The sequence below is a fragment of the Halalkalibacter sp. APA_J-10(15) genome (assembly GCF_023017105.1).
Taxonomy (GTDB): domain Bacteria; phylum Bacillota; class Bacilli; order Bacillales; family Bacillaceae_D; genus Halalkalibacter.
The window spans coordinates 1-57671 of record NZ_JALKEV010000010.1; the positions used below are offsets into that span (position 1 = coordinate 1).

Below are 57671 nucleotides of genomic sequence, written 5' to 3' on the forward strand. Positions count from 1 at the left end.
GTCGTCCTAGTATTGATCCTGTCGTGTTAGTAAAAATGGTGTTTATTCAATACATATTTGGTATTCGTTCAATGCGTCAAACGATCAAAGAAATAGAAACAAACGTCGCCTATCGTTGGTTTTTAGGGTTTGGCTTCGATGATAAAATCCCCCACTTCTCTACGTTCGGGAAAAACTATGCCCGCCGATTCCGCGAAAGTGATGTGTTCGAACAGGTTTTCTACCGCATCCTTCGGAATGCAATGGAAAAAGGCTTTGTGAACCCAGATGTGGCGTTCATTGATTCCACGCATGTAAAAGCGAATGCCAATAAGCGAAAGTTTGGTAAGAAGGTAGTTCACTCAGAAACTCGAGCGTATCAAAAACAACTAGAAGAAGAAATCAATGTAGAACGAGTACAAAACGGAAAAAAGCCTCTTCCTCCTCGGGCGAAGGACACTTCGAGGGAGGTCAAGGAGAGCACAACGGATCCTGAAAGTGGGTATTATGTGAAAAGCGAACGAGAGAAAGTGTTTGCGTACAGTCTCCACACCGCCTGTGATTCGAATGGATTTGTTCTTGGAACCGTTGTTACCCCTGCCAATGTTCATGATAGCCAAGTATTTCACGAGTTATTTGATCAACTAAAAGAGAAGGTCACCAAGCCACAAGTCGTAGCCGTCGATGCAGGCGATGCTTGTTTTTGCTGCTATGAACCTGAAAAAACTGGCGACATGGCACTGGAGGAACACCCAACCGACAGTGCCATCGCCGAAAAACCATACGAAAAATACAAAAACGGCTTTGAGAGTCATTTCTCAAAGCCGTTTTGTCTACGGTCTGAAAGGTTAATTTGAGTACACTCAAATTAACCTTTTTCACTATTTGAAGCTAGTTATGTCCCAGCCTCTTCTTGATTTAAAAATCACTCTTGTCTATTAATTTTCGACTAATGGACACCGACAAGAGTCCTACTATAAGCAGAATAAATCCAATCAACATGATTTGATAGACATTCGTAGCGGTATCGGGGAGGCCTTCTCCCTCTCCCTTTTGCTGATCGTCGCCCGGTGGTGGCTCTTCTCCCCCAGGTGGTGGCTCTTCTCCCCCAGGTGGCGGCTCCTCTCCCCCAGGTGGCGGCTCCTCTCCTTCAGGCGGTGGCTCCTCTCCTTCAGGCGGTGGCTCTTCTCCTCCAGGTGGTGGCTCCTCTCCTTCAGGCGGTGGCTCCTCTCCTTCAGGCGGTGGCTCTTCTCCTCCAGGTGGTGGCTCCTCTCCTTCAGGCGGTGGTATTAACAATAGTGAATATACTTGATTCGTTTCACTGTCCTCTGCTAAAACAGTCATTATAATTTTACCATTCTCTGATGATGAATAGTCGAGCTCATAATTAGCAAATAAATGACTTGTCACGACTTCAACTTCAGGAAACTCATGATTGTCTGAAAACCATTCATACGTGTAATCAAATGTAAGTGGATCAAATCCTTGAAGCGATTCACCATTAACCACGATCGCTTCTAACGTAGCATCCGTTCCTAATTGAGAAATCGTCTTACTTTCTCCTAATACAACTAATTCCACAATTGCGATACAAGCATTTTCCATCGCTTGCATAACAACTCGCATTTTTGTTGTTGTTATTGGCTCAAAGGTTAATGATGCTTCTGTTGTTCGAACCGTTTCATCTAACTCCAGTTCACCTTGCTTAACTCTTTCCCAATCACTTCCTGTCCAATATTCCACGTGCAAGGACGAAGGAGGTCTCGTGCCATCTTCATCATCATAGAAAAAGAAGTCAATATGAGAAATCGTTTTCTCTTCCCCAAAGTCGATCGCTACCCAGTCTTCCTCACGCCAAGAATTAGGATCCCAATTCGTCCATCTATCAGTCGAATAATCATCATCATGAATATACCGAATATTATCCCACTGACCTGTGAAAGAAGCCGATGCTTGTGGAAACTCAAGATTGACATCTCTAGGATTCAACGCAACATTTTCTAGTGCTGGTTCTCCTACTTGTACGTATCCTTTCACTTCTACCTCTGTCCCTGCTAACGCTCCAGAAATAGTGAATTTCCCTATTTCATGATATAGCTCTGAATTGATTTCATTCCATGAAACATTCACTTGACCTTTTGCACCATTCTCCAATAATACAGGAACCCTACTCGGTAAAGACGGCGCATGCCCGACAACAGCCTTTAAAAGAACTGGTTCAATATTTACGACATGACTTACGATGACAGTCGCAAGTACAGCAACATCTGTACCCTCTATCTTCCCTTCTACAGTAAATTCATTCTCCTCTGCGTAAAATGACGCATCCATTTCTTCCCATTCAACATGACGCATAACAGGCGCTCCATCACCATAAGTGATCGAAATTTCTGCAGGTAGCTCTGGCTTGACACCAGGAATCGTCACAATTTCAACAGCTTCCATCTCTGTTATGCCCGTTCTTTCTAACTGCCAAATTTGATGATTTCCTGCATTTGGATTCCACACTCCAACAGGTGCATCTTCATTCGTTGATTGTCCACCAACTTCTAAGATTGTTCTCGTTTCAGCATTCAATAAAGTGTATTCACCATTTCCAAATGTAGAAAGAAGCCACTTTTGGCGATCATCACCTTCATCTTTTTCATCCAATATCGCACCATCGTTCACAGTCAGTACCTTCCCTGACGATTGATGAACGATATAATAGTATTCGGTATGGCTGAATCCGTTCGTTGCCTTTTGAAGCAGCCAATGTTGGCTCTCTTCTTCGTTTTCCTTTGTTTTTTGCACAATGGATTCGTTATCTGTTCCGATATCCAATGCTTTCCCACTATTTTTATTGATGAAATGATACGGTTGTTCTTCCTTTAAAAAGGCGTTATCTATATTAACGCCCGATACACCTGATATCACAAAGGTCGTAATTGATTGTGGTTGCACATTCATTGTAAGTGAATCGTCATGAACGTTCCTTTCTTCTTTTTTAGCTAAATTGTCTGAAGGCGATGTCACATATACTTCTGCCTTTGCGTTTTCAGTAATCGTTCCAAAAGCACTTAGATCAATTTCCACCTTCTCATTCTCTGCTGAATGGTTCGTATAGACGACGACAGCTTGATCCTGCTCACGATCAATTGCCGCAAGAGCATCACGATTGTTTGAATTGATAAATTGATATCCTGGACGGATAAACTTACTATATTGCCCCATTGCATAATACTTTTTATTAATATGATAGTCTAATTGTTCAAAATCATCTGGGTCAAAGTCAACATGAATTAACCCCCAATTCATATTCTCGTGCTCAGCGTTCATGTTCACTTCATCTTCAATCGCTTGCCATAATACCCATGCTTTTGGCTCTAGCTCCTGTATATCGGTCTGAATACGCTCAGATAAGGCTAAGGCTGGTCGAATATCTTCATGGTTTTGCGGAATGCCACTAGGACCTAAATCAACCTCTGACATCCACAATCGTGTGCTGACGCCCTTTGCGATATCTCTCACACTAGTCCGTTGCGCTGGCCAATATGTGTGTACATTTAATTGTCCAATATTCGCTCGTGTCGTTTCATCATAGTGCTCCCAATTATAGCGAAAACGGCTCGGATTCGTTTCATCCATTGCTGATACGACTGTATCAACTGCAGAATCACTTAATTGTTCATAAACAGCATTAATCATAGCCGCTTGTGTTTCTGGAGCCCAGTTGGCTCCTTCTTGTCGATTTCCTGCACCCCAATAACCGTTATTAGGCTCATTGATCGGTGATAGTGTCTTAAATTGAACCCCTTCGTTCTCTTCTAAATATTCGACAACACGAACTAAATATTTCGCGAAATTTTCAATTTGATCAGGCTTAATATTATCGTCCCATGAATGGAAGTTACCTGAGGTGTAGCCGCTTTGTGTCATAAAATAAGGGGGTGAATTAGAGAAAGCTTCAAACGTGTCAGCACCTCTTTCCATGGCCGCTTTCACCCACCACAGCTGGTCTTCATCAGCTTGCCAATCCCAATGCGTTGGATTTGAAGGATCCCACCAATTCTCTTGCTCCTCCCAGCTCTCATCTGCATCTTCCGGTGGCCCGAATTCAGCAGGTCGATTCCAATAACCAGGCACAGCTCCACCTAAACGCATATATGGCTCTGTTTCTGGTGAATCTCCACCACCAATATTGTACCTTCCGATGTTCAAATGAAGTCCTTCTTCTGCAAATAGTAAGTCGGCAAGCTCTTCCTTTGCCTCATCAGGCCAACCACCAATCACATTCGCAAACCAAACAAGAGCGGTCCCCCAGCCGTCAAATGGCTCATGCTGATAGCTAGGATCTAGTTGGATCGATTGGTCGACATTTGTTGCTGCAGTTGCCTGAAAGGAGTCAGCTGACCATGCCGGTATAAATGAACTAATGATAAACAATACACTAATGCCAAGTATCGATAACGGTTTCCTCATAACCTCTTCCTCCTTATATCGAGTTGAGAACATCAAACTAGTTTTAGCGAGTAGAAAACTTTTCCTCCTCTCCTTATTTTGAAACCGATTTCATTATTGATAATGATAGCATCTCCCTATCATTCACAGTTAGAATTATCTTTCGATTGATTCGTCTCATTTTTGTCTATACAGTTTATTTTTTTTATATATTTGTACTATTTTTTGTTTTTATCATTTTTTCTAGCTTCATAGAATTTTCACGATATTTACTTGGAGATTGTTTCGTCACCTTTTTAAATACTTTGCAAAAGTAACTGTGGTCAGTAAAGCCTACCGCACGACAAATGTCAGATATAAGTACTGAATCACTTACTAATAGTTTTTTGGCCTGTTCAATTCGGAGTTTATTCAAATATTCTATGAAGCTTTCTTCACTATGAGTCGTAAAGTATTTTGAGAAATAGGAAGGATTAAAATGAAAATGACTTGCGACATCATTTAAAGAAATCGGTTCAGTGTAATGCTCTTTCATATATGATTTTATTCGAGATATGCTCGTTTGATCGGAGTGCTCATGAGATTGAGAAAAACTGTCTTTTACTTTTTCTACAAAACGATTCCACACCAATAATACTCTTCTTATATTAGGAGAACCGTCTATATATTTGATATAAGACCACTTCATTTGATCAATATCAGATCTCTTATCTATGATGAATGAGGAAAGGGTCATGATCATCGTCTGGACAAATCGTTTAAATTCGTATTCCTTCTGGCTATATTCGGTGGATAGATATGTGATATGAGTTTGTAAATAGGAAAGTGCTTGATTATACTGTTGATTTCTTAATTGTTGTATAAATAAGTCTAAATCAAAATATCGATTTCTATATACTTGTGAAGGTAAATCTTTCATTGTAAGGAATGTTTGGTCAGGATAGAAAAATGTATACGTAAAGAGCTTACGAAGATCATTCATTCCTACAAAGCATAATTCTTGTAAGCTCTCATACGTATCTGACAAAACATAATAGGTACGTTGATGGCTATTAACCTTACTTAAGTGAGAAATAGAATGCTTAATACTAGATAAGCGTTTTATATTTACATTAATAAAGAAGATCGCTTTTTTCCCTTCTTCTACTAGAAACCAGGGTATTCTTTCTTGCTCACTCTGTAATACTTCTAAAATATGATCACATTGATAGTCGATGTAACTTTCATTATTGGTAGCGCTTTCATTTTTGAGTCCTAAAAGAAAATAGTGACTATCTTTAAAATATGATGCTAATGCCGTTTTGTTTCTTAAATCATTTTCAAATACGACCGTCTTAAATAAGTGATTTAAATAACATTTTCTCTCCTTTCGTATAATGTATTTCGCTTTTTCTAATGAGTCTAGTAGCTTATTCATATTAATTCTATTTTTTAATAAAACATCAACCACTCCATAATGACTTGCCTCATACACATAGTCAAACTCGCCAAATTCACTTAATAAAATAATTTGTATTTGAGGGAATAGCTTTTTGATTGATTTAATTAAGCTTTTCCCATTCATAATAGGCATGACCGTATCTGTGATCACGATATGAACGGTTTTCCTGCTAAGAAGCTCCAATGCTTCCTTCCCATTTGAAGCTTCACCCACGATTGAAAAGCCCTCCTGTTGCCAATTAATTATATGTTTGAGCCCTGCTCTTACTAGACACTCATCATCAACAATAACAACATTCCAACCGCCGCTTTCCACCTATATCCCTCCTTCTTCTTGAGCCTGAAAGTGGAATTCTTTCAGACTCAACGTGTAACGGATCAACTTGATTAAGCTCTTACCTTTCTAAATATGAAGGTCTACTCATCACTTCTTTTCTAATTCCTGAATTTGCTTTAAATGATGAGCATCGTGTCTAACAAAGATCGTAACAAAGCTTTCGATAGAGAACCGCCTTTTTCCTGCTCCAATCATAAAACGAATATGATCATCGACCCTTTCTAGTTCGCGAACAAGCTTCTCCCTTGTTTCAAGAAATAGATCGATGATCTGCCGAGCAGTGTAATCTTTGACAAGCTCAAGCCCTTTCTCATTATGCTCATCATGATCTGGAAATGCTAGTAACCGCTCACCATCAGCTATATTAGGCGCCATTTGCTTTAAAATATACTCATCCCAATAATACATATGAGCAACCACTTCTCTCGTCGACCATTTACCCTTAGCAATCGGTTGTAGTAAGAACTCCGTAGACTTCTCCTTCAATCCCTTAACCTCATCCATTGTTTGTTGAAATTGTATGAGCTGTTTATTCATCATAACCTCCTAAAAACTTGATTAAAATATACATTAACATAAAATGACAGGTGTATGTACAAATAAAATTTGTATCCTTCTACACATTTTTTCATAAAAGCTATTGACAAAGAATAGAAAAAGAAGCAAAATGAACGCGTGTACATTATATAAAGTAAGGTGGTGGTTCCGTTAGCAACACGAAAAGATGTCGCGCAACGAGCTGGCGTTTCTGAAGCTACAGTATCACGCGTTTTTAATAACGTTGCTCCATTACGCGAAGAAACAAAACAAAAAGTCCTCCAAGCAGCAAAAGAGCTAGACTATTATCCAAATGCCATTGCACAAAATTTTGCCAAAGGAAAAAGTGGAAACATCGGTGTCATTGTACCTTATTTACCAAAGGTTCGTATTCTATCAACGTATTATTTTTCTGAGATTCTGAGCGGAATTGGTATTAAGCTAGCTGAACAGAACTATGGCTTACTCCTTTTATTTCAATCACCTGACGAGCAGCTCGACTATACGCAGCTTTTTCACTCACAAAAGGTCGATGGCTGTATCATTCTCGGCTCAAAAGATACCAAATCTGAACGTGAATCATTATCAAAGCTTCACCAAGCAAGCGTTCCATATTGTCTCGTTAATCAAACATTTCAAAATGAACCCTTTTACTCCATTGATGCCGAACATTATGAAGGAAGCAAACAAGCCGTGACATTTCTCATAAAAAAAGGCTATCAGAACATTGCCTTTCTTAACGGACCTAGCACGTACTCAAACAGCCAAGAACGGAAGCGTGGTTACGAATCTGCCTTAATGGAAGCAGGAATTCATATAAATGACCGTTGGATATTCCAAGGTAACTATAGCCGGACTAGTGGAATGAATAGAGCTCAAGAAATAGCTCCCATTATGACAGAAATTGATGCCATATTTGCTTCGAATGATCGAATGGCAATTGGATTAATGCAAGGCTTAAGTGAATTGGGTTATGAAGTAGGACGTGACTATGCACTAATGGGCTATGATGATTCTGATCTCACTCGTATGGTTCACCCACCACTTAGCTCTGTGAAGGTTCCATTATTCGATATGGGAAAGCTAGCTGCCCATCATGTATTAACGAAGCTGACGAAGCGACATACGAATGACATTCATGAAAGATTACCAGTCACAATCAAAGAGCGTGCCTCAACTCATATTAAAAAATAAGTGAAAGGATTGAGAAGCATGAAATCAATTAATATCGGGATGGTAGGTTATAAATTTATGGGGAAGGCGCACAGTCATGCCTATCGTGACCTTCCGATGTTTTTTCCGAAGCACATTCGTCCAGAAATGAAAGTAATTTGTGGACGTAACCCGCAAGGTGTCTCTGAAGCTGCTACACAATTTGGTTGGCAAGAGTACACGACTGACTGGAACGATCTTATTAGTCGAGACGATATTGATGTCATAGATATTAATGCACCGAGCGATGCTCATAAAGAAATTGCAATCGCTGCAGCAAGGGCCGGAAAGCATGTCTTTTGCGAAAAACCGTTAGCGCTTACACTCGAAGATGCACGTGAAATGCTTGCCGTTGTCAAAGAAACAGGTGTAAAGCATATGGTGAACTTCAACTATCGATTTACTCCTGCTGTTATGCTAGCTAAAAAGCTGATAGATGAAGGACGTTTAGGAAAGATTCATCACTTTCGCGCTTGGTTCCTCCAAGATTGGATCACAGACCCTAATTTCCCTCTTGTATGGCGATTACAAAAGGAGATCGCCGGCTCTGGAGCACATGGTGATTTAGGGGCACATTTAATCGATATGTCTCACTACTTAATCGGGGACATCTCAGAAGTCATTGGTATGAACGAAACGTTCATTAAGGAGCGCCCACTACCAACAGAAATGACTGGTTTATCTGCATCAGGAGACGAGAACTCACCAAAAGGCGAGGTTACTGTTGATGATGCCACATTATTTATGGCTCGGTTTGCAAACGGAGCTCTCGGTAGCTTTGAAGCAACTCGCTTTGCGACAGGGCATCGTAGTACAAATTCTTTCGAAATCAACGGAAGTAAAGGAAGCGTTATCTTTGACTTTGAACGCTTAAATGAACTTCAAGTGTACTTTGAGAATGATGAAGAAGATGTTCAAGGGTTCCGTCGTGTTCTCGCAACCGATGAGGCTCACGCTTATTCAGACGTTTGGTGGCCAGCTGGGCATACGATCGGCTATGAGCATACATTTATTCATGCTGTAACCGAATTGCTAGAAGCCTTTGCAGAGAATCGTCAGCCTGTTCCAAACTTTGAAGATGGCGTCAAATGTCAGCAAGTATTAGATGCTGTTGATTTATCGATTGAGAAACGCCAATGGGTTCAAGTTTCAGATTTATAAACTTTCATTTAGGAGTGATCATATGAACAAAAAAGCATTAATCGTCTGGGGTGGCTGGGATGGTCATGAACCAGAGCAAGTTGCTAATCTATTTAAAACCATTTTAGAAGAAGAGAATTTTGATGTTGAACTATCTGATACATTAGATTCTTACAACGATCCGGAGAAACTAGAATCGCTAGACTTAATTGTTCCTCATTGGACGATGGGAGAAATTGAAGGCAAATACGTAGCTAACATTTCTAAAGCTGTCCAAGCAGGTGTTGGCTTAGCAGGCTGTCACGGCGGAATGTGTGACTCCTTCCGTACGAATGTTGATTGGCAATTCATGACAGGAGGTAATTGGGTTGCTCACCCTGGGAATGATGGCGTTGATTACACAGTTCATATTAAAAGCACATCTAGTCCCATTTTAGAAGGACTTTCAGATTTTGAAGTATGTAGCGAACAATATTACTTGCATGTTGATCCGGCAGTAGAAGTGCTGGCAACGACTCGATTCCCTGTCATTGAAGGTCCCCATTCCTTAAATAAGTCAGTTGACATGCCTGTCGTTTGGACGAAGCGCTGGGGTGTCGGCCGTGTCTTCTATAATTCATTAGGTCACGTAGCTAATGTTATCGCTATGCCTGAAGTTTCTCTTATGATGAGAAGAGGATTCTTATGGGCTGCAGAAGGAAAAGCTTTATATAGTGGAAAACAAGAACAGATGAACACTGCCTATACAGGCATGGGTGATAGCCAACTATAATGAACCATTCGGAGGTAAAAATGAACACAATTAAAGTAGGCATTATCGGATGTGGCAATATTAGCTCGATTTATTTTAAAAATTGCCACACCTTGAATCATATTGAACTCGTTGCTTGTGCTGATATAAGCCTTGAAAGAGCTCAAGCGCAGGCAAATAAATTTGGAATCGAAAAGGCTTACACCGTGGATGAAATCTTAGATGATCCTTCGGTAGAGCTTATTATTAACTTAACGATCCCGAAAGCACATGCAGACGTCTGTCTCAAAGCTCTTAATGCTGGAAAACACGTCTATACTGAAAAGCCTTTTACTGTAAGAACAGATGAGGCGAACGCCATTTTGCAAAAGGCCAAGGAAAAGGGCCTTCTCGTTGGCTCTGCTCCTGACACCTTTTTAGGTGCCGGAATCCAAACAGCGATTCAAGTGATTGAAAGAGGAGAAATTGGCACTCCCATTGGCGCATCAGCCTTTATGATTGGTCGTGGTCACGAGCACTGGCACCCTGATCCTGCCTTTTATTACGATGAAGGTGGCGGTCCTATGTTTGATATGGGACCCTATTATTTAACAGCTCTCACCGCCCTTCTCGGACCGATGAAAAAAATAGCCGGCTCTGCTCGTATTAGTTATCCAGTACGAACGATCTTAAGTGAACCAAAAGCAGGAGAAAAGGTCACTGTCATGACGCCTACTCACCTTTCTGGGGTTATTGATTTTGCAAGTGGGGCGATGGCGACTTTAACAACAAGCTTCGACGCATTCGGAGGCTCGACCTTACCTCCTATCGAAATTTACGGAAGTGAAGGAACGATGCTCGTACCTGATCCTAATACATTCAGTGGTGTCGTTAAAGTGAGAAAACGTGATGAACAGGATTTCAAAGAAATTGCACACACTCATCAGTTAGTGGAAAACAGTAGGGGAATTGGAGTCGCTGATATGGCCAATGCCATTTTAACTGGTCAGCCTCACCGAGCGAGTGGCGAATTAGCGTATCATGTATTAGAAGCGATGCATGGGTTTCATATCTCATCAGAAAACGAAACTCATTACAAAATGAAAAGCACTTGTAAGAAGCCAAAACCGTTTCCACAAGACCTTACTTTTTTCTAAGAAAAGCTTCGCAGTAGTCTTTTCTTCCACTTAAACTACCTTGATTAAATGCTTAGCCTTCCAGAAAAAGGAGTGTCTCAAAAGGTTACTTTCATGCCTTTTGAGACACTCCTCTTAAAGAGGTCACTGAAAAAAGATAAAAACCAAACTTCCACAGTTCCTTTCTCTTAAATTGCATCTCCATTCTCTAACCAACGTACCTCAGCATTTGTTAATTTGATTTTTGAGCCTTCTAAGCACGAATTCAATTCCGTTTCATTTTGTGCCCCAATCAAGGCAGCTGTTGGAAATGGTTGATTTAATACATAGGCAAGTGCTATTTGAATAGCCGTCACACCTTTTTCCTCAGCTAATTCTTCCGCACGCCGTAAACGTTCCCAATTAGCATCACTATAGAAGACACGAACAAGATCTTCATTGCTACGATCCTCAGGTGAAAAGCGTCCTGTAAAAAAACCTCTTGCTTGTGAAGACCATGAAAGAATCGGAATTTGATTACGTTCATGCCATTTGCAATCCTCTGCTTCTGCTGAAACACATCCTGACCAAAATGGCTCATTTGGCTTTGCCAAGCTTAAGTTCGGACTACTAAACGTAAATCCAATCAGTCCGTTCGATTGGGCATACTCATTCGCTTCTTGAATACGTTGGACCGTCCAGTTTGAGCCACCGATCGCTTTGATTCTTCCAGCCTCAATATGCTCATTTAATACATCAACAATTTCACTAACGGGAACACTCAAATCATCGCGATGCAGAGCATACAAATCAACGTAGTCCGTTCCAAGACGATCTAAGCTTTCAAACAAGTCTTTTGTAATCGCTTCTGGATTAACTCTAGGACCACTCTCATCATGGTGTGCTCCCTTCGTTAAAATGATCACATCCTTGCGATTCCCTCGCTCCTTCATCCACTGGCCAATGGCCACCTCACTTTCTCCACCGCAATAAACATGAGCCGTATCAATCGTATTCCCACCAATTGAAAAATATCGATCTAACACTTCACAAACTTTGTCATAATTGCTTGGCCGAAAATAATCAGACCCTTGAACCAATACAGATAATCGTTTCTCTATCCCTTCAATCTTGATTGTTTTCATATTAAAGCCCTCCTACTTGATTTCAACTCGCTGGCGTTGTTGGGCCGACGTTAAGCATGCATCAAGCACTTTCATATTCAAGACAGCATCTGTAGCTGGATAAGGAAGAGGTTCACTACCCCGAATCGCTTCCCCTAAAGCATCTGCTTGTAGTGCATATTGATTAAGCATAGGCACTTCAACTACTGATTTTCCATCATTCGTAATCACATAAAAATGATCTTCCTCCGATTGATGGCCAACAAACGCCGAAGGAACTTCGATTCGCCCTTCAGTCCCCACAATTTCAAGTGTATTTCGAAATGCTGCCCACATCCCACAATCAAACGTCATGGCGACACCGTGCTTAAATTCCAACAAACCTGAAACCATCATATCAACACCATCATGCTCATCAGAGTAAAAAGCATGAACCGTTGCTGCTTGTGGTTCCTGTCTTAGCAGCATACGAGCTGCACTAATTGGATAAACACCTACATCATATAAAGACCCTCCACCCCATGCTTTCTTATAGCGCACATTGCTCGAATCCTCGGCATTATTAAATGTAAATGTTCCATGTATTCCTCGAATTTCTCCAATTCTTCCTGATTCCATTACTTCGCGAATCATTGCATAACGAGGGTGGTATCGATACATAAACGCTTCGGCAAATACAACTCCTGCTTTTTCACACGCCGCTTCCATTTCTTTCACTTCTTCTGTATTTAATGCTGCAGGCTTTTCACATAAAACATGCTTACCTGCTTCAGCAGCGCGAATTGTCCATTCTTTGTGTAGATGATTCGGCAATGGAATATAGACCGCTTCTATCGTAGAATCATTAAGTAATTCCTCATAGCTGCCATATGCAATTGGTATAGATAATTCCTTTGCAGCTTCCTCAGCCTTCTCCTTATTTCGACTAGCAATCGCCACAACTTCTCCTGTTTCAGATTGCTGAATACCTGGAATAACAGACTTCTTCGCAATATTTGCACTTCCAATAACTCCCCAACGAACCTTTTCCATCGTCATCCTCCTTTAAATTAACACTATATTGCTAGTATAATAAATAAAGAATAAAATAAAAATATAAGTTTATTGACATCAAATGAAACAATATTGTCTTCTACTATTCTCTAAATCAACTTTCAACACCTTAAGTAGCTTAACAAGCTTCGGTATTTTTACATTCACTAAATCATAACAACAAGGAGGGTATCTTATGCAAAGACAAGCACTCTTCCCGACATTGACAAAACACGAATATCTCATTTTACCTGAATCAATTGGACATTACTCAGGTGAACCCGATCATTATGTCAAAAGAGATGTAGGTACATTAAATAACTTTAGTATTCATTTTATTCTTTCAGGTACTGGTTACGTAGAAATTGATCAGGAACGCTTTTTAGTTAAAAGGGGAGATGCCTTTTTATATTTCCCCATGCAGCAGCAATGCTACTATAGTAGTGAAGATGACCCTTGGGATGTGAGATGGGTACATTTTTATGGAGATCATCTACAACCATTTCTATCCGAAAAAGGCTTTCAACGGTTTATCTTATGGAAAGCTCAACAAATTACCCATTTAGAAGCTGCTCATGAACAGCTTCTAAATAAAGCTGATCAATATTGCTTGCGACAGCTATCACCCATTTCAATAGCAACCTATGCCTTCCTCATCGAGTTCATCACAAACGTGCAGCCAAGACATGTAACTGAAAATACGGAGCTAGATGATCGTATTCACAGTCTTTTACCACAGATGCAAGACAAAGCCTGTGAGCCTTTTGAATTGGACTATTGGGCCAACAAAGCAAAAGTAAGTCATTATTATTTTTGCCGCTTATTTAAGCGAGCTACACAAATGACTCCAATGGCATTCATTACGTTATGTCGATTACAACGCAGTAAACAATTATTACTTAAGGATAAACAAGTAACCGTTAAAGAAATTGCCGAACAATCAGGCTATACAAGTATTAGTTATTTCAACAAACGCTTTCTCGAACACGAAGGAATGACTCCGACTGAGTATCGCCAGATGTATCATTAGCACTGCAAATCAATCGTACATTTGCTCACGGAATGACTTGTGATACAATATTGTCTAGTAACCGACAATCTGGAAAAATGATACACAGAGAATTTATAAGATAGGATGATACAAATGGACCATACGAATTCCAATTTCATACGAAACATCATAAAGAATGACTTAGAGACAAAGAAGAGAGACCATGTCGTCACTCGCTTCCCTCCAGAGCCAAATGGCTATTTACATATTGGGCATGCAAAGTCAATCGTCATCAATTTCGGTCTAGCGGATGATTTTAACGGTAAGACGAATCTCCGCTTTGATGACACCAATCCATTGAAAGAGGACACAGAATATGTCAATGCGATCAAGGAAGATGTTGAATGGCTTGGCTATGATTGGGATGGTCTCTTTTTTGCATCTGATTACTTTCAAGAAATGTATGATCGAGCTGTCTTACTTATTAATAAAGGAAAAGCATATGTTGATGACTTATCTCAAGAAGAGATTCGCCAATATCGTGGGACATTAACAGAAACAGGAAAAGATAGTCCGTATCGAAATCGTGCCATTGTGGAAAACCTTGACCTCTTCGAGCGCATGCGTAACGGAGAATTTGCCAATGGTGAAAAAGTATTACGTGCCAAAATTGACATGAGTTCACCAAACATCAACATGCGTGACCCTGTTATTTATCGTATTGCTCATGCGACACATCATAACACTGGTGATACATGGTGTATTTATCCGATGTATGCCTTCGCTCACCCTCTTGAGGATGCCATCGAAGGTGTTACTCATTCGTTATGTACAACGGAATTTGAGGATCAACGTCCTCTTTACAATTGGGTCGTCGCTGAGTGTGAAATGGAACATGTACCCGAGCAAACTGAATTTGGTCGTTTGAACATTACAAATACTGTGATGAGTAAACGTAAATTGAAGCAGCTTGTAGATGAAAAGATCGTTGACGGCTGGGATGATCCTCGTATGCCTACGATATCAGGCTTAAGACGTCGTGGTTATACACCTGAAGCGATTCGTGAATTCGTTAAGGAAACAGGCGTATCCAAAGGAGCAGGTGAAGTTGATTCGCAAATGCTAGACTACTTTGTTCGTGAAGATTTAAAGATGAAAGCACCACGAACAATGGGAATCATTCGCCCATTAAAAGTCGTTATTACAAATTACCCTGAAGGGCAAACCGAATGGCTTGATGCAGAAATCAACCCAGAAAATCCGGATATGGGTAAGCGACAAATTCCTTTTTCACGCGAGATTTATATTGAGCAGGAAGACTTTATGGAAAATCCTCCGAAGAAGTATTTTCGCTTGTACCCAGGCAACGAGGTTAGGCTGAAGCATGCTTATTTCATTAAATGTGAAGAAGTGATTAAGGACCCAGAAGGAAATGTAATCGAAATTCACTGTACGTATGACCCTGAAACCAAAAGCGGAACGGGCTTCACAGGTAGAAAGGTGAAGGGCACGATTCATTGGGTAGAAGCATCCCAAGCCATTCCAGCCGAATTCCGCTTATATGAGCCACTTCTATTAAAGGAAGACTCAAATGAGGAAGAGGGCGAGGAAAAGACCTTCCTTGATCAAATTAATCCTCATTCTATGCAAGTGCTTAACGGATATGTTGAACCAACAATGAAAGCCATTCAAGTACAAGAGAAGTTCCAATTTTTCAGACATGGCTACTTTAACGTTGATCCTAAAGATTCAACAAAAGAGAAGCCTGTCTTCAACCTAACCGTCTCATTAAAAAGCTCGTTTAAATTATAACAATCGCTTAGTATATACGACACCCACACCCTATGAGAAATGATCACACCAAAGAACCCCCATTGGAATCCAACGGGGGGTTTTTTAATCGCTATTTTTATATAGAACTCTTACAACATCATAACAAATTTCCAAGAAACAGTCTATTTTTTTTGCCAGATTTTTTATATAGTATGGTTGCCGGCAAAACTTAAGAAAAGGAGTGTTATTTCTTGAAAGTCATTTGTCCCCTCAATCTAATTGATTTACAGGACTATATTAAAAATGTCTTTGGCACCAGTCATTTGGTTTCTAATGTTACACAAATACATGGTGGTGCACAAAAGGTCGTCTACAGGATTCAATGCAGCAATGGATTTTCTTGTGTTCTATATGTGTGGGATCTTACTAAGAATTATTTCAAAAAAGAAAAAGAAGTTGAAAATATAACTGAACAATCCTTCGGCAGTGATTTATTTGAGCTAAATAATATGTATTTAACGCAACGAGGAATACGAACCCCCTCTCTCTATAATCTCAATAAGGAAAGGAGTCGTTATTCGTTTGATTATGCTCTCGTTGAATACGTAAACGGACATACAGCAGAAGACTACTTCCATCATTCTGACTCAACGGTTCAAGATAAACTGTTTCAGAGGTTGGGGAATATGTTAACTAACATGCATGCTAACGAAAGTAGCACGTATGGTAAAGCGAATCATAGAGGTATCAATCCGAAACCTTGCCATCAATTGAAGACGGAGAATGCAAAAAGACAGCTATTCTATGCTTCCCAACATATGGACAGCATTCAAGCTAACCATAGCAAACTTCTCGATACTTTATATGAGCTTGAATCAAAAATTGAACCTAGAAGCCGTTATGGATTTATACATGGTGAACTAGGTCCTGACCACGTATTGGTTAATGACAAACTAGAACCATATTTGATCGATATCGAAGGTGCTGGCTTTTTTGACATTGAGCACGAACATAGTTTTTTAGATTTTCGTTTCAGGAATTTTTACCGTTTTCTAAAGAATGATACTCTCGATCCGAACAGGATGCTATTCTATCGATTCCATCATCACATTTCATTAACTTCCGGTGGTTTAAAGCTGCTTCATAGGGGATACTCGGATCAGAAATTTGCAAAAAGACTTGCTGCTCATCATTCTCAATGTGCACTAAATTTTATTGAAGGGTACGCATTATGATTTATTTTGCTTTGTATTTCACATGACGAATAAAAGGTTGATACAAATGGAATTTTTCTCATTTGTATCAACCTCAACGTTATTTGGCTTTTTAGGCATTATTTATTGATAGAGAACCTATTTTTTCAATTTCATCATTCTGATAAATGGCTATACCTTTCTCTTCAGCTTGGGCTACATCATACATTGCCAAAGCAATGGTTTTGGCTTCAATCCCTTTGACCTTTCGTAAAGGTCCGACAAAAAGAAAGGATAAAGCTCTAAACATCACTTCGGCTGTTTTTTCACCAAAGCGAAATTCTGCACGCTCTCCAAGCAGTAAGGAAGGGCGAAAGATCGCAATGGAGTCATAACCTAGCTTTTGCACCTCACCCTCAAGCTCTCCTTTTATTCTGGTGTAAAAGATTGAGGATTTCGCATTCGCACCCATTGCACTTACAAAAAGAAGTTTCTTCGCACCTGCTTTTCGAGATAGCTTTGCTACTCGTAAGGGATACGTCACATCAATTCGATACATGACGTCTTTTGATTGTGCCTTCTTAATCGTTGTTCCTATGCAGCTAAACACATCGTCTACGTGAAAATCAATCACTGATTCATCAAGCTTATCAAAATCGGTCACGATTTCTGTCAGCTTCTGATCTGCAATTTTTAAAGGTCTTCGTACGATCGCAACAACTTTATCATAATTTCCTTTCTTCAATAGCATCTTTAATAGCTCTCGCCCCACCAATCCAGTCGCCCCAACAATTAAAGCTGTTTTAGCCATGATCCTTCCCTCCCTCCAACCAAGCATGAAATGAGCATCCACCATTCGATCTGCTTGCACGGAATCATATATGGCGATCGACAGCGTTTGTGTGTATCGTAAATTATTACCCGTAGCCATTTACGGCGCTCAACTTCCCTATTGCCCGCGCGAATCCTTTTAAGATACCTATTCACAAACAAACCTAAAGGTCAACGTTATAATTTAGGGCTAGTTCGTCACCAGGTAAGCCGCGAATCCCCCAATGATGCTTCGGTGTTTCAAAGATCGTTAATTCAATATCTTCTTTCCTCATCTTACATTTACTCGTAAGTCTCTCATACAACAACTGAATCAACTTCTTTTTCGTTGCGATCGAGCGTCCTTCAAACATACTAATTTCAATTACCATATAGTTCTCACTTCGATCATTTGAAAAGAAGAAATCTTCCTCATCCATTAAGAAAAATCGTTGAAATTTTTTCTCTTCTGGAAACTCTAAAGCATCAACCATACAAGAATGAATGATACTCGATACTAGCTTCTTCCGCGAATTTAATACATCTTTTAACCCAAATACTTTCACTTGTCCCATACTCATCTCACCTTTCTCATCTCAACTAAACTCTACTTTCACTATAATCTATTCTATATGTTACTTCATCATCCCTTCTACATATTCAAATCAAACTACTTTCAATCTCTTTAAGTTTGTAGAAGAAACCCTTTCTCTCCATTAGCTCTGCATACGTCCCGACTTCAACAACCTTGCCTTCATCCATCACTACAATTTGATCCATTTGTTCAAGCCCTGAAAGCCGATGACTTATGAGAATGAGCGTATCCTCCTTAGCTTGCTGATGAAGCCAATGATAGAGCTTCTTCTCTGTTTCCATATCAACGGATGAAGTCGGTTCATCAAGGAGCCATAATCGCCCACCTTTAGCACCAGCCCTTGCCAAAGCTAATCGCTGCTTTTCCCCTCCTGATAAATTTTCTCCACCTTCCATCACTGCATCATCCAATTTGAAGTGTGATAACTGAACATCCTTTAACAGTTGCTCTAACTGTTCCTCCGTCCACTCTTCCTCAAATAAAAGAAGGTTGTCTCTTACCGTACCATAAAAGAACTGACTTCTTTGATAAACAACATTTGCCTGTGCCCAAATAGACTCTTGATCAATTTGCTCAATTGGCACACCGTTAACATGGATTTCACCTTCTGTCTCATACCATTTTAATAATATATGCATGAGCGTAGACTTTCCAGATCCACTTGGTCCAACAATCGCTGTTTTCGATTCTGATGGGAAGTCAATTGTAATATCCTCCAGTGTCTTTCGAAATTCATTGGCAAATCCGAATGATGCACGACGGAATGATAGCGATGGTGCGCATTCACTCATATTCAGTTGAGTAGTAACTCTCTCTTTTCTGTCACCTTCTGCTGTCACCGCCTCCAACCGTTTGGCAGCTTGTTCGCTTTCATCATAATGAATCGGGAAAATAGCCATAGGTACCGAATGCTCAAAGACAATAAAGCTAATCATCACAAGCATCGCTAATAAAACACCATCTAGCTGTCCAGTTGTAACGAAGTAAGCTCCAATAGCAAGGACAGACCATGAAATAAGATGTGCGGCTGCCACATTAAAAGCTTGATTAGAAGCGGATTGCACTCCTTCTTGTTTTTGCTTTAGAACATACACTTTTGACTGATCTCCCAATTGCTGTTCTTTGCCTTCTAGTTGCTGATGAATTTTCAATTCTCGAAATCCATAGAACCATTCTGCTACATCAGTAGAAAGTTGTGCCCTTTCTTGACGAATATCGCTACTGATCTTCTTCTGCCTTTTAGCAAACCAAGCTGGGATGACAAAACCTGTCAAGAACAATCCAATTAATATGCACGCAGCAATGACTATTGAAGAAAATGAAACAAAGAATATCGTACTAAAAAAGACTAACACCATAATAATTGGTGGATAGAGAACGCGTAAAAAAAAGTTTTGCAAGCTTTCCACATCACCAACAATTCGCGCTAACAAATCACCACTGCGGTACGTTCGAAATAAAGAAGCACCTATCTTTTCTATTTTTTCATAGAAATAAACACGCATATCACTAAGCATTGTAAAGGTTGCTCGATGAGAGTAATACCGTTCGGCATAACGACTTAAAGCCCGAGTGAAACTACCGATTTTCACGACCGCTACCATAGCTATTAATACATACATAGGAGGCTCTAAGGCAGCTTGGGAAATTAAGTAGCCATTTGCAGCAAATAAGCCGACAGCCGTCACACCGGCCAAAAAGCCAAAAACGACTGATAAAATAACGTCTTTCTTTTCCCGCATCATTAACCGCACAATAGGTAGAAGATCATTCATGCTCTATTCCACCTCCCGATTCTCTGAGAGCATTTGCGCGTAACGTTCAGATTGCTTTAATAATTGCTCATGCTTTCCCTCAGCTAACAGTGCTCCATTTTCTAGAAAAAGAATATAATTCGCTCTCTTAATCGTTTGCAAGCGATGAGCAACAGTTATGACAAGCGCTTGCTCAGCAAGCTGTTCAATCGAAGCATGAAGCACCTGCTCAGTCACTAAATCTAGACCAGAAGTCGGCTCATCAAATAAAACGATGGCTGGCCTTTTTAAAAAGGCACGACTTATCGCAATACGTTGCTTTTCACCGCCTGATAACCCTCTTCCACCTTCACCAATCATCGTTTGAAACTCGTCAGGAAAAGAGGTAATTAAATCAAGAATACCCGCCTTTTCAGCAGCGTCTCTTAATTCCTCTTCCGTTACATCTAATCCCATCGTTATATTTTCAGCAATCGTACCTGCAAATAAATAAGGATGCTGTGTGACATAACTAATTTGGTTAAACCATTCACTCTCTTTATACGACGTTAACGGAAGACCGTTGACATACAATCCACCTTCAGTAGGCTGTAACAAACCAGACATGATATGTAATAATGTCGTTTTACCAGCTCCACTTTTTCCAACTAACGCCACTTGTCCATGTCGAGGCAACCGAGTGTTTATGCCATTTAATTTAAAGCCCTCTGAACGATAATGAAAATGGACATTCTGTAACTGAAAGGAGGAAATCCTCTCATTGAATCGCTCATGTCCCCATTCCATTCGTTGCTCCTTTTTTTGAAGCTCTTCTTCGATTTTTTCTGCTGCACCACTACTACTTCTCCCAGCATGAAACGCACTTCCTAGCTCCTTCAATAAATTAAAAAATTCTGGAACTAGTAGTAAAATAAAAAAGGCTGTAAAAAAATCAATTTGCTGAAACACAATTAAACGTAACCCTAATTCTAGTGCAACGAGTCCAATACTAAGCATCGAAATAAATTCCAACATTAACGAAGAGGTGAAAGCCACCTTTAATATTTCCATTGTCGTATCACGAAAACGTAAGCTACTTTGACGAATGAGTTCTTTATATTTCTTTGATTTCCCGTATACCTTTAAGCTTTCAATTCCCTGCAATGTATCAAGAAAACGCCCCGAAAAAGCTTTCATGCTTTCTAACTTTTCTTCTGATTTCCGCTGCGTCATTCCGCCAATAATCGCCATAAAAACAGGGATAAATGGTGCTGTCACTAGAAGAATCAAGCCTGAATAAACATGTTGACTAAAAATCACAATTAAGATCATCACTGGTGCAATCGTCGAAACCATTCGTTGGGGCACATATTGACGAAAGAAGCTATCTATTTCATCAACAGTATCAAGCATGACACTAACCTTTGCACCAGATTGTCCTTGATAAGACATTGATAATGATTCATTTCCATACGCCTGCAATAAACGTTTCCGAATATCCTCTTTAATCTTTGTCGCCATGCTGACACCTAATCGGTTGCTCCAATATGAAAGCAATGCTCTCATTAATAACACACCTAGTAGCACAAATAATAGAACAATGACGTGTTCAAACGCTACATTTCGTAGGAACACGTCATTTACAATCGTTACAATCAAATACGCTTGAGCGATAACGACTACTCCAAAAGCAATTGCTACAACATATAACAAGGAATATGGTTTCCTTTCAGCCGTTGCTAACCTTTGCAAAATTTTCATCAGCTAATCCTCATATTTCGTACTTTTATGTGCCATAACAAAGGAAAGCACAATCGCAAGCCCGGCGACAAGAAGAGGAGCATAAAACAATAGAAAGTTGTACATCTTATCGTTCCTCCTTATTTCCCTTTTTGGATATATGGTTTGTTCATAATGAATAATTTAAACACTAAATATAGCGATGGAATCAACAGCATGAACCCTAAAATAAAGACGACAATTAATGTATACGCCATCGTTTCATTTGTAAACCCATCATAAATCGTTACATCTGGATATAATAAATATGGATATCGTGAAACTCCGTATGCATAAAAGGCAATCGCAAATTGTAATACAACAAAGATAAACGACTTACCGTATAACTGCTTCCTTAATAACCATAGGCTGACGATGAAACAGACAAACGAAAGAGCAAACAACCACCATAAAGATAGTAACCCTTCATAATGGGAAGGATTATGCCACCTCATTTCAATAATAATGCCTAATGCCGTTACAATCGTCGGAAAGCTCCAAATCCACGTATACTTTCGAAAGAGGTACAAAGCTTTCCTATCTTTTGCAACAGATGAATAATAAGCTAGAAAGCTAGCAGAAATAAACAAAACACTGACAAGACTTAGAACAATAATCGACCATGCAAACGGGCTTGTAAATAACCCAATATAATCGAGCTCAATCCGCCCTGATGACGTTGTATGAATAAAACCACCTTGGGACACAATTAACGCTGTCGTTAAAGACGCCGGAATAAGGACACCAGTTATACCATACATAAGTGTATATCCGACATGACCTTTCTTTGTCCCATACGTGCCAAATGCATAATAGCTACCACGTAGCGCCAATAAAATAATCGATATACTAATTGGAATTAAGAGAACTGTACCAAAATAGTAAGCTGTACTTGGAAAAAAACCGATCATCCCAACAAAGAAAAACACAAGAAAGACATTTGTAATCTCCCAAACAGGGGATAAGTAACGTTGAATGACCGTATTCACAATATGGTTCTTCTTCGTCACAATCGTAAATGCATTAAAGAAGCCTGCTCCAAAGTCAATGGAAGCAATAATGACATAGCCAAAAAGGAATAGCCACAAGACGGAAATCCCTATAATTTCAACGGTCATTTTGCAATACCTCCCTTGGCGTCAGTCTGCCTTTCTAATTCTTTTTCAACTGGGTTATTTTTAAACATTCTCGATAATACAACACCCGTACCCACAACTAAAATAAGGTAAAGCACGGCAAAAGCAATAAACATCACCCATACATATGGTGAATCAGTTGCCCCTTCGGCCGTTGTCATATATCCTCTCATAATCCACGGCTGTCGACCCATTTCAGCAAACCACCACCCTGCTTGAATGGCAAGCATCGCCAATGGACCTGAGGCAACAAGCAACCGTCGGAATAATTTCGTCTTAATAAACGACCAGTTGCGATAAAGGGCCACTATATAGAAAAGTGCCAACGCCGTTAACCCTATTCCAATCGTAATCATCATGTCAAAAAAGTAATGCACGATATACGGAGGATGATATTCCTCTGGAAACTGATCAAGGCCGACCACTTCACCTGTAAAGTTACTATGCACTAAAAAGCTTAGCGCATATGGAATACGAATCGCATATTTAACTTCATTCGTTTCCGTCAACACCCCATACAGCACGAGTGGAGCTTCTTCTTCTGTCTCAAAGTGCCATTCCGCAGCAGCAAGCTTCTCAGGTTGATACTCAGCTAAGAACTTCCCTGAAAAGTCACCAACAACGGCTGTCGCGATCGAAAAGATAAGAGCCACTTTCATCGTTAACGCAAGTCCTTTACGGTGATACTCGTGACGACTTCCCTTTAATAGATGATAAGCGGCAATTGAGGCTAGAACAAAGGCAGTAGTCATATATGCTGATGTGAGCACATGTCCAACCTTCGTTGGCATCGCTGGATTAAACATCGCCAAAAACGGCTGAATATTGGTCAATTGTCCATCAACTAACGCAAAGCCTTGTGGCGTATTCATAAAGGCATTAACAGACGTAATAAATAATGCCGACATCGCTCCGCCGATTAATACTGGAATTAAGAGCATAAAATGTTTAAATGGATTTTTAAAACGGTCCCACGTATATAAGTAAATTCCTAAGAAAATGGCTTCAAAGAAAAACGCAAAAGTCTCCATAAATAATGGTAACGCAATAAGCTGACCAGCAAATTCCATAAAGCTAGGCCATAAAAGCGCTAACTGGAGAGCAATCGCCGTTCCGGTCACAACCCCAACCGCAACTGTAATCACATACCCTCGTGCCCAGCGTTTTGCCATAAGCAAATAATGCTCATCATTCCTCTTTAAGCCGAGCCAGTGAGCAATAAGTATCAAAATTGGTACACCCACACCGAGAGTTGCATAGATGACATGTACTGACAATGTCATCATCGTTAAATATCGACTAAATTCAACTGAATCCATCTTCTCTCCTCCTTGTCCTCTCCCTTTCATAAGCAGAAGATACTACCTATTGTATAACGGAAATGTATGTGAAAAATATCACAAATCAAACAATTTTGTTACAAAGGAGTGATGAATTTATGACATAAGAAAACTGCGATAGCATCTTTTCTTATAAGTGTTGTGCCGAGCCGTTCATAGGGTGTAGCTCATCAATGCGTGATCACTACTTTTGCGAACCTACTTGCATAGGGACAACCAACAAAGTTAATCCTCATTCCTCTAAATAAGAGAAAAAACATTTCCTGAAAAGAAAATGTAGCCCTCATTCCGCTATTTTGGCTTTTATGGCTCCTTTTGGACTCATTTATCTTAAATAGAGGAATGAGGAACCGCATAGAGCACGTGACCTTTGCCCCCCGCTTCTTCACTGAGTGGTTCCGATAGCTCCTTCGGTTATTCTCACAATTCCTTCCATGAATTTTATAAATTTTGATTATGTAAGAAAAGCACGATAGCGTCTTTTCTTAATACAGAAAGACATGTTAACCATTTACCCGTTAACATGTCTTTCTAACCACACTATATCAATTAAGTTCCACAAAAAGTCTGATATGGACGATCCGATGGTGCTGGTGGCTGACAATATTTCGTTAATTCCATAGAATAATCATATGGTTTCTCTAATACATGAAGAAGCTGTTTCATAACATCATAATCATCATCTTCTACAGCCGCTGCCAACGCTTCCTCTACACGATGATTACGTGGGATGACCACAGGGTTGGACTTTTGCATTCGTTCCTGAACGATTTCCTCAGAATGACCTTGTTTAGCTAACCGCTCCATCCATTGCTTATGCCATGCTTGGAAGGACTTCGTTTCGAATAATGCTTCTTCATCTAATTGACCCAATGTTAGCGCTCTAAATGTATTCGTATAATCAGCTTCATGGGTATCCATCATTTTCAAAAGACTGTTAATAAGCTCTTGATCGCCATCTTCTCCATCTACCAACCCTAGCTTCTTTCTCATTCCAGTTAACCATTCTTCTTGAAAGGATTCTGAGAATGTCGCAATCGCCCCTTCCGCTAGCTTAACTGCTTGCTCCTTGTCCTCATGTAACAAAGGGAGGATCGCTTCTGCCAACCTTGCCAACCCCCAGGCAGCCATATATGGTTGATTTCCATATGCATAACGCCCTTGTCGATCAATCGAACTATATACAGTCGTAGGGTCATACTTATCAATAAATGCGCATGGTCCATAATCAATCGTCTCACCGCTTATCGCCACGTTATCCGTATTCATCACACCATGCACAAATCCAACGAGCTGCCATTTTGCAACTAAACTTGCCTGTTTTTTTATAACTTCTTCTAATAAACGCAAATAACGTTGATGATTATCAGCAATATAAGCAAAATGCCGATCAATTGTATAGTCCGCTAAAGCTTGCAGATCATTCTTCTCACCAAACTGAGCAATATATTGAAAGGTTCCTACACGAATATGACTAGCTGCAACTCTTGTTAAAATGGCTCCATCTAACTCCGTTTCGCGATATACTAGTTCCCCCGTCTTCACAACAGCTAAGCTGCGACTTGTCGGAATACCTAATGCGTACATCGCTTCACTTATCATATATTCACGTAACATCGGACCTAGTGAAGCTCGACCATCACCTCCACGTGAATATGGTGTCCGCCCAGCTCCCTTCAGTTGAATATCTACTCGTTCTCCAGTTGGTGTCACTTGTTCACCTAAGAGAATCGCCCGACCATCTCCAAGCATTGTGAAATGCCCGAATTGGTGACCTGCATAGGCTTGTGCAATGGGGTCAGACCCCGGTGGAAATTGATTCCCTGCGAATATTTGTGCAGCTTCTTCCCCTTTTAATTCGCTAGCCTCTAACCTTAATTCTTCAGACAGACGTTCATTTACGATTACTAATTCAGGTGACGGGACGGGTGTTGGCTTTTGATGTGAATAAAATGAATTTGGTAACTTTGTATAGCTGTGATCTAGGTTCCAACCATGTTCGATAGTCATAACGACTCCTTTCAGCTTCATGAAATTGATCATTAAAGTATGACCTTTGCAATTGTAGAATGCCCTTTATTATACGCGAACATTTCATATAAAAATTATACGTCATCTTTCCAACTTCCCTATGATATAATGCTTACAAACGACTATTAGTTTTTAGGGGGGGATGCGATGCAAATACTCAAGTATGTTACTAATAGTATTCCATACAATGATCTATATTTAAATCAATATGGTTCTGAGCTTTGCTGCCCTGATCATTTTCAAGGTCCTAAAGCTAGAGAAGATTACTTAATCCACTATGTCTTTTCCGGGAAGGGTATATTCATTATTGATGGTAAAACGTATCACTTAGAACAAGGCAACGGATTTCTTATCTGCCCAAAGATGGTTTCATATTATAAAGCAGATAGTCATGACCCTTGGCATTATTACTGGGTGGGCTTCCATGGAGTACATGCAGAATCATTCCTCCGTCTTGCCAATTTAAGTGCAAGTCATCCAATCTTTAATTACGATAAAGACCAACTACTGATTCAGCATTTTATTGAACTAATTAGTGAAAATGATAGTAATATGGCTGCTGAGTTAAAACGAACTGGACAACTTTATTCAATATTATCTCTCCTAATTCAAGCAAATACGCATACTCAGAAAAAAAATCACTATAAAAAAACTAGTAATCAAGCAGACTATGTTAGAAAAGTGGTTGATTTTATTGAGCAGAACTATATGAACAAGATTACTGTATCTGAAATTGCAGATTTCATTGGACTTGATCGTAGTTATCTATGTTCTATTTTCAAAAAAAATATTCATTGTAGCATACAAGAATATTTAATCCAGCTTAGAATTAATAAGGCATGTACTTTGTTAAATAATAGTGACCTTTCGATTGGCAATATTGCTAAAGCTGTCGGTTATCAAGACCCATTTTTATTTTCAAGAACATTTAAAAAAATTAAAAAAGTTGCACCAAAAGAATATCGTTATAAATCTTTATTTTGATTTTTATGGCAACGCTTACATTTAGAATCGATGACAGAGGTGTCCTTGTGAATATTGTTAATAGTAAATTATATTATTTCCTAGAAAAAATGACAAATTTCTTTTTATTGAATCTAATTTGGTTATTGTTTTCACTCCCAATCATAACTTTATTTCCTGCAACTGCTGCAATGTATGCTGTAATAAGGGACTGGGTTCAAGGAAAAGACAGTGGTGTTATTCAACCATTTTTTCAATATTTCAAAGTGAACTTCAAGCACAGCTTCGCATATGGGATATTATGGGGGATTTGCTTATTTATCTTTTATATTGATCTTGCTATCATCGCTGAATTTGAATCGACCGCCAATTTACTAATGACGTCCTTATTGTTCGTAATTGGATTATTAGTTGCTTTTAATACAGCTTTTATCATTCCAGTTATGGTGCATTTTAAATTATCGTTTTGGGGACACATTAAACATGCCTTTTTATTTTCGATAATGTATTTTCCAACAACATTGCTTTGCTTGTTTATTATTGTTGGGATGGTGATTTTAGTGCTGTACTTACCAGCATTATTATTCGTTATCTTTAGTATTGGTAGTTATGTGGTATTTCGGCTATGTTACCGGACCTTTGAAAAAGTGGGGAAAGTATAAAAGCTAGAACAGCACACATTACTATTACTTCCGGTACTCTAAATGATCACAAAATAAAAAACACTACCAAAAAGTGGACACGGTTAACGCGTCCACTTCAAATCATGTAATACATCTGCTACCTTTATCCAACCACTCCTGTCCGCTCAACACTTTCCACAAAATGCCTTTGAACAAAAATATACAATATAATTAACGGCAGCATCGAAAGTAATACACCTGTATTAACAAGCATCGATAAATAAGATGGATCTACACTACCTGCTCCATCACCAGCTGTCAACCTGTGCGCAATATTAGAACCTACAGACTGCAATTTAGCTGACATAACATTTGCGTTATCAAGAAACATGGTTGTGAAGAAAATATCGTTCCATTGCCAAACAAACGCAAATAGCATGACAGTAATAATTGCCGGTACAGCATTCGGCAACATAATTTTGTAAAACGTCCTTATGACTCCTGCCCCATCAACAAGAGCTGCTTCTTCAATTTCTCTAGGAAACCCTTTAAAAAATTGACGGAAAATAAAAATAAACAAACCTGCTTTTAAGCCCATCCCCGTAACAGAAGAAATTAAAAACGGCCAATAACTCCCTAATAAATTGATTCCATTCCCATCGTTAAACAGCGCAATGACCCCTAAAATATCAAAGTTTCGATATTGAAGATACGTTGGTACCATAATCGTTTGCGGTGGTACAAGGATCGTTAAAATGACAAGGGCAAACAAAACATTTCTTCCTTTAAATTTAAATCGAGCAAACCCATACCCTGCTAATGCACAAGACATAGTTGTCAACAACATTGTTCCACTAGATAACACAAATGAATTTAACATCGTTTGAAAATAATTCATTGTTTCGATAACATATTGAAAATTCTCTAACGTAAAATTTTTCGGAATAAATACAACTGTAGGATCATATAAATCTGACTTATGCTTAAAAGCAATAGACACTTTTATAATTATTGGATATAAAATAACAAAGGATAAGCCAATAATAAGAATCGTTCTAAATAAAACCATCGCCATATTCTTTAGCTTTTCAAAGCTTACATTTATCCGCTCTTTGTTAATCAAAGTGTTAGGCTTTTTCTTTGTTAATTTACTTATTGGAATAGGCAAATTTACCCCTCCTTGTTAACGCCATCATTGATAGAACACTTTCTTAGAAATAAAATACGTTACAATCGCTAACGTTACGGCAATAATTAGAAAGTAAATCCATGACATTGCAGCACTCAAACCAAAATTAAATTGTTGGAAAGCTGTCTGCTGAATTAACGTCGTCATATCATTACCTGTAAACGAATCGATGACTGAGTAAATCACATTTGTTAAAATAAGCGGACTAATCATCGGAAACGTTATTTTCCAAAATGCTTCATAAGATGTAGCTCCTTCAATATTTGATACCTCATATAGATGAGATGGAATAGCCTGCAAGCCAGCTAAAAAAATAATGATTTGCACACCAGAAGCACTAATAATGTCATAGATTCGATCAACCGCTCCTGTTAAGTAGCTAATAAGAACCTCATTCATCCCCGAACCTATTAGCATTCTCTCTAGCTGTGAGCTCCTCATGCCACCCGTATCTTCAAGCGAACTTGGGCCTCCTTGCTGCATCATACTCTGAAGAAAATCCCCACTTTCAATAGAAGCTATAACTCCAGAAGCCAATATAACTGGCAAGAAGAATATAGCTCTTGCTACCATTCTCCCTTTAAACTTCTGATTAAGTAAAGTGGCAACTAATAAACTAAAAATAACGATTAACGGAACATTCACGACCATATCTAATAATGCTTCAATCAAGGTTCGGTTGTAGTCAACATGATAAGTTAACGCTTGTTGATAGTTTGACATTCCTACCGAATCCAACGATATGCCCGAAGGTGTTAAACTCAATTCACTCAAGCTATATCGAAGTGACTGAAATAAAGGAACAGCAAATAAGGTGATAAAGCCTATGAGCCACGGGGCTATAAATAGCCAGCCCCAATTACCCTTTTTCTGCTCAAGGGTCATCTTACTTTTCTGAAACATTTGCTATCCCCCCTCGAATGACTGCATAGCTCCCCGCTTCAATAGCAACACCATTTACCGAGACCGAATCGTCATTATAATTTACAAGAATGTTTACATCATTACTATAAGTTGTTTGATAGACTCCCTCAGCCACTTTTTCATGTGTGGTGATTACTTCTGTACGAACTTCATTTAATACTTGATTCACTTCCTGATACATTTCAATAGCATCATCCAACCAAACTTGATAATTCATCGAGAAAAGATCATCAAACTCCGTTTCTTTGACAATTGATGAATCTTCATAGAACCATTTAAAATAGACATTTGACCCTGTTTCAAGCGCTTTCAACAATTGATCGTTAATATTTTGGTTAGCACTTAAATTGACGGGCACTCCCGTATAATCAATTGAACCGTGGATAACCATTTGATAGAAAGGGACACTTTCATCTGTAATATTAAATCCAGAACTATAAGTTGGTGCGTGTAAGATATGGTTCGCATGTTGAAGAGCAATTAGGTTGCCTCCTTCTACTAGCAAATTGGTAAATTGATTATCCAATACACTAAATTGCTCCTGAATCATTCTTTTAGCTTGTTCACGATTAATAACGTTTTTATCACGAAAGTCTGAATTCAACTCGTCTCCCATATCCCTTAAAGACAAACCTTTTATATTTAATTTTGCAAAATCATTAGAGAAGCCTTCGACGTAATCAGGCAGCTTTACAGGAGAAAGGACATAATATGGTAATTTGTTACGATCTCTTCTAAAACTGGCTGGATTAAATGGATATTGAATAGCTGGCTGACGATTCACATATCTTGATGCTTCACGAGAAGGATTGAATGTAAACGAATTACGTTGAACATTTAAAAACGTGACATCTGGATAAAGATCAATTTGTTTGCTCTGCAAAAAGGAATGAAATTCTTCTAGTCCTTTTTTTCCACCTATTTGCGAATCAACCTTCACACTCTTTGGTGCCTTATGCTTCAAGCCACCGTTAAACCATCCTGAATATCTCAGCTTAATATTATGAACACCGGCATCATTGAGCTCATTCACGATTTCTTCTGCCTCTTCAAAAGTCGTTACACTTTCAACTGATTGGTAAGGCACACCAAGGAATGCTTTTCTTTTCACAATGGAACCCACGAGTTCTAAATAAAATGGGAGCTCCTCTATTGGTTCTAAAGGAGATAAATGAGTACTTTCTAATAAATAATTGCGATAATACTCAGCCATCCCAGAGTAGCTTGCTTTTTCACTATCTAAAAACTTGTAACGTATTCTCATATTATCTTGATAGCCATCTTGTTGAAACATAGTGATTGTACTAGCTCTTTCACCACCAGTTAGCGTGATCTGTGCCCCCTCTCTCAAATTGAAGCGACTGTTCACCGTATTATAAGAATTCAATCTTCCAGCCACATCTGCTCCAATTGAAGAAATCGCATCTCCTTGCTCAATGATGGCGATAAATGCTTGTTCCTCTTGTTTCATACCAAACACTGGCAAACGAATCTTTTCACTAATCTCCATTTGTTCTCTGACAAATGTAGCCTTATCCTCTCCATATACTCTATCGAGGTAAGGTTGAAAATTTACCTTTTCATTATTTAAATGAATAAGCGCACCTGAGCCATCAGGAACAAATGTATAACCTTCTCTAAATTCATTTGCAGCTCCAAAAAATTCAAGTACTTTCACTTCACTAATAGGGAAGGATTCATTTTGTTCAAGTTCTTCACCTACGACCGTAACAATTAAATGATCTCCATCTAATTCGTATTGAATAGGAACAACAAAATTCGGTTTTCCATATCCTTCTTCTGCTAGTTCACTTCCACCTGCATTATCAATCGCTATATCTTCTTCTGTATAACCAATTTCTTCAAAAAGCTCAATTGTCCGATTTAAAACAATTTTTGAATCGAAGGAAACCTCCCGTCGTTCATAAATGTCCTCTTCCTGAATGTATTGAAAACGACTTTCTAAATCAGCTCTCGTATCTTCATCTTCAATTTTATTTAAAATTAATGTTTCAAATCGTTCTCTGCTAATTCGTTCAGGAATCATTTCAATTCCTTTTGAAGTGTCTCCCAATGTATAGATTACTTTGACGCCATTTTCGATCGTTTCGGATTCAAATTGTCCATCTCTAACACTTTCATTACTATGCATCCGACTCGTTTGGCCAGTAGGATGAAAATAAGTTAATGATAACTGTGAATGAAGAATCGTCTTGTTTTCACCAGATGCAACCGTATCTGTTTGACGATCAATTGGGTTAGAGAACCAAACCTGACCACTTTTTTTTACTTTAACTGCTATTTCTGCAGTTGTACGATGAAAATATAATTCTAAATCGCCGTTTTCTGACATCAATTGCATCTCATCTAAATGAGCTTCTATGTCTTCTTCTGTAACATCATCCCGTTCACTAAGCTCTACTTCCTCTACTTCCAATTCTGCCTCAACTATTGAATCATCCATTACAGGTACATCTATCTCAGCTTCTTCCTCTACGAACTCAGTTGATTCTTCATTTTCCACAGCAACTACAACTTTTTGCTCGAAAACAAGTGGAAGGATGATTGCAATGACAAGTAAAAAATAGAAACCTCGTTTACAGCTGCTAATCATGTCAGTCCTCCTCTCCACCTTTAGGTTCGATATGCCAGCTCTTTAAATATTGTCTCAACAAAAGAATAAATTTGTTGGAATAAACTAAAGGAAAGTAGACCTAAAAAAATTAGAATTCCCATAACCATGACCGTTAAAAAGATCGTTACAATCGTTTTTGTTGCCGTATATTGATGGACGGTCATAATTCCTACAAATAACAAATAGATAAACCAAATAGTCGCTACCCCATCCAGAAAGAAATAAAAAACAGCTTCCTCAAGGGTAATAACCTGACTCATCATTGTTGTAAATAGATAGATGAGGATCATCGGTACTAAAGCATAAGCTGTAACAATAATAATTTCTTTAAATTTCCCCTCACCATCCATTAGCGTCGTTATCGACCAATTTGCCACACACCAAATGAAAAATGGCAATACAATGAACACAAGCTCATCAAGACTATTTAGTTCATTTGGATTATTAAAGTTAACTATAAATCCTGCATATTGTCGTTTAATAATAATGGCAACAGTCAACATGAGAAGAATGGTTAGAGCAATGTTCAGTCGACCCTTCCCTTCATACTTCACGTCCCAATATCCCTTAAACGGGTGAATACAAAGGTAAATTGGATATCGAATCAGTTCATTTCGCAGCAACACGTTCTCCTCCTCTCCTAATCCTTCGATATGTTCGGAATACGACGTAAAATAAGGCAAGCGCAAATACTCCCGTCATTACCGTACCAAAATGCTCGCGCATCACTTCTTGGCGGTATCGTTTAAAAGCTTTAGAATAGTACTGACGACTATTCCCATTTTCAAAATAAACCATCGCTTCTCTATTTTGTCCTTCCATTAACAACGCTTTTCCAATTCCGACATATGCAACTTCGTAATTGGTATTTAACTTTAAAACCTCATGCCAATAGTTCGCTGATTCTTGATCGTTCCCTTTGTGGTAATGCATAACAGCCTGGTTGACAAGACTGCCAAATTCCGTCGCTTCAAACCGAGTTATTCGATTGAAACCTTTATCAAGAACGAGAACATCCTCCCCTAATCGTGCGATCGCTACTGGATTACGAAACGTCCCTCGTTGCTCACCAATTTGGCCAAAAACATAAAGTAAATTACCATCTTCATCATAGGTAAATACACGCCCTCTATTCAGGTCTAGAGCGCTATATACCCCATAATTATTCACATCAATATCTATAAAGGTTGAACTCCCTGCGTAATGACCAACATGTGCGATCTCTAAATCTCCGATTGGATCGTGATACCCTTGTTTTCTAAGCACGTCCTCTCCTGTTGGGTTCAATCGTTGGATCGGAGTATTCGTATTCCGTTCTGAATTGGTTGTATAAATAAACCCTTCATCATCCAGCGCCAGATTATTAAACTCAATTGGGATAAATAGGGACATTTGAGCACGCTGTTCACGTGTAGCAAACACTCTCCATACATATTCGATTGGGTTAAAGGTGACTCGATTTGCGCCCGTGAAACCTGAAAAATGGCCATCGGAATCAAATTCGATTATTCCATCATAAATGCCACGTCCAATCACATAGATTCTCTTTGCTTGATCTACTGCAATTTTTACCGGATAGTACTCAAAGCCGGCACGAATCACATCTGATTCTGGTTTACCAATTTCTCTAATAAACTCTCCGTCTTTTGTAAGTTCAACAACCCGCTGATTGTTCGTATCTGCCACATAAATAAATCCATCATCAGTGACAAAAATCCCTTGTGGATGATTAAATTGGTCTATTTCCGATCCATTTTTAAACTCCTCAATCGATCGAATGAACGTAAAGCCCTCATCAAACACAAGAATTCGATTATTGCCTGAGTCTAGTAAGTAAATGTCATGATCCTGCGTAACGAAAACATCCTCAGGTGAGCGTAAACGGCCATATTCTTCATCTATTCCATCTAAAATTTCCCCTGGTAAGTATGGAATTGCCGAAGGGTTTGTATTTTCCCAATATGAATAGTTATAGCCAGGATACGGTGCATTTGCAGCTGCTCCCAATGGTGCTAGCATTGTAGAAAAGAGTAAGAGGAGCAACAGTAGCGTTCCACATTTCACATTGAATCGTTTCAATTGACTCCCTCCTATTCCTTCATCCCTGAAGATGACATCGTCTGAATAATACTAGCCTGTGAAAATAGAAATACAATGATAGGAACGGACATCAGCATAAATGCCACAGCAGCTGCGGCTCCAGCACGGGCAATCCCACCTTGAATAATTTGTCCCATTGCATAGTTCATTGTTTTCAACTCTTCACTATAAATAAAATTTCCTCCATCTGTACCCCACAATTGTTGGAACAAAAGAATCATCAATGTCAGCCATGCCGGTTTCACTAACGGCATCACAATTTGCCAAAAAATTCTGTATTCACTTGCCCCATCAATCCTTGCCGCTTCCAACAAACTATCAGGAAGTTGTTCCATGAATTGTTTCATCAAATACAACCCAAGTGGAAATGCAAATGACGGAACGATAATCGCCCAATAGCTATCCACCCAGCCAAGCACTGACATCGTCATGTAGTTTGGAATTGCCGTAACGTGTGGAGAAAACATTAACGATAAAACAACAAGCGTAAACAAAATATTCATTCCTGGAAATTTATGCTTCGCTAATGGATAAGCAGCAGCTGCGGAAAAAATAATATGTCCTGCAGTTCCAACAATTGTAATAAAAAACGTGTTAAAAACATATCGCGAGAACGGAACCCATGAGTCTGCCATTAAATGGACAAGATCAACAAAATTATTAAAGGTTGGATTTCTCACAAAAAATCTTGGTGGAAATAAGAAAATCTCATCTAACGGTTTAAATGCATTATTAATCGTATACACTAGTGGTAATGCCATAAAAGCACCAAAAAGCCCGATAAAAGCAAATAGTCCAAGCGTTCCCCACCATGATCGATTTAGCTTTTTCTTTTTTTTGTACTTCAATCTTAAGGTCAACGCCATTAACTATTCCCCCACCTTTCTCAGGAGCTTTTGTATAATTAGGTTTGTTGTCATCATAATGATAAATAATATTGTCGCGATAGCTGAGGCATAGCCCATTTCAAAACGAATAGTACCGTAGTCAATTAAGTGGGTAACAATTGTATGACCAGCATATTGAACGCTCGGAAAGCCTGCTAAAGCCATTGATACATCCGCAACTGCAAACGTCATTGTTATCTGAATAACCGCGCCAAACATTAATTGCGGTCGCATCGCTGGAAGCGTTAAAAACCATAGTTCTTGCCAGCGATTACGAATCCCATCAATCGCACCAGCCTCATACATCGTGCGATCAACATTTTGCAAACCAGCAATGAACGCAAGGAAACTAGTTCCAAGACTGAGCCATAATTGCACGAGCATGATAATTGCCAGAATATAAGTTGGATCCTGTAGCCACTGAATTGGTTCATAAATAATGCCTATTTTCATTAGAAAGCCGTTGGCGTAGCCATAGCTGTCTCCAGAAAAAATAATTAACCAAATAAAGAAGATGTTCCCGGAAATAGAAGGAGCGAAAAAAATTAGCGTAAGAAACGCTCTCAACTTTGAATTAAATTCATTAATTAACCAAGCAAAAATGAAACAAGCTACGTAACTAATTGGACCAGTAACAGCTGCAAACAACATCGTATTTTTTAAAGCTATTAAAAAGACATCATCCTCTAAAAATAGTCTTGCGTAATTTTGCCAACCGACCCAACGCGGAAATTCCAACATATTAAAATAGGTAAAGCTTACGACGATTGATATCAGTACAGGCAATATCGTAAAGAGAAAGAATAAAAGGAAATAAGGCGCCATTAAGATGTAAGAATGCTTATGAAGCTTTAAATTTCTTGTTAACCTTTGCAACCTTTTAGGTTTTTTATACGAGACTAGTTGCCCTGACTTCTCAATCGTTAGATTCTCTGAATGTTTTTCACCCTTTAAAATATGTAACCCCTCCTATTCCAGCGGCAGGTCAAACTCTGTACGCTTTATTCTAATTTCATCATTAATGTAAATAATATAATCACTTAAAGCTTCACGAGGGTTCGTTCCATTGTTTACTACTTCTCTGAAAGCGTTATCTAAATGCCTTCCTGTAAAATAACCACCCGGAACTTCAGGCACCCCTTGCACCCATTGCCACTGTTCCTCTAATCTTTCGTAATCTTTAACTGGCCATGGTAACTCTTGTAAAGCTTCAATATTAGCTGTTGGGTAACGAGCTGCTGCCCCCATCAGACCTTCCATTTCTCTTCCGAAACGAACTTGAATTTCTTTACTAGTCCACCATTTTAAAAATTCCCAACTTGCATCTTTATTTTCGGCTTTTTCCATTATGATTGCAGCTGTTCCAGTACTCCCTACATTGCGGCGAATGGAGCCATCAAGTTGCTCTGTACCTGGAATTGGCGCAAACTCCCACAATCCTCGAATTTCTGGTGCAGATACTGAAAGATGATTATAAAATGTATAATCATCAATGCCAATTGGCATTTCCCCTGTACGGAATCGGTTTGGAAAGTCAAACTTTAGAGGCAGTTTATAATTTGTATAAAGGCTGCTCCAGCGATTAAATACACTCATGGCAATAGCAGAATCAAGAGCACTTACCTTCGCATCATTTTTATACAGTTCACCGTCTTCCTGATAGAGCATCATTGTAAACGTTTGATTTGGAATTAGGTTTTGTACATCACCAGGATTTTCTGGGTCTTGTAGTAATGGCAGAGCTAAATCCATATGATTTCTCTGTAAAACTGGGATCATTTCTAAAACGTCTTGCCATGTTTGCGGAACGTCAATACCCAGCTCTTCTAAAATATCTTTTCTATAAAAGAGCATGCTGAACATTTGTTGTTCAGGTAAGCCAAAGACACCATCATTAAATCGATAAGGCAAAACAGCACTATCTCGAAATCTAGGTTCTATCTCCTCAAAATCAGAAAATTGAGTTACATCAACCACAGCATTTCGCATTGCATAATTAACAGGAATTTCATTACCAACCTGCATAGCGACATCAGGTCCTTGATTGGCAAGTGTAGCTGGTAGTAAATTTTCCATTTGTACTAGCTGTAAATTGACATGGATTCCTGTTTCTGGAGTAAATGACTCATCAATCAAAGCTTTCAAAACCTGTGCTTGGTCACGACCAGTTCCAATCCAAACTGTAATCGCATCATCTCCATCACCCTCCGTCACATTCCCAATGCTGTTATAATCCTCAAAGAAAGAGTGAGCAAAAGCACCTATTTCGTGTTTAACTTTGCTATGAAAGGATGCATCTGCTTCAGGCATTTCCTGTTCAGGGGATGCAATAATGAGATAATCAATTTCCAATGGTTGTTCACGAACGGTTAAAATCCATGTCCCTAGACCACCGACATTGATTTTGTATGAATCAAGTCTACGCTGAATCGTTTCTGGTCTTTGAACAAAGTCACTTAACTGATAGGCCATAGTATTTAAAATGGCCGTTTGATCACTTGTTTCTCCTGTTAAATCAGCCAATTCATCAGCAACTTCTGATAATATCTGACTTTGTCTAGCGAACACCTCTGTCATTTCTGGTATATTCTTTTCTAGTTCATAGTCGCGATATGGATCAGGAACTGTACCTGTAATCATGATAATTTTTCGGTAAATTTCATTTAACTCAAGAACACTCGCCTCCACAGTACGTAACAATGGCGCCATATTCCCAAGTGTGACTTCCATTTTGAGCTCATGAGTTCCCTCACTTAAATAAAATAAAAAGGGTTCATCATCACCAAATACTTCCATTTTCCAATTGTTATCATAATAAAAAGACACTTGCTCCATCTCTCGAAACGGAATTTCGTCATTAATCATTATTGTTCTCGTCGAATAGATTCCGCGTAGCATGTTTTGCCGATTTTTCACACCAATCTTATATAATCCATCTTCTGGAACAGTCATTTCCCAAGTGATCCATTGACCCGGCCAGCGCCAATTGTACCCTCCTATCGTGTTCATTCGTATTTTAGATACATCATATGGCTCTGTAGATGGACTACTACGATCATTGGTCGCATACAGTGTCGGATCTGATTTCAAGGTTGCATGCTCCCCTTGTACTTTAATCATGTGACCACTTGTTTCTGTGTATCCCATCTCATCATAATATTGCTGAATTTCCTTATATTCAGGAATCTCCTCAATCTGATAAATCTTAATATAATCAATTAACATCGGCTCACGAGACGAAACAAACCGTAAAGTATTGATACCTTCATGAAAATAAAATAAGTACGGTTCCGTGTAATACCCTTCAGAGTCTTTTAAATTCACTTCTTGCCATATCGGCTGTTCTACTTGCCTTGGTCTTAAATCATTTCCACGGTTATCTTGTTCAATTTCATCTAATTCGTTAGTCCAAGTCCGTGGAAAGGTCAATGTGGCTGCACCTTGAAATGGTAGCTCTCCATTAATCAATAATTCTCGTTCAATAGAAGAGCTTTTACCTTCAATAGGAAAATAGCGGATACCAATGTTGTACAATCCCTCTTCCGGGACATCCACTTCCCATTCAACCATACCTATCTCATCTGTTTTCACAGCCGCACCTTGATCGATCTCAGTAACCTCAATATCCATATCTTTTATCTTTGTATAATCCTCTGCCTGAATAATGATCTCCTGATTAGGTCGAGAAAAACCTTGGTAGCGCTCAATATAGTTAGAATAGAGGTCATCACGTATAGTTATATCGCTTCTCTCTAGCTCACTCACTGACTCCTCTCCATTTAGATCCTCCTCTGCATAAACGTGAACAGAGCCAAACCATGGTAGAATATTAAAAACAATTAGAAGAAGCGCTAAATTTACATAGATCGATTTTTTTAATGCATGTTGAAGCAACAAATCAAGCCCCCTCCTACTCATTTAATAATCTTACTAATTAACTAAACCCCCTGTATCAATCATTTATATCAAGGGGTTCATTGTTTTATTTAATCTCTCTATATGTGTTAAACTGAAGGTAGCTGGTCAGCTACCTATTTCATTATTGATCATACAAAAACACATAAAATGGAATCATTACTTAATGCTACAATTGAATTATTTCGTAAATTCATCTACTAATGACTGCGCTTCACCTTTCACTTTTGCAACTGCTTGGGAAGGCGATTCAACCCCCTCTGCAATATTCTCATTCATTTCATAAAATGCTTCTTCAAGTCCATAAGCGGGCCAATAATTCGGAATGACATTATTTTGCATATCAATTAGCGTGTTATATGTTTCCATATTAGGAGAAATAATTTCAAACCACTCATTTCGTTCATCCTCTAAAATCTCCCATACTTGTAGATCCTCCCAGATTTGATATACAATTTCAGGATCTTCAACCCCGATAGGTATCGTTAACCCTTCGTAGCTATTAACTGGAACTATATAGTCATCAGCTTGTGGTCCTTTCGGAAAGTAAACATAGCCCCAATCAAATGGAAGATCAGCACGTCCTTCCATTTCCCAACTAAAACCTATGACCATTCCGGTAAGTCCTTCTGTAAAGTAACGCTTTGGATCTTCATAGTTATCACCTTCATTCGGCTTAATAACACGATGCTCATTATAAAGCGCTGCCATAAATTCAAGTGCTTCTGTCGCTTTCGGCGAATCAATTTTCACTTCTAAATTAGAAATATCTAAGATATCTTCATCGTTTGACGAGATTAAAAATAAAGGAAGTGCGTTATGGTCAGCACTCATTCCAAATTGTTCTCCTGATGTTAATTCTTTTGCAGCTTCAAGCATTGCGTCCCATGTCCATTCCCCTTTTTCTTGTAGTTCATAAGGGTCAGGCAAACCTGCTTGTTCAAACATCGTTTTGTTATAGAACAAACCACCACTATGATTCACCGTACTTCCAATCATATAAAATTGATCATCCATCGTTCCTAGTTCTTGAGATATTTTAGGAACAGCAATTTCATTTAAATCAGCAAATTCATTTACTGGGATTAAATACTCTTCCTTAACTAATGCAGCAGTCTGAGCAGTTGAAAGACTAACTAAATCTGCAAACGGATCATTCGCCAAAATCGAGTTTGTTAACGTACTTACTTTCTCATCGTATGTTACTTCAACATATTCAATAGTAATATTGTACTTCTCTTCAACTTCAGCATGTCGATCAACGATCATATCTCTTAGTTCAGTTCCCCCAGGTGGTGTCATATCCCAGTGATTAGCAATGCGAATCACACGACCATCAAGATCTACGGCTTGATTTTGTTCCACCTCTTCACCTTCGTTACCTTCTTCATCACCATTTCCTTCTTCATCACTATTTATTTCTACTTCATCAGTTGTTCCAGTTCCATCGCTACTGCATGCGATTAATCCAACGAACATCATTAGAACGATACATAAAAGCATTGATAATTTAAGCGCTTTCATAAAAAACAACCCCCTCATATTGGTCTTTTTGATCATGCTTCCTTTCCACTTTCACCACTATCAGAATTGACTTTAGACATACACCACCTCCTTCGATAATTTTGAGTTTTCCCCCGTAAATGTTTACATTGACACCAATGAAAAACAAATGATACAGAGGTTTAATAAACTAATGGATAACTCGAAATAAATTATGAGCCAATACTAGATGTCTGACCTTTATTATGACAAAACCTAAAAAAATATTTGTTTAACACTAGTTCGCTAATCACTCAAAGATTACGTATGCGCTTACATTACTTAATAAATATATTATAATTAGTTTATTTTTAAGTATATAGATTTATGTGTCTTAAACATGGATTCATGATTGATTTTTTTGTCGTGTAAGTTCTGATGCCTTGTGTATATCTTGAATGAACATGTAGTTCTCCTATACTAGGAGATAGCATTTTCCCACCAATCAGCTTGCATTTCCTCCGCATCTCCTTTACAATTTATTCTCTTTTAAGAAAGAGGTTGTTTTAAAAGATCAATAAACACACCTTTTAAAACAACCCCTTTTAGCATCTTCATTCTAATATCCACGTACATACATTTATATTTTAGTCCCCTCTAATACCCACTTTATTATTCAATGTTTTTAAAACAGTAACACGGCTCAAACGATCTACTCTGCATTATCAGTTCACTTAGAAAATGTAATTTTTATCTCTGTTGAGAGACTTACTATATTTATCGTTAACTTAATACAAGCTAATCACAACACTTATTAAAAAAATGGCTATCTTAGCTTTTTCTTTTAATAGTTTTACACTTATTTCTTTAAAAAAAGGGACTACTTTACTAATCGCCTTTTACCTAAGCCCATAAATGCATCTCAATAAAAACAAGTAATGTTTTAGCTAACCGATTTTTCCAACATACACTACTAACTATTCTCCTCTTGTTTACTAACGTTACATCACAAACAAAAAATCAAGTGATACTCACGTAAACCAAAATCTTAAAAAAGTCACTCTACTCAGACCCATTCTTATGTTAATATATACCTAACATGGAAAAAGGAGATGCAACTATGGCTAATCCTAATACACATAACACACGGAAATCGATTTTATTACTTGCACTAGACTTTATTCTAGTTGGTATATCTCTCATTTGCTTACTTTATCTTCTCACCATTTACGACACTGTTTCACATCCAATTTTATTACTTATTACGTTTTCGATCATTATAATCTGCTCAACCATTCGGCTTATCTGTACATTACGCACTATGAATAAAAAGAGCTGACTGCAAACGATCAGCCAGCACATTCTTCCTTTTAATAACTTACCTGATGCTTACGAAACACACGATAAATGAACCCAATCAAGCAAACGGAAATAATCGTATATATGATCACTTGCAAGACGGGGTATAAAATCGGTTGCCCTAGCACGTTATAAGCATTGAATGATGAAAATAACCTCTCGATTCGTAACGTTTCCATATAACTAAAAGACGTTAGAAAGTGTGCCCATTGATATTCTGAACCGATCACATTCATTACGCGAGGTAAACCTAAAACCACGCCAGAAACAAAAAACGTAACGAGTGCATTTCTCGTAAAAACGGAGGCGCTAAGAACGACTAATGCGAAAGCAACACTTCCAAAAAATTGCACACTTAATGTAACAGCATAAAATTGCCAAACCTCCCATGCAAATGGAGAGTTAAAATAATTTGAATACGGAGACGCCGTTTTCAAGCTTTGAATCGGCGCATTCCACCCTTGTATCCCACCATACTTATTAAGCTGTAAAATAAAATTAAAGACATGCAACGATAGAAATATTGTAACGATATAAGTAACAGCTGCCATTAATTTCGCGGTCACCAAATGACTCTTTCCATTCTTCGTCGCTAAAATGAGCCCTGTTGTCCTTTGAGTAAATTCATCTGCAAAAACAGGAGATAAGCCAATCAAAATTAAAATGGCTAATAAAATAACAGAAAAAAACGGCTCGATGAAATGAAACATTCCTAACCACGCTTGAACAATATAAAAGCCATAGGAACTCTCAACTTCCTTTAGCATCCCAAGTTCCTTTTCAGCTACTCTATAGTCATAACGACTAGCACTTAACCTGTCCATTTGTTCCTTCAGTTCATTCTGACGAGCCGTATTCTCTTGTAACCCTAGTCCTGCTAGAGACACTAAGTAATAGACTTCTCCAGCTATTCTATCCTCTTCTGTATAAATACCTAGTTCATGGGCATCTGAAGCCTCCATTTGTTCACGAACATACGACTCCTTCTCTTCAGATACCGGTCCACCTAGTTCTTCATATAACTCCTCGTATATGTCACTTGCCATGTTCCAATCAGCAGGCACTCTCTCTGCATAAACCATTAAAGCAAGCACAAGAGCAAACACGACGTAACTACTTTTACGTGTAAATATCTTATAGCATTCATGCTTATACATTCTCCTGAACCTCCTCATAGAAATGGTACAAATACACATCCTCTAATGTAGGGGGCACTGCCTTTGCATGATCAAACGGCTGTTCATCACTGACAATGCGAACTTCGACTTCGTGCTCTTTTCTCTGAATATTACCGACTTTATAATGAGTTTGTACCAAGTGCAATTCTTCTTGTTTCATGAGCACCTTCCACACCTTACCATCCATTTCAGCTAGTAGACCGTCTACATTGCTCGTTTGCTTCAAGCTTCCATTTTCCATGATGAATATTTCTTTTGCGATATATTCAATGTCAGAAACAATATGTGTAGATAATAATACAATTCTTTCCTGAGAAATATCTGATAATAAATTCCGAAATCGAATTCGTTCTTTCGGATCAAGTCCAGCCGTTGGTTCATCGACAACTACGATACGTGGATCATTTAATAATGCTTGTGCAATTCCAAGGCGTCGTTTCATCCCACCTGAAAATGTCCTCACCTTCTTTTTCCGACTCTCCTCTAGATGGACAATCTTCAATACTTCAGTTACCTTCTCTTTTGTCTGCTGCTTATCGAGCCCTTTTAAGCTAGCAAAATAATTAAGAAAACGTTCAGCAGTAAAATGAGGATACATGCCAAAGTCTTGTGGCAAATACCCTAATAAATCTCGATACTTTTCATCCAACAACGATATATCCTTCCCATCTAACAAGATTCTACCTGAAGTTGGTTTTAAAATATGTGCAGTCATTCTCATCAACGTTGTCTTCCCTGAACCATTTGGCCCTAACAACGCATAGACACCCTCTGTTAGTTCTGCCGAAAAGGGCTCCACCGCCCATGTATCCTTAAACTTCTTCGCAACGTTATCAAAAACTAGCTTCACCGATTCCCACCCTTTCATATGATGAATATTTCCTTACCGTGCGCTTAAGCTGAATGACACATAGAGTGGCTCCTACTAGTAAGAACACGACGTGTAGAACAAGATTCACATGAGTGATAACCTCTACCCATGAATGTTGTGAGAACAAAAGAAAGCTAAACATGGCCCATAACGCCATAAATAAAGGGACAAACACCAATCCACGAACATGTACGCTAATAAATAAAGCAAGAGCCACAAACCATGTAAAAGGTGTCATCCAAGTTAACGAAACCTCCCAAAGAGAATAATGAGGAAGATTCGGCATGACTAAAATCGTCACACCAACCATTAGGATGATGTTATAGACAGAAATGATGAAAAGTCTTGAAAGAACGACTTCATAAACAGAATGTTTACATGCCATCTCCATCTCAAGTAGTCCTTTATCTCTTGCACGAAACACTTCTAATAGCCCTAATGCAAAGGGAAGAGGAGCTAATAAAATAAGAATAAAGAGTGGGTTTGTCATCGTCACATTCGAGATATAGTAACCAATAAATAATAGAAAACAACTTATAGCCCAAAACCCTTTATGAATAAACGCTATCTCCCTTCCTGCCCGAGAAACCAACGCTCTCATCTTCTCGATTTTTGAACTAGCCTGCGTTTCTTTCTGAGGAACATATTGCCTTAATGAATCAACAGTTGACTCAATCATCTCATCATTGGGAAATTTCACAATATAACAATCTAATTCATCCTGTAATTTCTTAAACTTATCGAAATGTTCGTTTTTCTTCACTCTCGTCCCCTCCTTTTAACCATCTTCTGAGCTTGTCTACTCCTTGCTTGACCCTTGATTTTACCGTTGCTTCCTTACTATTGGTTACTTCAGAAATCTCCTTCACCTTCAAACCGTGATAGAACCGTAAAATAATGGCCTCTCTCTGGTAATCAGGTAACTGCGCAACGGCTGCCTTTACTTTTTCACTATCAGCCTTTTTGCTAACTAAATCCCATACTGACTCCTGATGACTTGGCACATGAGTACCCAACTCTTCTTCACCAGCTTTCTTCTTATAAGCGCTACTTCGAAAATAATCACGACACTGATTAACCGCAATTTTAAGCAGCCAATGCTTAAACTCTCCACTATTGTGATAGCTGGTAATTGATTTCATCAGCTTAATAAACACTTCTTGCGTCATATCATATGCGAGATGATAGTCGCCAACTTTTCGATAAACGTATGAAAAAATAAGCTTATAATGTCTTTTGACTAGTACTTCCATCGCAGCTTGACTACCATTTATAATTTCCTCTATTAATTCTTGATCAGTCGGCATTCTCTCACCACCTCTACTTATCATAACGAAATAAAAAGAAATAAGGATTTAACATATTCATAATCATTCAACCTGTCAACTGTCTCGCAAAATCGAAACAGTCGACAGGCTTTTTGATTAGTTGCTACGATACGTCGCTTTGACTGGAATGGGGGCACGCTTTGAATAGAAGAAGTAACGTAAAAATACCTTTGAGAATTTTTTTGTCTACGTTCTGAATAATGATGACATTCTAGCTATACAATAAGGAAAGCTGAGCAACAGTCTTTTCTTAATTACGTCGTAATCGTTACAAGTGCTTGAGTTAATCTGAAGGGATCCTTCTTTCAGACTAACATGTAACGTATGAAGCCGACGCCACCCCTGAACCGGCTTACACACCCAACTTGACTACTCCTCATACTTCTTCAAAAAAGAATGCCCTAAAAGGTCTTTACCCTTTAGAACATTCTATTACAAGCACACTTATCGTTTAATTTTTTCATAATGAAAATAATCAACATCTACATACCCACCGGTTCTCTTTGTCGGATAATTAAAGATTCCAATTCGATAGCCCATAAAATGATCTAACGTATATTTCATCCGTAAAGGCTCCCCGATTTGATTCCATTCTTGTCCGTTATATGAATAATAAAATGTCGCTAAATCTTGACTATCAATAAAGTTGAAATCAACTTTGAGATCGATTACTTCCTGTTCATATGGGATATTTTCGATTTCTCTTTCATTATGTCCGTCTTCGTTCATCGTCATCACAACACGATAGTCGTTACGACCCAAAGCCTTAACACCAACCGTACCGAAATGACTTTGAAGAGCAACCATCCCTGCATGGTCACCTGCCTCCATATGAGCTAGCTCAAGCTTAATTGAAGCCGAGCATTTTGGCCCTTCTGTCCGTTGTGTTAACGTATTTCGTGCCTGTAACACACTACTTACTAGCTGACACGTTTCTAGCCGCAAATAACCTGGACGCTTTTTCACAGACCATTTATCATGATCAGGATTATGATTCCACTGCCAATTCAATGCTAGTTCATTGTCTTCATAAAAGAATTCATCACTTATGACAAGAGGCTTTTTCATTGTCGTTGTTTGCAAATCGATTTCAAACTCTTCCGGTGCCTTTCCATCGATTCCAATCATCGGCCAATCATCTTCCCAGCTTACAGGCAGTATGTATGGAATTCTTCCAACCGCATCATGGTCTTGAAACAACATCGCAAACCACTCATTAGTCGGTGTATCGAAAATAGCACCTTGAGCAATCCCTTTATTAAAATATCCCATATCGTCATCCAAAATAACTTTACGTTCATATTCTCCAAGTAGCTCCTTAGAACGATATGCGATTTGCCGTCTTCTCTGATTTCCTCCTGTTGGCCATTCAATAAATAGTAAGTAGTAGTAACCGTTCAGTTTGTAAGCATGGCACCCTTCGCATCGAAGACCGATCCCTTCCTTTTCAGTTTCTAGCAGCAGCTCGTTCACTCCACCCTCTTTGACTGCTTTTACATCCTCTGTTAGCTCTGTCATTCGGATATCACCACAGCCATAGATCACATAGACGCGCTCCTCATCTAATAACAGAGCGGGATCATGGTAAATGCCTTCAATCGTTGAACGCTCCCACTCACCTTTTTCAATATCTTTAGTCTGATAAATGTAAAATTGATTCATATCATTACTAGAGAAGCAAACATAGAATGTTCCATTATGATGGCGTAAGCTAGCCGCCCACGACCCTTGTCCATAAATTCCTTTCTCATCTAACAGACAATGAGCATCATTGTCCTCTAACGTATCAAACACATAACCAACTATCTCCCAATCAGCCAAATTTTCTGACTTCATAATCGGACAGCCTGGTACTGTATGCATACTCGTACTCACCATATAATAAACAGAGTCAACCCGAATCACATCAACATCGGGAATATCAGCCCAGTATATGGGGTTCCTTATCATTGTTTTTGTCATACGATCTATCTCCCTTTTTCACCTGTATTGATAAACCTTTTATTTAACACTATAACAAAATAAACACAAAATAGAAATATAACTATTAATTATTTCATAATTATATTATCATTATACGTAAAAAATCCTATTACGAATTCAATTGAATTCGTAATAGGATTTTTTATATTTATGCTAGTTGGTTTAACAATTGAGTCAATGAGTAGACAATATCTTCTTTCTCATTGACTAGATTATTCAGTTCCTTACGATCCGCTTGTAGGTCGTATAATTCCATTCCCTGTTCACCATGTTCTATCAATTTATATTGATGAGTACGAACCATTTTAATTTGATTCCATTGAGCATATTGAAATGCTTTATGATTGCCTCTTGCTTGCCCTTTAATGATCGGATACAATGTTTTTCCATCTATATTATGTGAGGTACAATCAATACCAGCCATTTCCAAAATGGTCGGAAACAAGTCGATCAGTTCCACTAATTCGTCATTCTTCGTTCCAGCAATATGATTTTCAGTTGGATCTGAAATAATTAACGGAACACGTACAGCTCCTTCATACATCACATTTTTTCTAAACAATCCATGATCACCTAGCATTTCGCCATGATCAGAAGCAAATAGAACAATCGTCTCTCGTTCCTCATGGCGTTCATTTATACGATCAACCAATGCTCCTACCCATTCATCTAAATGTGTAATCATTGCTACATAATGCCTTTTCACTTCATTTAATGCCTCTTCTGTCAGATTCGCACTATGATCCTTTTGTCTTCTAATAATCCAAGACGGCTTACCTGTTTGTTTTTTAGGAATAGATAGAGGGAACAGAGTATCCTTATACATATCATAATAACGCTTTGGTGCATCCCACGGATCGTGAGGGCTTAAGAAGTTCACACTACAAAACCACGGATTCTCAGATGAAGCCTCTTCTATAAAGGAGCACGCCTGCCTCCCCACAAAAGAATCAATACGATCTTGTTCTTCTAGGATAGAACAGGACGAATACCACGGTGGCCGTCGTTCTCTGCCACGATAGTCTTCTATGTAGGTTTGCAGCAACCCTTTTTCTTCAAGGTAATATTGATAGGGTCCTGTCAACAACTGTCCTTGACCATTTTTTATATGAGATTTCGCTGAGCTCATCTTCCCTTCCGTTTCAAATGGATGTGTATATCCAAAATGATAATTAATCGGTTTATTTCCTTTTTCTCCATATTGAAGGTCTGATTTATGTAACTCAAGCTTTCCAATTCCAGCAACTTGATAACCAGCCTGGCGTAATTCCTGCATATACGTTTTCTGATTTAAAGGAAAATGCTGATCATTATTTAACACATTGATCCGATGCGGATATCGACCACTCATCATTGATGCGCGACTAGGAACACACGCTGGGCTATTACAAACTGCCTGAGTAAATGTCACGCCCCGCTTCGCCAAGCGATTAATATGCGGGGTATGCACAACCGTTTGTGCATACCCAAGGTAATCAGCCCGCAATTGATCAAGTAAAATGAGTAAAATATTCGGCCGTCTCTCCTTACTACTCATTAAACACTCAAACTTTTCTTTAATGTTTTTTTAACTAAACGGGCTGCCTTTACCTTTTCCTTTAAACATGGTGAAATCTCGATATCATAAGCATTTCTCATAATCACATCTTTCAATTCTTGAATAGTAGAGACTTCTTCTCTCAAATCATTATAAACACTACCAAATTGAAGAGAGTGATGAGTGTCACTTCCCGCAACAACAGGAAGCTGTAATTCATTTGCAAAAATAACTAATTCCATTCTCATTTTCAGGCCTTGATGGTATAAATCTGTCGCATTTAAATCTAAAGCATCTAATTGCTTTAAACGCCCCTTATCAAGATGAGCTAGCCCTTTGGATTCTCTAAATGGATGTGCACCGATTTTCAAGACATGATAAGGACGAACGAATGCTAATAAGCTATCAAAAGGAATAAAGCTCTCTTTTGCACGATACGGAACTAAGAATTCATTTATCTCTTTCATGTCTTGACGTTTTCCGATGAGGAGAATATGACCGACCTCTTGAATATCAACCTCCATCCCAGGAAATACTCGCAAGCCCTCCACATCATAGTAGTCATTCATATAAGAATAATGGGCATCTAATGTATCATAAATAAATTCAAAGTTAGTCGTATTAAAATGCTCTGTTAACGCAAAGCCACTTAAACCAATTTCTTTCGCTTGTAGAACATGCTCACGAAACCCATCTAACGTAAATTCTGCTTTTTTACTCAACTTTCCATGTGTATGCAAATCAATCTTCATTATATACCTCCATTTTCATTGACGCGCAGTGTTATATTCAAAATATAATTGATTCACTTCATCGATGATTTCTTGTCCACCATTCTCAAGCCATTGTTCAACAGCTAATTGAACATCCTCCATCCCTCTTCTACCGACCACAACCTCTGTTAACATTTGCTCGAACTCCGCATTTAGCTGCGCACCGATTTCAACATTTTTGTCCGAGACTAATCCGGGGTTATCATCCTCCCAAATATACTTCTCATTCATTTCATATTGAGCAGCTAACTCTTGCTCAAACTCTTCACCTAACCACCAGTAAGCCCGATGCAACGGATTCCATGCTCTTAATATATCCGTTCCAATTGATGCCGGCTCATGCTCTTCCCATGCATCTAATTGTTCAACCGTACCATCTTCATGAACCGTATAATGAATATCCTCTAAACCATGACGTGTAATTTCATATCCTTCCGTAATGTTCCATTCATAGATCGCTAGAATTCGATGCGCCTTTTCCTGAGTAACATTAGCATTAATCACCTTTTTAAAATAACTAGGCCTTGTCGGTGTCGTTCTTTCCCCATCTGGACCAGCTGGAGGGGGAAGGAACGTCAACGCCGCATCCGGATCATGAGCTTTAATATCCTCTGCTTCTTTCCTATGAACACTATTTGGATTCACGTATTCAATACCAGCAATTCCTTCACTCAAGCGTTCATTAGCATCACGCCAATCGCTATGCAGCATGAAATCCTTATCTAACACATCCTCCTCATAAGCCTTCCTCATAAATGTAATATATTCTGTTAACTCATCCAATTGCGCTTGATATGGCACAAGCTCACCGTCAATTTCTTTCCATTCTCGCGCAAGCCCGAATGCTCCGCCTCTCCATGCTGTTCCTTCTTCTGCAAACAAGCCTAGAGCAGAAAAGCCGATTGTATCATTCCGACCAGTCCCATTTGGATCTTGATTAGCGAACGCATGAGCCACCTCATAAAATTCTTCCAATGTATCCGGTACGTCTAATCCAAGATTATCGAGCCAATCTTGACGGATCGCAAGTACATTTCTTGTTTGCAAGCGGTATTCAGGCACCCCAAAATAGTGCCCTGGTGGATTTAACACTTCCCATGCCCACGTCGGTATTCCAGCTTCAAGCTCCGGATGGTATTCAAGCAAAGGTTTCACATCATAATAAGCACCGCGTTCTGCCCAATCATTAAACATTCGTGGATCATTATAACCGAAGCGCCAAATATCTGGTAAATCACCACTTGCTGCAAGAGTACTTAAATACGTATCAAAATCATCACGATCATAATAGTGGATATCAAACGTGACATTAAATTTTTCTTCAATGTATTCAAATACTGCGTTACCTTCATATTGAATGGGTGAACCAGTTGTTAGCATCGAAATCGTTAAATGTTCATCAAAGTTATATGGTTCAAAGTCATCTACTACCTCTGCATCTAATAATTCTTTATTTTCCTCTGTTTGCATAGTCTCTTCACTATTAGTAGCACAACCTACGACAACTAAAACGAACAGCAATAACAATACAAACCATCCATATTTCTTCATTCTTATTCCATCCTCCTTTTTTAACTACCTTAGACAAACATCACCATAATCTTATGAATAACAAACGGTTCATCAACCAACTCCTTTCTGTTCATTTTCTCCTCCTACTCCTTCACAGACCCTAATAAAAAACCTTTATTAAAATACTTCTGAAAGAAAGGAAACACGATAATAAGAGGCGTAATCGTAATCACAATCGCAGCCATCGGAACAGCTGGACTAAATAAAATGTCTGCTGTTTCACTTCCTAATAATTCTTCATCCTGTATGATCAACCGCCTAAGCATGACTTGTAACGGCATTAGACTTTGATCATGTAAATACAAAATTGCTTCAAAATAAGAGTTCCAATGCGCAACCATATAAAAAATCGTAAAGGTTGCAATCGCCGGCTTCGCTAATGGTAAGGCAACCGTCAGTAGTAAACGCCACTCCCCACAACCATCAATTCTTGCTGCATCCTCTAACTCACGTGGAATATTACCAAACAAGCCACGCATAACGATTAAATAAAACGGAGAAATCGCACTCGTTAACCAGATCGCCCAATACGAATCAAGCAGCCCTAAGCTATTTACAATTAAGTAAAGTGGAATCATCCCACCACTAAAAAGCATTGTAAATAAAACCATAAAATTGATCACTGTGCGTCCTGGTAGCCATTTTTTTGATAAGCCATATGCCATCAACGTAGTGAGTAAAACATTCAAAAACGTCCCTACCACTGTAATCACTACCGCGTTTTTAAAGGCATTTAGAAACTCCTTGTTATTCATTAAATAGATATAAGCATCAAACGTAAGCTCTCTCGGTATGATAAAAAAGCCTCTAGTTACAAATTCACTTCGTTCTGCGATTGAACTACCGTACACATAGAGCAACGGTAATAGAACTGTTAATGTAATGAGAGAGATCATCGTACAGACAATAAGATCGAATAGTTTATCCTCTGTTAGCTTAAGCTTCCTCATTAATAAACCCCTTCCTTCCCCATCTTCTTTGCAATCGTATTTGCGACCATGACCATACTAAGTGCTATCACTGATTTAAATAAACCAACTGCAGTCGTATAGCTAAATTGCCCACCAATAACACCTGCACGATACACATATGTATCAAATACATCTGAAACACTCATGTTCAAGGAATTTTGAAGTAAGTAAATATGAGTAAAGCTTAAATCCATAAACCCACCAAAGCGTAAGATCAACATAATCACAATTAAATACATAATTGAAGGAAGTGTAATATACCAAATCATTTGCAATCTAGTTGCCCCATCCACCCTAGCAGCTTCATACAACTGTGGATTAATAGAAGACATCGCCGCCAAATAAACGATCGCATCCCAACCCATCCCATTCCAAATATTATGAATGACCCATAACGGTCGAAAATAACCTGGATCTGTCATAAGTTCAATCCGATCAAATCTAAGATCAACAAGCAGGTTATTGATGCTTCCATTTTGTGTCGAGAACATCATAACGGTGATCCCAACGATAACAACCCATGATACAAAGTGCGGTGTGTATAAAATCGTTTGAATGGTTGTCCGAAAAAAACGTAACCGAATTTCATTTAATAGTAGAGCTAATAGAATAGGTGCAGGAAAATAAAAGATAATATCATAAATACTCAACACAAATGTATTCCATAATAAACTTAAGAAAACACGCTCTTCAAACAGTCGAATAAAATGTTCAATTCCTACCCACTCACTTTGGAAGAAGCCTTTAAACGGATCATATTCCATAAAGGCAACGGACAAGCCAACCATCGGTCCATATTTAAACAAGAGGAAGAACAGTACACCAGGTAACATCATGATATAAAGAGGAATCCCTCTTTTTATCAATCTGATTCGTTCGTTCTTCTTATTTATTCTTACATGTTTATTGCTATGTAATTCTGTGTTTGCTTGAGACATACAGACCTCCTCATTTATGTTGTATAGACGTCTTCGTAATTTGATCGTACTAGACTTTCATTAAGCTATTGTTTAAAACGTGTAAATTTTCTATGAAATTTTCTTAATACACTTTTTACAAATAGCATTAAACCCTTGCATTATACCGATTTCGATATAAAAAAATAATCTCTTTCTATAAATTAAAATCATTTAATAGTTCAAAGAATGGTATACTCAAAATAAAAAGAGGTCTAGAGGTGGATAAAATGTCAAAGAAAACATTAGACAAACCTAGTTATTTAGTGATTAAAGAACAGATAGAAGACATGATCACATCTGGCCAATTAGCAATTGGGGGAAAACTACCCTCAGAAATGCAAATGGCCAAATCCTTTCACGTTAGCAGAGAAACGTTTCGTTCCGCGATAAAGTTATTAGAACAAGAAGGAAAAGTAAATGTGAAGCATGGCGTTGGTACATTTGTTACAACACCTCTACCAAACATTGATAACAGTTTAGAAAAACTAACGAAGATCGGAGAATTAATCCAGTCAGCAGGATTAATCGAAGGAGAAAAAAAGGAGTATTCCGATGTCGTACCGGCTACAAGAGAATGGGCAGACTATTTATCTATTAATGAGGGAGAACCCATTGTCCAACATGAACGTATTCGTACTGCAAACGGCGAACCTGTCGTCTGCTCATTGAACCTTATGCCAAAATCCATTGTAGGAAATGTATTCGAACAAGAGGAGCTACATGGTTCCTTAACAGAGTTCCTAGAGAATAACTGTCACATTAGAACCGTACGTAGCGATACTGAGCTAGCCGTCCCTCTTCATATTGACCGCTATTGTCAAAAGCTACTCATCCACCCTCATACGACGGTTATGCAAATGATACAGTTACATTACGATGAGCTAAACAGACCAGTAATGCTGAGCTACGACTACTTGCGCAATGACATTTTCAAATTCAGGATTAGAAGAACGCGTTAAGGCCATTAGGAATGAAATACCCTCAACTATTAGAATCACTAACAGTTGAGGGTATTAATACTAATGCTTGATGCTTTTTTAATCTAAAAAGTAACCTTCAAATATATCAAGTAAATACTCAAGTGTGATCGGGTCACTATAGGTCGATGCTTTACTATTAATTTCAATGACTTGATCGTTTTGAACAGCCGGCACGTTCTGCCATGTATTCAGTTCAAACATTGAATCATCAGCATCCGGATTTTTACTTAAGACTATATAATCTCCAGCAAACTCAGGAACAGCTTCTAAAGAGAGTGTATAAACACCCGATTCCAGAGCCATTTCTTCTACTTGTTCAGGCATGTTCAGTTTCATTTCTTGATAAAGAATTTCTGTCCCACGTGCATAATCATCTCCAAATACATAAAGCTCATCATTTCCATTTTCAAAAACAGAAACAGTCGCATCCTCACCGATTAGCGCTCTAACCTCATCTCCAGTTGATTGAGCGCGATTTTGAAAATCCTCTATCCATGCTGCCGCTTCTTCTTCTTTATTCAAGAGCTTCCCAATGTCAAGCTGCTGCGATAAATAGTCTAATGCACCCCAAGTGTAAACAACAGTCGGTGCAATTTTACTTAGGCTATCAAGATTCTCTTGCCAAGATCCGGCAATAATTAAATCCGGATTTAGTTCCTGAATTTTCTCCAAGGTTGCATCTGATACGATTTCAACGCCTTTAAGTCGTTCTGTAAATAGAGGATTAGCTTCTGTCCATTCATCAATTCCGACGATGTTTCCATCTAATGCAAGAACATTCGGTCCGTTAGTAAGGGCAACTATTCTCTGCGGATTAGCAGGAACCTCAACTGGTCCTAGCTCTGACTCATACGTTATCATTTCAGCATCAGCCTCTGGATCACTTTCTTTCGAATTACTTACATCTGTTGACTCGTCACTTCCACAAGCACTTAGAACGAGTATGAAAATTAACAACAATGAAATTAATAGCTTTTTCATTTGTACTTCCCCTTTTTATAATTTTAATCGTTTGTCATCTATCGAATAGATATCGATGATCATCAATATCTATGATAAGAGCTTCATATAGTATATAACAATGAGAATCATTGTCAATTGAATCTTTGAAAAATAAATAGCTTTCTTCTCATCATCAGACTTAAAACTCCTCTGATCTTTATAGTTTCTATTTATAAAAAAACCTCAATCGTTAGCTGCTACTAACAATTGAGGAACAGACATTATTCATATTTATTTCTACTAATCCAATAATCAATCGTTAAAAAATGTTTTCCACACAACCACATACGATGGTTCGCTTTCAATATCGACTCACTACCGTCTTCCACCCTTAACTGAAAACGTTCATCAAGAGGCAAGCGAATCACAAACCATTTTGTGACATAATAAATGCCTTCATCACCTTTCCCAAATTTATTCGGTTGACTCGTCAACACAAGACCATCGTCTCCGTGTTCAAACTCGTTATTTTCAAAGCGAAGAACGGCTGTCATTTGGCCGAGTGGAAGAGGCAGTGCGATGTTTAAATATTTTTTCTCTCCATAAGTATGATAAGAGTATGAGGCTACAAAAACAGCCTTTCCCGACTCTTTATCAGTTCGTATCCACGCGCGAGGTCGCTCTCTTCCATCTTCATTAGGATCTATCGCAATCAGCTTACTGTTTACTTCAAGCTCTTCCTTTTGATCATGTAATGGCAAATCAATTTGCTCCATTTTTCTACTGATCCATTTATATAGCTTCGATAACAATCGAAATCCCTTATGCCAATATGTTTTTGATACTAGCTTGAAGGAAAGGGGATTCTCATAGAACTGTCTAATCTCATCATTCACTCGATGAGGATCAAAATCATATTGATCGAATAAACTTAAATCATCCATTAGCCCTTGGTAACGACTATCAGCTTTTAATTGATTCCTCTCAAAAAAATTTGCTCCTATTTTCCACTTTCCTGTGATGTGGCTAAATGGGATTCCATATATGTTCATAGACATTTTAGGCAAGATTATTAGCCAGCCTAATACACCAATTAACACAAAGCCAAACGCATTACCAATTCCGTGTAATGTCACCATATCAGGGATAAGGATCAGGTCAACTCGCAATAAGCGACCAAGTCCATAATAAAAGGCAAGAAACATCGTAAACAGAAGAATCAAACCCGATAAACTAATTAAAAGATACCCGACCAAATGTGCTTGTTTCTTTCGTACATATTTAATAACGAGAAGTGTATACATCCATAAACATAGTACAAACAATACAACAAAAGTAAATTCAACCAAACGAGAGTATGTAATACCAACTGCCACACCTATCGGGCTAATCATGACCCCGATCGTTGCCAGCCGATAGGTTATAGGCATATACTCATTCTCCCTAAGCACTCTTCCTAACAACCCAAGAAAAATAGGAGTCACAAAGGCTGAATAATGAAAATGAATGGCTGTTAATAGGATAATTAATGAACCAAAATTCATCACATCGATTCCAAATTGAGACAACGTAAACCAGCCACCGCCGAGCAAGAGATACATTAAGCCAATGTCAATACTCATCTCCTCAAGAAGTGCCAATCCCCTTGCCGCCAACCTAATGAATCCATAGACAAACACTATACCTGTCCACAATAACCAACCAACAGATACCATCCCAGCTAGTACCCCTGGTGAAAAGAAAAAAGATATAAATGCCATTAGTGAACCAACCGAAAATAAATGAACAGCGATTCTGTACGTTTTAAAGTATTCGCCATGACGATCCTTCGTTTCTGTCAAGTAAAGAATCAACGGTACGAGCACAAGTATGGAAAATAATAACAGTCGTTCAATTAGTCCGATATCAACAATAAAAAAAGACGCAAGCCAAACGGCAAGTCCAGCTATTGCTTGTATCATGATCGTTCTTGTCATCGTTCTCTCCTTTTTAAAGCAAGTTCAATGGTTTTTCTTTACGTGGTTTCACCTCAC

The 57671-nt window shown here is 38.6% G+C and carries 45 protein-coding genes and 1 pseudogene (1 of these 46 running past the window's edge); 11 read left to right on the forward strand and 35 right to left on the reverse strand.

The window, feature by feature from the left end; translation table 11 throughout:
* Positions 1–671: pseudogene (locus MW695_RS12705) on the forward strand (transposase); the annotation flags it as partial.
* 226 nt (positions 672–897) lie between these two features.
* Here MW695_RS12705 and MW695_RS12710 read toward each other — a convergent pair.
* From MW695_RS12710 to MW695_RS12720, 3 genes are all read right to left on the reverse strand, one after another.
* Positions 898–4440: a glycoside hydrolase gene (locus MW695_RS12710; RefSeq protein WP_247105730.1), complete on the reverse strand. Its 3543-nt coding sequence runs from the start codon at positions 4438–4440 to the stop codon at positions 898–900.
* Positions 4441–4624: 184 nt separating this feature from the next.
* Positions 4625–6175 (reverse strand): response regulator transcription factor, encoded by a 1551-nt coding sequence (locus MW695_RS22915; protein ID WP_247105731.1) that lies wholly within the window; start codon positions 6173–6175, stop codon positions 4625–4627.
* Positions 6176–6283: 108 nt separating this feature from the next.
* On the reverse strand, positions 6284–6733 hold the full coding sequence (locus MW695_RS12720; RefSeq protein WP_247105732.1) for a DinB family protein: 450 nt from the start codon (positions 6731–6733) through the stop codon (positions 6284–6286).
* Positions 6734–6892: 159 nt separating this feature from the next.
* Here MW695_RS12720 and MW695_RS12725 point away from each other — a divergent pair, with 159 nt between their 5' ends.
* From MW695_RS12725 to MW695_RS12740, 4 genes are read left to right on the forward strand one after another with little or no spacing between them, the layout of a single operon-like run.
* Positions 6893–7927, forward strand: a complete 1035-nt coding sequence (locus MW695_RS12725) for a LacI family DNA-binding transcriptional regulator (protein ID WP_308446089.1) — start codon at positions 6893–6895, stop codon at positions 7925–7927.
* A gap of 18 nt (positions 7928–7945) precedes the next feature.
* The gene (locus MW695_RS12730; RefSeq protein ID WP_247105733.1) at positions 7946–9106 is read left to right on the forward strand and encodes a Gfo/Idh/MocA family protein; all 1161 of its coding nucleotides are present in this window, start codon (positions 7946–7948) and stop codon (positions 9104–9106) included.
* Positions 9107–9128: 22 nt separating this feature from the next.
* Positions 9129–9857 (forward strand): ThuA domain-containing protein, encoded by a 729-nt coding sequence (locus MW695_RS12735; protein WP_247105734.1) that lies wholly within the window; start codon positions 9129–9131, stop codon positions 9855–9857.
* Positions 9858–9877: 20 nt separating this feature from the next.
* Entirely contained in the window at positions 9878–10972 is a 1095-nt protein-coding gene (locus MW695_RS12740) for a Gfo/Idh/MocA family protein (RefSeq protein ID WP_247105735.1), read from the forward strand.
* A 167-nt stretch (positions 10973–11139) separates the two neighbouring features.
* Here the strand turns inward: MW695_RS12740 and MW695_RS12745 are convergent, their stop codons facing one another.
* Positions 11140–12075: an aldo/keto reductase gene (locus MW695_RS12745; RefSeq protein WP_247105736.1), complete on the reverse strand. Its 936-nt coding sequence runs from the start codon at positions 12073–12075 to the stop codon at positions 11140–11142.
* 12 nt (positions 12076–12087) lie between these two features.
* Positions 12088–13092, reverse strand: a complete 1005-nt coding sequence (locus MW695_RS12750) for a Gfo/Idh/MocA family protein (protein ID WP_247105737.1) — start codon at positions 13090–13092, stop codon at positions 12088–12090.
* Positions 13093–13282: 190 nt separating this feature from the next.
* On the opposite strand from MW695_RS12750, the gene MW695_RS12755 reads away from it, so the two are divergent.
* The 3 genes from MW695_RS12755 to MW695_RS12765 all read left to right on the forward strand — a co-directional run bounded on the left by MW695_RS12755 (position 13283) and on the right by MW695_RS12765 (position 17085).
* Positions 13283–14116, forward strand: coding sequence for an AraC family transcriptional regulator (locus tag MW695_RS12755; RefSeq protein WP_247105738.1), 834 nt, complete (start codon positions 13283–13285; stop codon positions 14114–14116).
* 114 nt (positions 14117–14230) lie between these two features.
* Positions 14231–15889, forward strand: a complete 1659-nt coding sequence (locus tag MW695_RS12760) for a glutamine--tRNA ligase/YqeY domain fusion protein (protein WP_247105739.1) — start codon at positions 14231–14233, stop codon at positions 15887–15889.
* A gap of 257 nt (positions 15890–16146) precedes the next feature.
* Positions 16147–17085 carry a phosphotransferase gene (locus MW695_RS12765; RefSeq protein WP_247105860.1) on the forward strand — a complete coding sequence of 313 codons (939 nt, stop codon included), beginning with the start codon at positions 16147–16149 and terminating at the stop codon, positions 17083–17085.
* A 91-nt stretch (positions 17086–17176) separates the two neighbouring features.
* Here MW695_RS12765 and MW695_RS12770 read toward each other — a convergent pair whose 3' ends face one another.
* The 8 genes from MW695_RS12770 to MW695_RS12800 all read right to left on the reverse strand — a co-directional run bounded on the left by MW695_RS12770 (position 17177) and on the right by MW695_RS12800 (position 26446).
* Complete coding sequence (locus MW695_RS12770; RefSeq protein ID WP_247105740.1) at positions 17177–17854, reverse strand: oxidoreductase; 678 nt, start codon at positions 17852–17854, stop codon at positions 17177–17179.
* Positions 17855–18038: 184 nt separating this feature from the next.
* Positions 18039–18428, reverse strand: coding sequence for a tautomerase family protein (locus MW695_RS12775; protein WP_247105741.1), 390 nt, complete (start codon positions 18426–18428; stop codon positions 18039–18041).
* Positions 18429–18513: 85 nt separating this feature from the next.
* Positions 18514–20223, reverse strand: a complete 1710-nt coding sequence (gene cydC, locus MW695_RS12780) for a thiol reductant ABC exporter subunit CydC (protein ID WP_247105742.1) — start codon at positions 20221–20223, stop codon at positions 18514–18516.
* 3 nt (positions 20224–20226) lie between these two features.
* The gene (gene cydD / locus MW695_RS12785; RefSeq protein ID WP_247105743.1) at positions 20227–21942 is read right to left on the reverse strand and encodes a thiol reductant ABC exporter subunit CydD; all 1716 of its coding nucleotides are present in this window, start codon (positions 21940–21942) and stop codon (positions 20227–20229) included.
* A 3-nt stretch (positions 21943–21945) separates the two neighbouring features.
* A complete protein-coding gene (gene cydS, locus MW695_RS23210) occupies positions 21946–22047 on the reverse strand; it encodes a cytochrome bd oxidase small subunit CydS family protein (RefSeq protein WP_373646898.1) in 102 nt (33 codons plus the stop codon).
* Between the two features lie 14 nt (positions 22048–22061).
* On the reverse strand, positions 22062–23078 hold the full coding sequence (locus tag MW695_RS12790; RefSeq protein WP_247105744.1) for a cytochrome d ubiquinol oxidase subunit II: 1017 nt from the start codon (positions 23076–23078) through the stop codon (positions 22062–22064).
* Positions 23075–24415 carry a cytochrome ubiquinol oxidase subunit I gene (locus MW695_RS12795; protein ID WP_247105745.1) on the reverse strand — a complete coding sequence of 447 codons (1341 nt, stop codon included), beginning with the start codon at positions 24413–24415 and terminating at the stop codon, positions 23075–23077. The genes MW695_RS12790 and MW695_RS12795 overlap by 4 nt, the downstream gene beginning before the upstream one ends.
* 570 nt (positions 24416–24985) lie before the next feature.
* Positions 24986–26446 carry a protein adenylyltransferase SelO gene (locus tag MW695_RS12800; protein WP_247105746.1) on the reverse strand — a complete coding sequence of 487 codons (1461 nt, stop codon included), beginning with the start codon at positions 26444–26446 and terminating at the stop codon, positions 24986–24988.
* A gap of 168 nt (positions 26447–26614) precedes the next feature.
* On the opposite strand from MW695_RS12800, the gene MW695_RS12805 reads away from it, so the two are divergent.
* A complete protein-coding gene (locus MW695_RS12805; protein WP_247105747.1) occupies positions 26615–27451 on the forward strand; it encodes an AraC family transcriptional regulator in 837 nt (278 codons plus the stop codon).
* Positions 27452–27456: 5 nt separating this feature from the next.
* Positions 27457–28092, forward strand: a complete 636-nt coding sequence (locus MW695_RS12810; RefSeq protein ID WP_247105748.1) for a YesL family protein — start codon at positions 27457–27459, stop codon at positions 28090–28092.
* A 124-nt stretch (positions 28093–28216) separates the two neighbouring features.
* Here MW695_RS12810 and MW695_RS12815 read toward each other — a convergent pair whose 3' ends face one another.
* The 19 genes from MW695_RS12815 to MW695_RS12905 form a co-directional block, all read right to left on the reverse strand.
* A complete protein-coding gene (locus MW695_RS12815) occupies positions 28217–29128 on the reverse strand; it encodes a carbohydrate ABC transporter permease (RefSeq protein WP_247105861.1) in 912 nt (303 codons plus the stop codon).
* A gap of 117 nt (positions 29129–29245) precedes the next feature.
* On the reverse strand, positions 29246–30145 hold the full coding sequence (locus tag MW695_RS12820) for a carbohydrate ABC transporter permease (RefSeq protein WP_247105749.1): 900 nt from the start codon (positions 30143–30145) through the stop codon (positions 29246–29248).
* On the reverse strand, positions 30129–32780 hold the full coding sequence (locus MW695_RS12825) for a DUF5696 domain-containing protein (protein WP_247105750.1): 2652 nt from the start codon (positions 32778–32780) through the stop codon (positions 30129–30131). Before MW695_RS12825 ends, MW695_RS12820 begins: the two co-directional genes overlap by 17 nt.
* 20 nt (positions 32781–32800) lie before the next feature.
* A complete protein-coding gene (locus MW695_RS12830; RefSeq protein ID WP_306421168.1) occupies positions 32801–33424 on the reverse strand; it encodes a Yip1 family protein in 624 nt (207 codons plus the stop codon).
* Positions 33411–34880 carry an NHL repeat-containing protein gene (locus tag MW695_RS12835; RefSeq protein WP_247105751.1) on the reverse strand — a complete coding sequence of 490 codons (1470 nt, stop codon included), beginning with the start codon at positions 34878–34880 and terminating at the stop codon, positions 33411–33413. Before MW695_RS12835 ends, MW695_RS12830 begins: the two co-directional genes overlap by 14 nt.
* Before the next feature lie 11 nt (positions 34881–34891).
* Positions 34892–35767, reverse strand: coding sequence for a carbohydrate ABC transporter permease (locus MW695_RS12840; RefSeq protein WP_247105752.1), 876 nt, complete (start codon positions 35765–35767; stop codon positions 34892–34894).
* Positions 35768–35770: 3 nt separating this feature from the next.
* Positions 35771–36664: a carbohydrate ABC transporter permease gene (locus tag MW695_RS12845; protein WP_247105753.1), complete on the reverse strand. Its 894-nt coding sequence runs from the start codon at positions 36662–36664 to the stop codon at positions 35771–35773.
* A 93-nt stretch (positions 36665–36757) separates the two neighbouring features.
* Positions 36758–39685: an extracellular solute-binding protein gene (locus MW695_RS12850; protein ID WP_247105754.1), complete on the reverse strand. Its 2928-nt coding sequence runs from the start codon at positions 39683–39685 to the stop codon at positions 36758–36760.
* Between the two features lie 198 nt (positions 39686–39883).
* The gene (locus tag MW695_RS12855; RefSeq protein ID WP_247105755.1) at positions 39884–41227 is read right to left on the reverse strand and encodes an ABC transporter substrate-binding protein; all 1344 of its coding nucleotides are present in this window, start codon (positions 41225–41227) and stop codon (positions 39884–39886) included.
* 1328 nt (positions 41228–42555) lie between these two features.
* Entirely contained in the window at positions 42556–43701 is a 1146-nt protein-coding gene (locus MW695_RS12860; protein ID WP_247105756.1) for a hypothetical protein, read from the reverse strand.
* Positions 43694–44572 (reverse strand): ABC transporter ATP-binding protein, encoded by an 879-nt coding sequence (locus tag MW695_RS12865; RefSeq protein WP_247105757.1) that lies wholly within the window; start codon positions 44570–44572, stop codon positions 43694–43696. The genes MW695_RS12860 and MW695_RS12865 overlap by 8 nt, the downstream gene beginning before the upstream one ends.
* Positions 44556–45356, reverse strand: a complete 801-nt coding sequence (locus MW695_RS12870; RefSeq protein ID WP_247105758.1) for a hypothetical protein — start codon at positions 45354–45356, stop codon at positions 44556–44558. Before MW695_RS12870 ends, MW695_RS12865 begins: the two co-directional genes overlap by 17 nt.
* On the reverse strand, positions 45331–45900 hold the full coding sequence (locus MW695_RS12875; RefSeq protein ID WP_247105759.1) for an RNA polymerase sigma factor: 570 nt from the start codon (positions 45898–45900) through the stop codon (positions 45331–45333). The genes MW695_RS12870 and MW695_RS12875 overlap by 26 nt, the downstream gene beginning before the upstream one ends.
* Before the next feature lie 465 nt (positions 45901–46365).
* A complete protein-coding gene (locus tag MW695_RS12880; RefSeq protein WP_247105760.1) occupies positions 46366–47883 on the reverse strand; it encodes a glycoside hydrolase family 43 protein in 1518 nt (505 codons plus the stop codon).
* A gap of 169 nt (positions 47884–48052) precedes the next feature.
* Positions 48053–49441: a sulfatase family protein gene (locus MW695_RS12885; RefSeq protein WP_247105761.1), complete on the reverse strand. Its 1389-nt coding sequence runs from the start codon at positions 49439–49441 to the stop codon at positions 48053–48055.
* Positions 49441–50193 (reverse strand): PHP domain-containing protein, encoded by a 753-nt coding sequence (locus MW695_RS12890; RefSeq protein ID WP_247105762.1) that lies wholly within the window; start codon positions 50191–50193, stop codon positions 49441–49443. Before MW695_RS12890 ends, MW695_RS12885 begins: the two co-directional genes overlap by 1 nt.
* A gap of 15 nt (positions 50194–50208) precedes the next feature.
* The gene (locus MW695_RS12895; protein WP_247105763.1) at positions 50209–51765 is read right to left on the reverse strand and encodes a type 2 periplasmic-binding domain-containing protein; all 1557 of its coding nucleotides are present in this window, start codon (positions 51763–51765) and stop codon (positions 50209–50211) included.
* A gap of 104 nt (positions 51766–51869) precedes the next feature.
* On the reverse strand, positions 51870–52736 hold the full coding sequence (locus tag MW695_RS12900) for a carbohydrate ABC transporter permease (RefSeq protein WP_247105764.1): 867 nt from the start codon (positions 52734–52736) through the stop codon (positions 51870–51872).
* On the reverse strand, positions 52736–53695 hold the full coding sequence (locus MW695_RS12905) for an ABC transporter permease (RefSeq protein WP_247105765.1): 960 nt from the start codon (positions 53693–53695) through the stop codon (positions 52736–52738). The genes MW695_RS12900 and MW695_RS12905 overlap by 1 nt, the downstream gene beginning before the upstream one ends.
* A 248-nt stretch (positions 53696–53943) precedes the next feature.
* Here MW695_RS12905 and MW695_RS12910 point away from each other — a divergent pair, with 248 nt between their 5' ends.
* Positions 53944–54675: a GntR family transcriptional regulator gene (locus MW695_RS12910; RefSeq protein WP_247105766.1), complete on the forward strand. Its 732-nt coding sequence runs from the start codon at positions 53944–53946 to the stop codon at positions 54673–54675.
* 78 nt (positions 54676–54753) lie between these two features.
* Here MW695_RS12910 and MW695_RS12915 read toward each other — a convergent pair whose 3' ends face one another.
* The 3 genes from MW695_RS12915 to MW695_RS12925 all read right to left on the reverse strand — a co-directional run.
* On the reverse strand, positions 54754–55677 hold the full coding sequence (locus MW695_RS12915) for an iron-hydroxamate ABC transporter substrate-binding protein (RefSeq protein ID WP_247105767.1): 924 nt from the start codon (positions 55675–55677) through the stop codon (positions 54754–54756).
* Between the two features lie 242 nt (positions 55678–55919).
* Positions 55920–57614, reverse strand: coding sequence for a YndJ family protein (locus MW695_RS12920; RefSeq protein WP_247105768.1), 1695 nt, complete (start codon positions 57612–57614; stop codon positions 55920–55922).
* A gap of 13 nt (positions 57615–57627) precedes the next feature.
* On the reverse strand, positions 57628–57671 hold the 3' end of the coding sequence (locus tag MW695_RS12925) for a DUF4166 domain-containing protein (RefSeq protein ID WP_247105769.1). 637 nt of this gene lie beyond the right edge of the window; only the last 44 of its 681 coding nucleotides appear in the window; its start codon lies beyond the right edge, outside the window; its stop codon occupies positions 57628–57630.

Excerpts from the sequence above, each read along its gene's own strand:
- MW695_RS12800 (WP_247105746.1), bottom strand. The coding sequence starts at position 26,446 with ATGACTATCGAACATGGTTGGAACCTAGATCACAGCTATACAAAGTTA.
- MW695_RS12840 (WP_247105752.1), bottom strand. The coding sequence starts at position 35,767 with ATGGCGTTGACCTTAAGATTGAAGTACAAAAAAAAGAAAAAGCTAAAT.
- MW695_RS12720 (WP_247105732.1), bottom strand. The coding sequence starts at position 6,733 with ATGAATAAACAGCTCATACAATTTCAACAAACAATGGATGAGGTTAAG.
- MW695_RS12735 (WP_247105734.1), top strand. The coding sequence starts at position 9,129 with ATGAACAAAAAAGCATTAATCGTCTGGGGTGGCTGGGATGGTCATGAA.
- MW695_RS12880 (WP_247105760.1), bottom strand. The coding sequence starts at position 47,883 with ATGACAAAAACAATGATAAGGAACCCCATATACTGGGCTGATATTCCC.
- MW695_RS12885 (WP_247105761.1), bottom strand. The coding sequence starts at position 49,441 with ATGAGTAGTAAGGAGAGACGGCCGAATATTTTACTCATTTTACTTGAT.
- cydC (WP_247105742.1), bottom strand. The coding sequence starts at position 20,223 with ATGAATGATCTTCTACCTATTGTGCGGTTAATGATGCGGGAAAAGAAA.
- MW695_RS12905 (WP_247105765.1), bottom strand. The coding sequence starts at position 53,695 with ATGTCTCAAGCAAACACAGAATTACATAGCAATAAACATGTAAGAATA.
- MW695_RS12755 (WP_247105738.1), top strand. The coding sequence starts at position 13,283 with ATGCAAAGACAAGCACTCTTCCCGACATTGACAAAACACGAATATCTC.
- MW695_RS12795 (WP_247105745.1), bottom strand. The coding sequence starts at position 24,415 with ATGGATTCAGTTGAATTTAGTCGATATTTAACGATGATGACATTGTCA.
- MW695_RS12910 (WP_247105766.1), top strand. The coding sequence starts at position 53,944 with ATGTCAAAGAAAACATTAGACAAACCTAGTTATTTAGTGATTAAAGAA.
- cydD (WP_247105743.1), bottom strand. The coding sequence starts at position 21,942 with ATGAAAATTTTGCAAAGGTTAGCAACGGCTGAAAGGAAACCATATTCC.
- MW695_RS12895 (WP_247105763.1), bottom strand. The coding sequence starts at position 51,765 with ATGAAGAAATATGGATGGTTTGTATTGTTATTGCTGTTCGTTTTAGTT.
- MW695_RS12805 (WP_247105747.1), top strand. The coding sequence starts at position 26,615 with ATGCAAATACTCAAGTATGTTACTAATAGTATTCCATACAATGATCTA.
- MW695_RS12730 (WP_247105733.1), top strand. The coding sequence starts at position 7,946 with ATGAAATCAATTAATATCGGGATGGTAGGTTATAAATTTATGGGGAAG.
- MW695_RS12915 (WP_247105767.1), bottom strand. The coding sequence starts at position 55,677 with ATGAAAAAGCTATTAATTTCATTGTTGTTAATTTTCATACTCGTTCTA.
- MW695_RS12815 (WP_247105861.1), bottom strand. The coding sequence starts at position 29,128 with ATGGCGATGGTTTTATTTAGAACGATTCTTATTATTGGCTTATCCTTT.
- MW695_RS12810 (WP_247105748.1), top strand. The coding sequence starts at position 27,457 with ATGGCAACGCTTACATTTAGAATCGATGACAGAGGTGTCCTTGTGAAT.
- MW695_RS12890 (WP_247105762.1), bottom strand. The coding sequence starts at position 50,193 with ATGAAGATTGATTTGCATACACATGGAAAGTTGAGTAAAAAAGCAGAA.
- MW695_RS12820 (WP_247105749.1), bottom strand. The coding sequence starts at position 30,145 with ATGTTTCAGAAAAGTAAGATGACCCTTGAGCAGAAAAAGGGTAATTGG.
- MW695_RS12875 (WP_247105759.1), bottom strand. The coding sequence starts at position 45,900 with ATGCCGACTGATCAAGAATTAATAGAGGAAATTATAAATGGTAGTCAA.
- MW695_RS12745 (WP_247105736.1), bottom strand. The coding sequence starts at position 12,075 with ATGAAAACAATCAAGATTGAAGGGATAGAGAAACGATTATCTGTATTG.
- MW695_RS12860 (WP_247105756.1), bottom strand. The coding sequence starts at position 43,701 with ATGTATAAGCATGAATGCTATAAGATATTTACACGTAAAAGTAGTTAC.
- MW695_RS12710 (WP_247105730.1), bottom strand. The coding sequence starts at position 4,440 with ATGAGGAAACCGTTATCGATACTTGGCATTAGTGTATTGTTTATCATT.
- cydS (WP_373646898.1), bottom strand. The coding sequence starts at position 22,047 with ATGTACAACTTTCTATTGTTTTATGCTCCTCTTCTTGTCGCCGGGCTT.
- MW695_RS12900 (WP_247105764.1), bottom strand. The coding sequence starts at position 52,736 with ATGAGGAAGCTTAAGCTAACAGAGGATAAACTATTCGATCTTATTGTC.
- MW695_RS12750 (WP_247105737.1), bottom strand. The coding sequence starts at position 13,092 with ATGACGATGGAAAAGGTTCGTTGGGGAGTTATTGGAAGTGCAAATATT.
- MW695_RS12770 (WP_247105740.1), bottom strand. The coding sequence starts at position 17,854 with ATGGCTAAAACAGCTTTAATTGTTGGGGCGACTGGATTGGTGGGGCGA.
- MW695_RS12825 (WP_247105750.1), bottom strand. The coding sequence starts at position 32,780 with ATGATTAGCAGCTGTAAACGAGGTTTCTATTTTTTACTTGTCATTGCA.
- MW695_RS12855 (WP_247105755.1), bottom strand. The coding sequence starts at position 41,227 with ATGAAAGCGCTTAAATTATCAATGCTTTTATGTATCGTTCTAATGATG.
- MW695_RS12920 (WP_247105768.1), bottom strand. The coding sequence starts at position 57,614 with ATGACAAGAACGATCATGATACAAGCAATAGCTGGACTTGCCGTTTGG.
- MW695_RS12740 (WP_247105735.1), top strand. The coding sequence starts at position 9,878 with ATGAACACAATTAAAGTAGGCATTATCGGATGTGGCAATATTAGCTCG.
- MW695_RS12790 (WP_247105744.1), bottom strand. The coding sequence starts at position 23,078 with ATGACCGTTGAAATTATAGGGATTTCCGTCTTGTGGCTATTCCTTTTT.
- MW695_RS12760 (WP_247105739.1), top strand. The coding sequence starts at position 14,231 with ATGGACCATACGAATTCCAATTTCATACGAAACATCATAAAGAATGAC.
- MW695_RS12775 (WP_247105741.1), bottom strand. The coding sequence starts at position 18,428 with ATGGGACAAGTGAAAGTATTTGGGTTAAAAGATGTATTAAATTCGCGG.